42 protein-coding genes (2 of these 42 running past the window's edge) are annotated in these 57,671 nt (G+C 41.0%); 5 read left to right on the forward strand and 37 right to left on the reverse strand.

The genetic code is table 11. The annotated features are described in order from the left end of the window. Positions 1-665, reverse strand: partial view of a hypothetical protein gene (locus DW922_RS00885; protein ID WP_118725503.1) — the beginning only. The gene continues 775 nt to the left of window position 1, outside the view; 665 of the gene's 1,440 nt are visible here — the first part of the coding sequence; its start codon is at positions 663-665; the stop codon falls past the left edge of the window. Positions 666-887: 222 nt separating this feature from the next. Between DW922_RS00885 and DW922_RS00890 the strand changes: the two genes are divergently transcribed. After that, positions 888-5,696: a hypothetical protein gene (locus DW922_RS00890; RefSeq protein ID WP_118725504.1), complete on the forward strand. Its 4,809-nt coding sequence runs from the start codon at positions 888-890 to the stop codon at positions 5,694-5,696. A gap of 521 nt (positions 5,697-6,217) precedes the next feature. Here the strand turns inward: DW922_RS00890 and DW922_RS00895 are convergent. The 29 genes from DW922_RS00895 to DW922_RS01035 all read right to left on the reverse strand — a co-directional run bounded on the left by DW922_RS00895 (position 6,218) and on the right by DW922_RS01035 (position 41,332). Then, positions 6,218-7,633: a hypothetical protein gene (locus tag DW922_RS00895; RefSeq protein ID WP_118725505.1), complete on the reverse strand. Its 1,416-nt coding sequence runs from the start codon at positions 7,631-7,633 to the stop codon at positions 6,218-6,220. Positions 7,634-7,858: 225 nt separating this feature from the next. After that, the gene (locus DW922_RS00900; protein ID WP_118725506.1) at positions 7,859-9,364 is read right to left on the reverse strand and encodes a hypothetical protein; all 1,506 of its coding nucleotides are present in this window, start codon (positions 9,362-9,364) and stop codon (positions 7,859-7,861) included. A gap of 348 nt (positions 9,365-9,712) precedes the next feature. Further along, positions 9,713-10,855, reverse strand: a complete 1,143-nt coding sequence (locus tag DW922_RS00905; RefSeq protein WP_118725507.1) for a glycosyltransferase family 4 protein — start codon at positions 10,853-10,855, stop codon at positions 9,713-9,715. Next, the gene (locus DW922_RS00910) at positions 10,749-11,696 is read right to left on the reverse strand and encodes a glycosyltransferase family 2 protein (protein ID WP_118721278.1); all 948 of its coding nucleotides are present in this window, start codon (positions 11,694-11,696) and stop codon (positions 10,749-10,751) included. Before DW922_RS00910 ends, DW922_RS00905 begins: the two co-directional genes overlap by 107 nt. Before the next feature lie 22 nt (positions 11,697-11,718). Next, the gene (locus DW922_RS00915; RefSeq protein WP_147353349.1) at positions 11,719-13,119 is read right to left on the reverse strand and encodes a glycosyltransferase family A protein; all 1,401 of its coding nucleotides are present in this window, start codon (positions 13,117-13,119) and stop codon (positions 11,719-11,721) included. Positions 13,120-13,136: 17 nt separating this feature from the next. After that, on the reverse strand, positions 13,137-14,180 hold the full coding sequence (locus DW922_RS00920; RefSeq protein WP_347560241.1) for a glycoside hydrolase family 99-like domain-containing protein: 1,044 nt from the start codon (positions 14,178-14,180) through the stop codon (positions 13,137-13,139). A 137-nt stretch (positions 14,181-14,317) separates the two neighbouring features. Continuing rightward, positions 14,318-15,331, reverse strand: a complete 1,014-nt coding sequence (locus DW922_RS00925) for a hypothetical protein (protein WP_118725509.1) — start codon at positions 15,329-15,331, stop codon at positions 14,318-14,320. Between the two features lie 230 nt (positions 15,332-15,561). Continuing rightward, a complete protein-coding gene (glf, locus tag DW922_RS00930; RefSeq protein ID WP_118725510.1) occupies positions 15,562-16,680 on the reverse strand; it encodes a UDP-galactopyranose mutase in 1,119 nt (372 codons plus the stop codon). A gap of 17 nt (positions 16,681-16,697) precedes the next feature. Next, positions 16,698-17,618 carry a sugar phosphate nucleotidyltransferase gene (locus tag DW922_RS00935; RefSeq protein WP_118725511.1) on the reverse strand — a complete coding sequence of 307 codons (921 nt, stop codon included), beginning with the start codon at positions 17,616-17,618 and terminating at the stop codon, positions 16,698-16,700. A 47-nt stretch (positions 17,619-17,665) separates the two neighbouring features. Continuing rightward, a complete protein-coding gene (locus tag DW922_RS00940) occupies positions 17,666-18,262 on the reverse strand; it encodes a DUF6661 family protein (protein ID WP_118725512.1) in 597 nt (198 codons plus the stop codon). Then, positions 18,252-19,316 carry an ATP-binding protein gene (locus DW922_RS00945; protein ID WP_118725513.1) on the reverse strand — a complete coding sequence of 355 codons (1,065 nt, stop codon included), beginning with the start codon at positions 19,314-19,316 and terminating at the stop codon, positions 18,252-18,254. Before DW922_RS00945 ends, DW922_RS00940 begins: the two co-directional genes overlap by 11 nt. A 111-nt stretch (positions 19,317-19,427) precedes the next feature. Beyond that, positions 19,428-21,473, reverse strand: coding sequence for a hypothetical protein (locus DW922_RS00950; RefSeq protein ID WP_118725514.1), 2,046 nt, complete (start codon positions 21,471-21,473; stop codon positions 19,428-19,430). 225 nt (positions 21,474-21,698) lie between these two features. After that, complete coding sequence (locus DW922_RS00955) at positions 21,699-22,100, reverse strand: GtrA family protein (RefSeq protein ID WP_118725515.1); 402 nt, start codon at positions 22,098-22,100, stop codon at positions 21,699-21,701. 114 nt (positions 22,101-22,214) lie between these two features. Continuing rightward, a complete protein-coding gene (locus tag DW922_RS00960) occupies positions 22,215-23,159 on the reverse strand; it encodes a glycosyltransferase family 2 protein (protein ID WP_118725516.1) in 945 nt (314 codons plus the stop codon). Continuing rightward, positions 23,125-23,841 (reverse strand): hypothetical protein, encoded by a 717-nt coding sequence (locus DW922_RS00965; protein ID WP_118725517.1) that lies wholly within the window; start codon positions 23,839-23,841, stop codon positions 23,125-23,127. The genes DW922_RS00960 and DW922_RS00965 overlap by 35 nt, the downstream gene beginning before the upstream one ends. Positions 23,842-24,055: 214 nt before the next feature. Beyond that, entirely contained in the window at positions 24,056-25,165 is a 1,110-nt protein-coding gene (locus DW922_RS00970; protein WP_118725518.1) for an acyltransferase, read from the reverse strand. Between the two features lie 40 nt (positions 25,166-25,205). After that, on the reverse strand, positions 25,206-26,669 hold the full coding sequence (locus DW922_RS00975) for a glycosyltransferase family 39 protein (protein ID WP_118725519.1): 1,464 nt from the start codon (positions 26,667-26,669) through the stop codon (positions 25,206-25,208). A 43-nt stretch (positions 26,670-26,712) separates the two neighbouring features. After that, positions 26,713-29,139, reverse strand: coding sequence for a polysaccharide pyruvyl transferase family protein (locus tag DW922_RS00980; protein WP_118725520.1), 2,427 nt, complete (start codon positions 29,137-29,139; stop codon positions 26,713-26,715). A gap of 17 nt (positions 29,140-29,156) precedes the next feature. Next, positions 29,157-30,968, reverse strand: coding sequence for a glycosyltransferase (locus DW922_RS00985; protein WP_118725521.1), 1,812 nt, complete (start codon positions 30,966-30,968; stop codon positions 29,157-29,159). 12 nt (positions 30,969-30,980) lie between these two features. Next, positions 30,981-31,727, reverse strand: coding sequence for an ABC transporter ATP-binding protein (locus DW922_RS00990; protein WP_118725522.1), 747 nt, complete (start codon positions 31,725-31,727; stop codon positions 30,981-30,983). 23 nt (positions 31,728-31,750) lie between these two features. Continuing rightward, positions 31,751-32,539: an ABC transporter permease gene (locus DW922_RS00995; protein ID WP_118725523.1), complete on the reverse strand. Its 789-nt coding sequence runs from the start codon at positions 32,537-32,539 to the stop codon at positions 31,751-31,753. 24 nt (positions 32,540-32,563) lie between these two features. Continuing rightward, positions 32,564-33,607 carry a glycosyltransferase family 2 protein gene (locus DW922_RS01000; RefSeq protein WP_118725524.1) on the reverse strand — a complete coding sequence of 348 codons (1,044 nt, stop codon included), beginning with the start codon at positions 33,605-33,607 and terminating at the stop codon, positions 32,564-32,566. Positions 33,608-33,629: 22 nt separating this feature from the next. After that, entirely contained in the window at positions 33,630-34,649 is a 1,020-nt protein-coding gene (locus DW922_RS01005; RefSeq protein WP_243031955.1) for a glycosyltransferase family 2 protein, read from the reverse strand. A 13-nt stretch (positions 34,650-34,662) separates the two neighbouring features. Next, positions 34,663-36,048, reverse strand: a complete 1,386-nt coding sequence (locus tag DW922_RS01010) for a sugar transferase (protein ID WP_118725526.1) — start codon at positions 36,046-36,048, stop codon at positions 34,663-34,665. Continuing rightward, positions 36,038-36,889 carry a glycosyltransferase gene (locus tag DW922_RS01015; RefSeq protein WP_118725527.1) on the reverse strand — a complete coding sequence of 284 codons (852 nt, stop codon included), beginning with the start codon at positions 36,887-36,889 and terminating at the stop codon, positions 36,038-36,040. Before DW922_RS01015 ends, DW922_RS01010 begins: the two co-directional genes overlap by 11 nt. Before the next feature lie 137 nt (positions 36,890-37,026). Continuing rightward, on the reverse strand, positions 37,027-37,527 hold the full coding sequence (locus DW922_RS01020; protein WP_118725528.1) for a Pycsar system effector family protein: 501 nt from the start codon (positions 37,525-37,527) through the stop codon (positions 37,027-37,029). Next, positions 37,528-39,033: a hypothetical protein gene (locus DW922_RS01025; RefSeq protein WP_118725529.1), complete on the reverse strand. Its 1,506-nt coding sequence runs from the start codon at positions 39,031-39,033 to the stop codon at positions 37,528-37,530. Continuing rightward, positions 39,027-39,548: an ImmA/IrrE family metallo-endopeptidase gene (locus tag DW922_RS01030; protein ID WP_118725530.1), complete on the reverse strand. Its 522-nt coding sequence runs from the start codon at positions 39,546-39,548 to the stop codon at positions 39,027-39,029. The genes DW922_RS01025 and DW922_RS01030 overlap by 7 nt, the downstream gene beginning before the upstream one ends. Positions 39,549-39,619: 71 nt before the next feature. After that, positions 39,620-41,332, reverse strand: coding sequence for an O-antigen ligase family protein (locus DW922_RS01035; RefSeq protein ID WP_195714973.1), 1,713 nt, complete (start codon positions 41,330-41,332; stop codon positions 39,620-39,622). Between the two features lie 292 nt (positions 41,333-41,624). Here DW922_RS01035 and DW922_RS01040 point away from each other — a divergent pair, with 292 nt between their 5' ends. Continuing rightward, complete coding sequence (locus tag DW922_RS01040; protein WP_118725532.1) at positions 41,625-43,469, forward strand: hypothetical protein; 1,845 nt, start codon at positions 41,625-41,627, stop codon at positions 43,467-43,469. Positions 43,470-43,605: 136 nt separating this feature from the next. Here DW922_RS01040 and DW922_RS01045 read toward each other — a convergent pair whose 3' ends face one another. The 4 genes from DW922_RS01045 to DW922_RS01055 form a co-directional block, all read right to left on the reverse strand. Continuing rightward, the gene (locus DW922_RS01045; RefSeq protein ID WP_118725533.1) at positions 43,606-45,534 is read right to left on the reverse strand and encodes a hypothetical protein; all 1,929 of its coding nucleotides are present in this window, start codon (positions 45,532-45,534) and stop codon (positions 43,606-43,608) included. Positions 45,535-45,684: 150 nt separating this feature from the next. Then, positions 45,685-47,397, reverse strand: coding sequence for an AAA family ATPase (locus DW922_RS01050; RefSeq protein WP_118725534.1), 1,713 nt, complete (start codon positions 47,395-47,397; stop codon positions 45,685-45,687). 38 nt (positions 47,398-47,435) lie between these two features. After that, positions 47,436-47,705, reverse strand: a complete 270-nt coding sequence (locus DW922_RS18360; RefSeq protein ID WP_347560245.1) for a PD-(D/E)XK nuclease domain-containing protein — start codon at positions 47,703-47,705, stop codon at positions 47,436-47,438. A 77-nt stretch (positions 47,706-47,782) separates the two neighbouring features. Further along, entirely contained in the window at positions 47,783-48,553 is a 771-nt protein-coding gene (locus DW922_RS01055; RefSeq protein ID WP_347560242.1) for an AAA family ATPase, read from the reverse strand. Between the two features lie 221 nt (positions 48,554-48,774). Between DW922_RS01055 and DW922_RS01060 the strand changes: the two genes are divergently transcribed. Continuing rightward, positions 48,775-49,578, forward strand: coding sequence for a tyrosine-type recombinase/integrase (locus DW922_RS01060; protein WP_118719885.1), 804 nt, complete (start codon positions 48,775-48,777; stop codon positions 49,576-49,578). Positions 49,579-49,678: 100 nt separating this feature from the next. On the opposite strand, the gene DW922_RS01065 is transcribed toward DW922_RS01060, so the two are convergent. Then, positions 49,679-51,505 (reverse strand): hypothetical protein, encoded by a 1,827-nt coding sequence (locus DW922_RS01065; RefSeq protein WP_118725535.1) that lies wholly within the window; start codon positions 51,503-51,505, stop codon positions 49,679-49,681. A 440-nt stretch (positions 51,506-51,945) separates the two neighbouring features. On the opposite strand from DW922_RS01065, the gene DW922_RS01070 reads away from it, so the two are divergent. Together DW922_RS01070 and DW922_RS01075 are read left to right on the forward strand one after the other, a co-directional pair. Further along, positions 51,946-53,721 carry a sugar phosphate nucleotidyltransferase gene (locus DW922_RS01070; RefSeq protein ID WP_118719891.1) on the forward strand — a complete coding sequence of 592 codons (1,776 nt, stop codon included), beginning with the start codon at positions 51,946-51,948 and terminating at the stop codon, positions 53,719-53,721. A gap of 186 nt (positions 53,722-53,907) precedes the next feature. Then, complete coding sequence (locus DW922_RS01075) at positions 53,908-55,095, forward strand: cell wall-binding protein (protein WP_118719893.1); 1,188 nt, start codon at positions 53,908-53,910, stop codon at positions 55,093-55,095. A 155-nt stretch (positions 55,096-55,250) separates the two neighbouring features. Here DW922_RS01075 and leuA read toward each other — a convergent pair whose 3' ends face one another. Both leuA and glmM read right to left on the reverse strand, forming a co-directional pair. Then, on the reverse strand, positions 55,251-56,924 hold the full coding sequence (gene leuA / locus DW922_RS01080; RefSeq protein ID WP_118719895.1) for a 2-isopropylmalate synthase: 1,674 nt from the start codon (positions 56,922-56,924) through the stop codon (positions 55,251-55,253). Positions 56,925-57,308: 384 nt separating this feature from the next. Further along, positions 57,309-57,671, reverse strand: partial view of a phosphoglucosamine mutase gene (glmM, locus tag DW922_RS01085; RefSeq protein WP_118719897.1) — the end only. It continues 1,008 nt past the right edge of the window; the window shows 363 of its 1,371 coding nt (coding positions 1,009-1,371); its start codon lies off the right edge, out of view; the stop codon is at positions 57,309-57,311.

Below are 57,671 nucleotides of genomic sequence, written 5' to 3' on the forward strand. Positions count from 1 at the left end.
AACGGATATCTGTTTTGTTCCGCTACATATGCCTGGATTTTTTGAAATGCCGGTACAATTTTTCCATCTTCATACAATTTTCCGAGAGCCCCGGCAAAAGCATTTGCATCTGCTTCATATAACATACGATAAATTACCGTTGAAGATACTGCTTCTTCTTCCAGCAAGAATGAAAAATACCGTTCAAAACATGCAGATACTGCAACTCTGTTATCTGCCAAAAATCCATTGTGTTCATAACCGCGCCACGTTCCATGAGCGGAATCCAAACATACTGTTATTTTCGGGAAAAGAATTCCCAGTATATTTTCAGCTGCCTCTGGGTTTTGCAACATACTTCCGTCGCCCAGTAATATCCGCAATCCCTTTTCAATTTTATTCTTTTCCTGTGCCTGGCGCTCTGCACTATACCAACTATTCCCACCACATAGAATATCTTTATAGTAAAAAAGCTTTGAATATAATTGCGGCTCAAATACCTGTAAAGTAGTAATTCCTAACAGATCTATCGGATTCGTTTCCTCTTTCAGCAATCCATATTTAAGAGAAAATGTATTTGTAAAACGATTTACATCCAGAAAAGTATGAATATAAGATTTTAGTCCATAATGATAGAGCCACTGCCATTCAGATGGATTCCACCTATTTTCAGGAATATCTTTCACGATTTCATCCAGTTTTGTCGTAAAAGATTCCTGTTAGCTTATCCTGACTGCTTCGAGTTATTGGAAGATCATTATTTATCACGAACTTTTCTCCTTTGTATCCTTTCTCGCATCCATACCCAAACCATATGGAACCCCATTGTCTGTCATGGTATAATAACTATATCATAGATTAATGGAACGTTTCCATGAAAAAATTATCGAAAAGGAGGTTCCGACGCCATGCTCCCAGAAACATCTATCAACTGGAAATCATTTGAATACAAGCATGCCGCCAATCCACAGCGTGCTTTTGAAAACCTCACTTACTGTCTCTTCTGCCATGAATTTCACCAGCCATACGGCATTTTCCGTTATTTCAACCAGCCCCACATTGAAACGAATCCCATTCTCATAGACGATCGCTATATCGGCTTTCAGTCCAAATATTATGCCGACAGCGTTCTCTTATCTTCGAAAGAAAATGAATTAACCGAGGCTGTAAAAGGCGCTGCAAGGACATATCCCGGCATCACAACGCTCTACTTTTATATCAGCCGCGAATTTTCTCCCAGCTCCAAAAAGGATGATGTCGTACCAGCCTATCAGAAACATGTGGAAGCAACAGCAAAAGAACTTGGTATTGAACTGGTATGGCGCGTCCCCAGCCATATCGAAGCACAGTTGATGCAGGACAAAGAACTTACCATCTGCCGGAATGTATTTTTTCAGGTGGATTCTGCTGTACAGTCCTGCTACGAAAATCTCGAAAAACACAAACAGGATCTTTTTGAACACATTCATACAAGTGTGCGATATCAGGGTACAGACATCACCCTGGCAAATGCCGATCTGAATCTTACTGCTTTCCTTCACTCGGACAATCAGGTTTTACTCATAGATGGAAATGCTGGCTCTGGAAAGTCCGCTCTGGCCAAACAGCTTGCAACAGATTTTACGAACGATTCTGCCTTCCTCGTTTTTAAAAGTACCGATCTGGATGTAGATGACACACTGAAGTTTTTGGCTCCGTATGGCGAATTAAATCTGAATGAACTGATGAATGTCTACCAGAATGCCCAAAACCGTACCCTTTACATTGACGCAGTGGAAAAATACTTTGTTCTCGAAAACCAGCAAACCTTCGAAGATATCCTTGCCCTTTTCATCCACTCCGGCTGGAAACTAATCCTGACAATCCGAAGTGCTTATAAGGAGTCTTTCCAGAACCTTCTGTTACATAAAATCAACGTACAGACCTATCACCTCTCCCCGGTCAGTCACGATACTTTGCGTGAACTGTCCACTACCTATCAGTTCTGTCTTCCACAGGATCAAAAACTACTGGACCTTCTTTGCGCTCCCTTCTATCTGGGATTATATCTGGCACTTGATCATCTGGAGGATGCATCGATATTGTTTCTAACCAGAGAAGCATTTGAAGAAAAAATATGGAATGACATTATCCGTGACAACCGGAAAAGAAAAAACAATCTGCCGGTGCGGAGGGAAACCGCCCTGATCTCCCTGACCATGAATATGCTCCAAAACGAAAGTTATTTTTACACGATACAGGCAAATGATGATCACGATGCACTCGCCGAGCTGGAAAAAGCCGGAATATTGATCCAGAGCGATGATGCCCAGACCTATTGTCACAGTCACGACGTATTTGAAGAGCTGGTAGCTGGTCATATTTTTGCAGAACAATACCGGCATGGTATTCAGGATCAGGAGTTTTTTGCACCTTTTCGTGCCTCACTCCGCATCCGCAAGCTATTCCGCGAATGGCTGGCTGCCTTTGCTGCCAATCCCACCCATCAGGAACTTATTTTCCATCTTCTTGACTGCGAACAAGTTTCACAGATCTGGAAAGACGAAATTCTTCTGACCATTCTCAGCACAGATCATTTAAAAGAAATTTACCAGACACTTACGCTGCATATGACAGATAACAACTATGAACTGCTAAAGAAAGTTTCTTTCCTGATCAATACCTGCTGCCGCGCAGCCGATCATACAGAGCAGTACTGGAAGAAGGGTAATCTCCTTCCATTTCGCTTTTCCAAGCCATCTGGATACGCCTGGCAGGCCTTGTTTACATTCCTGCTGAATAAAAAAGATAACATTGCCTGGGATAAAAGTCTTATATCTGCCACAATCGAACTATTGGACTCCTGGACCAAACACATCGAACATTCGAAATCGGAAATTACCAAGATCGCAGGCACGATCGGAATTTTTCTGTTCCATAAGCTATCCGCCAATCGTAATCTGCGGTACGACATGAGAACAGAACAAATCCAAAAGCTGCAGGATGTCCTCATGAACTCCGCATGGATGATCCAGGATCCACTTAAAGACATCTTTCAGACTGTCATTGATGCAGCAAACAAAGCAAAACAGAAGCAATCGAACCATCGGTTTCCATTTCCGGACGAAGACGCGGAACCAGAAGCACCCAAAATGTATCTTAAACTGGCAGAATGTGCTGTATCTGGTCCCTACCACTATGGATACGTTCCTTTTGCCATGCCCGAAATAACCCTTCATCTGATGGAAGCGCTATGGCTGCAGCCCACTTCCAAACATGCTTCCTATTATCACCAGCCGTATATGGCGGAATATTTTGGGTTGTCTCATCATATGGACTTTATGTACGAGAACGCCAGTGCTTACCAAACACCTGTCTTTTCCCTGCTGCAGACAAATTACATCCTTACGACAGATTTTCTCGTCGACCTTTTTAACCAGGCAGGTACTTTTTATGTAAATTCCTTTTTAAATCAGGAATATAAAGAATGCTTCCAGATCACGCTTTACGTAAACAATACTCCCGTCAGACAAACCGCCTCCGACCGCTTATGGGATCTGTACCGTGGTACCTCCGTCGGCCCGAATCTGCTAATCAGCCTTCTGATGGGATTTGAGAAATGGCTCCTTCATATAGCCCCAAATACAAAACCAGACATCCTGATTGCTTACTTCCAAGACCTGTTGACGAGATCAAACAATGTCATGCTGACCTCCGTGATCGTCAGCATTGCCGAGGCATATCCTGACAAACTGTTTCCGCTTATCTGCGATCTCTTGCGCACCAAAGAACTGTTTCATCTGGATTCCCACCGCGCAACTAAGGAATACGCTGCATTCATTTCCCCGTTTGCCCCGCCTCTCTTTCGAGAAGAACGTCTGGAAAGCAATCGGCTCCCGCACCGGAAAGAACGCCTGGAATCTGTCATCCTGTCATACCAGAGCCATAGCCCAGAGTTTTCAAAGGCTGATTTTCAAGCACGAAAGCAAACCTTATACCATGCGATCGACCTTGCAACTGCCGATATAGATACCTGGCTTCCGAATGACAAATTTGCCTACTACCGAATGGACCTGCGGCATTACCAGACAATCACCGACATTCAAAAACAAGAGGACGGGCTGGCAATCTGTACCGTCCGCCCCGATTTTTCGGACGATATGCTTGCTTTAAGCCAGAAAACCCAGATAACTTCTGAGAACAGTTTAAGATATACAGATCTACAGATATGGAGTGACTACAAATTTCACAATGACCCCAAATTTCAGGAATATAAAAAATATGAAGATGTAACTGCGATCTGGCCGGAGTTCGATGAGATCTGTCAGTATCTGAATGGGATGATCACCTATGACGGGCTGACTCCAGACGATCAATTCCTGCTCCTGCATCGCTTTACTTCGATTGCAGCGTATACCAGTGCCGTTTTACTTCGTGATTTTAAAGAAAAACTATCCAATGAACAGATCAATTTGTGCGAAGATGTCATACTGTCCTTAGGCTCCTTCTTTAAGCAGCTTTCCCCGCTTGAGGCAGCCCAGGCTGGAAATGGCATGGAGGCAATTGCGGCCGGACTGATTCTTCTCGTCCATGAAGAAAACTCACGATCAGCAGATGATACGAATCCACTCTATCTGCTCCTCAGGCTGGCACTGAAGGACTGGGGTTATAACAGCTGCGTTATGGAACAAATCGCACTGGCACTCTGGAAACACAGTATCAAAGATGCAAGGCGATTTCTTTCTCTGTTTTTGCTCCTTGCAGAACCGTATGAAGCAATGCTTTTTCAAAGCAGTGATTCCACCGATGATGCTTTTTTTGCACAAAATAAAGACCTGATCATCCGTGCACTTGCAAATAACACCGTTGATCTCAATCATTTTGATTTCACCACACTTGATAGCATAACACTCTTGACACTGTTCTCTCTGGTTTCTGCACAAACAGAAGATGCCTTTCAACTTGCCTCTGCAACAAAAGACCTTGTGATGCCCCTTGTCTTTGCAGAGGCGCGGGAACTACACACTGAGCGCAGAAATATTTCCGGATACACCTTACGCTACGTTGTCTGGCTTGCCGATGTCCTTCTCTATTGTAATAAGGGCCAGCAAAAAATCCTGCTCGACTCATTCTTCAAATTTGCAGATCTGCGAAGGAACCATAACGTAGAGTACTTCCTCACCTACCTGATCCAGGAGCAGGAAATATACGGAAAAACCAATACGTTTTGGGAAATATGGGAATTCATGAAACCGTACATGATCGAATTGGGCAATCAAACCTTTCATTCTCATGCCGGCGAACCTGTGCCTTATGGATGTGACAAACTCATCATCACCTATTTATTTGCCAACTCCTCATGGAAACCCAACGTTCACAGGTGCGCCCTGCTCCCAGAAGAAAGAGCCGTATTCTTTCAGGATTTCATTGATAAATCCGAAAACACGAAAGCCATCCTCCATGCACTGGCCAAACTGCTCAATACCGTCGGTATGGAACCGTACAAAGAAAGTGGAATCGACTGGATATACAAACTGGTACTCAAAGATCCTGATTGCAGATTAACCTTATATGATAACACCTTATATTATCTGGAAGAATATATCGGGCATTACGTTGCACGCCACCGCCTGGATTTCCGGACAAACGTACCACTCTCCTTAAAAACACAGACCGTGTTGGAATACATGGTGAATCAAGGCTCACCAATTGCCTTTTTCCTTCGGGAACAGATCTAAGTCTGGGTAGTTTTTAACTGACTGGAGGCATTGGCAATGAAGGGGATGTAGGTTCTCAAAAGAGGGCTCAGTGCGGGAGCCCTCTTTGGGAAATCGGAATCGGATCATAGTTGCCAACACATCAATCCCTCTGCGCAGATTTGTATAGCCAGCAGCAAGATATATTTTTTGAATCCTGTCGCATCATTCAACATGATTCAGTTCTCCCATAATGATTCGGATGATTTCTGCAGAAGCATTGTTGTAAATTTCGGCTTTTATGCCATTGGAATTTCGAATTCTCGAATCTATTCGCCCACTGCTGCAGGTGAACCTGTTCGGCAACCAAACTTGTTTGACTGCCCATAGTCTGACCTCCATAGTCGGTCAAAAAAGTTGAGTATTTAATTTTTTTGACTCTGTATAGTGTTAGACTATTATCGCAGAAAACAGAAGCTAAGAACAGGTACTTGCTTTGAAGCGTTTACGAAAGAACGTATGCCATGGTCAAAAATACTTCCTGCCGAAATATCACCAAACTTTCATTCCGTACATATCCGCCGATTGCCCTTTAACGTCTGAAGACACACCTGTATCTTTCTTGTTTCCACACCAATCGCCTTCAAGCGCATAGCATAAACCAGACTCTCCAAAATCGCAAAATCCGATATATGAACCGGGTCAATTCTCAGGTCAATATTTCCATGCGCAGAATCATTCCGCAGCTGATTCATTCTGTCACAAATATCCCCGATCATATCAGGCTGATAATCCCGGTAGTAATATTTCAGAAAAGGCCGGAGAATTTCCTCACAATCACGCATGGCTTTCTCCATCCGGTCCGCATATTTATTCTCTGTTTTGCTTAAAGTCCGCTCTATTTCACCAACGTATTTTTTCTTCTTCCCTGTGTATTGTTCCTTTCGCTTTTTCAGATACTTCAGCACTTCTTCCCGCACTTCAACATATGCCTCTGAACGTGTGACCGTATCATCATACAGATTTCGAAACTCCCGCTCAAATGCCACAAACATCAATATGATCCGGTTAATCCCCCACGAAGACCTGGCCGCAACCGAAGAACATAAATGCTCCAGATAGATCTGATTCTGCGCAAGCGGAGGAAATAACTCCACCATTTTCCCCTCCAGATCATCGTAAGTAATGATTTCCCGGGCCTTTTCCAGATCAGGCTCCTCCGTATGCTCTTTCCCATAAAAAGCCACCACTCCCTCGCATGAAATTTGGCCCTCCCGCATACCATACACATTCAGGGCAACCAGTTTCACATTCACCCGATAACAAACATAATAGAAAAATCTGAGACAATGCTCATACACATCAATCAGAAACTCCAGATTCTGCGGTCTGGAAAAAGAAAAGATCATCCTGCTGCGCGCAGATAAAGGCGTCTCCGAGCGAAAATGAATCGTCGGAATTGCATGAAACGAAACTGTAATTTCTGTGTTCTTATACCAATAACTCCCCGCAGTATCCGACTTTGTTTGTCCCGCATACACTCCCGTCCTTGAATTACCCGACTCATCAGACACCGAGTCCATAGCAAACGCACGCCTTGGGTTATAAAAATAATCAACCTCGCGCCCCGTCACCGAAAACCCATAAATCGTTTCCTCGTCCAGAAAATCTCCATTATATTTAAAGTAATAATCAACCGAAAAGCTCTCAAATCCATTATCATTTGACGAGCTGTTAGAAACACAAAACACAATGCAGAAGCCATCCTGTGTCCGCCCCTTCAGCAGAGAATGACCAATCCACTCCTGCTTCTGATGCAGCGTCTTAAATTTCTCAAAATCTTTAAAAAGACTCCCACGCCGCTCTCTCCACTCCTGCCTGGTAGGCGGAAATAAGCGCAGAATTCCCTCCTCAAACAAGAACGGGTATTCCTTTTCCAGATACATAATATAGCCCATGATAGGGGATGTTTCTTGCATATGAACCTCCTTCCAGGTGAACTCAGAAAACAGAAATATAGTAAAACAAAAAGCACCGCTGAGAAAGCTATATAAAATAAGACTTCCAGCAGTGTTCAAACATAAAACCGTCCAAATCTATAGTTTAAGAAAATGACTTTTTGTTGTTCATCATCTAAGTATGTTGTAAAAAACAACAGGGAGGTTTCCCTCCCCATAAAATTCTCTTAAAACTTGACACCCCTATCAAAATGCCTTCTTTATGGTAGTTCTGACATTATTCTTTCCACCGTGTCCTCTATCACTCGGGGTACTAGCATAAATAATTGTATACCGGTCATCACCGTAGTATTTTACTTTTTGATGATCTGATTTATCAAAAACGAAACCAATATCTTCTAAGCTCTTCTTTAATCTTGGTGTCATCCCATCATATACGCTAAGTAAACGTTTTGCATCTTCTGCTCTTTGCTCACCGATAGCCTTATAGTCATTAGCATCTAAAATATCTTTCAATACATCATACCGTCTTGTTCTTGGTTCAGTAGCTGACAATTCTTTTTTCACCGCAGACAACACGAAATCTTTTGCTTCTCCTGGATAGAAATCATCCTCATCTCCGGCAACTAGAACTGGGATTTCTGTCATAGAATCTAATTTGGCTCTTAACCAGCTTATTTCATATTCTTTCTTTTGAAGTTCAGAAGTCAGCCTTTCAATCTCAGAATCCTTCTTTTGCATATCTTCTTCGAAGTCTTCCAGAATTTTATCAGCTTCTTCTTTGGCCTCACCTACAGCCTTTTTTCGTATGCTCTCTTCTTTTTGATCCAAATCAGACTTAAGTGCAAGCAACTCATACAGAGCCTTTTTTCTTCCGGATTCGGCTTTTGCATTTTCTTCACGTTTACTAGCTAATCGATCCTGCAAGATCGCATTATTTACCCCAAACCATGTGTACAAGGAGCCTACCAGCTGTGAATTGCTGTACTGCATAACGATCCTTGTTACTTTGTCAGATAGGATACGGTCAATACCCTCCGACATTCTGTACAGATATCTCCTATGCCCGATTGCGGGATTTGGATGATATATTCCGATAGCACCATAATATTCATTATTGCCATTACATAATTCTTTTAACCTCAGGTTTGTGCAATTGGTTTCTTGTACGAGTACATGAGCTACACCCTTTAATTCCTTCGCTAATTTATTAGCATCCACGGGGTCTTCATCAAAAAAAGTTTTCGTTATAATTACAACTGGCAATTTGTATTTTGCGGTTCCATTGATAACATTAACAATCAAATCAAGATTTTCTTCATCAATGATCAGTGGCGTACGCCGTACCTCAAGATTACCATCCTTCAGAATATAACCACGATCAATTAACATGGAAATAAAGAATGGGGTGAAGAATTTTGTGTCAACATTTAATGCTTCTTCAATATAACTACGATCCAACCGTATTGCCATTTTCATTTCTGAAAAATTCATAATATAATCGGTGTCCCATACAGCGCCATCCGGCTCTCTCTTTTCAAATCGAGCTGCAATGATATTCTTGTTTCGATATTCTTGAATCTCCAGACATTTATTTTCATCCTCAAAACGGATGTTTCTTTCTCCGTTCCATTCAATCCCAGATATAACACTTTCAGGATGGCCTTTCTGATTCCACTCAATTACTAAATTTATAAAATCATCTTTTGTCAGTCTTTGGTCAATCTCAAGGATAGTTGAAAATAATAACATGCTTGTCCCTCTTTATCTATAGTAAAACGAAAGCTTATTGATATCATCCTAGTAGTTACTATTATAGCCCACCAGGATAGAAAAAGCTACATGATTATGTTCCATAACGGATTTTTGTTTTCCATGATTGTGATTTGACTGTTCATTAGCATACATCAGTTTAACCCCAATATCAGAAAAGACAATGGCAATTTCTATGAAATGATTAATCTTAAACGGCTAAAATTGGTTGATTCTAAACGGCTCTGGGTGGTTGAAATCTCCCGACGCTAACATGGGTCCGACTGAAAAGTCAGCAACAGCAAGAAACTCGCTATGAGGCGTTTACAAAAAGTCTCTGCAAAAAAATTACTGTTCTTTATACTGCCCCTCTATTTCTGCAAAAATCCGTTCCAGCTTTTTTCCCATTCTTACAGATCCATACTCTTTCCCTGTCAGAATTGCCTGTTGACGCATCTGTTCTTTCGCTTCCTCACTCCAACCTTGGATTTCTGCCAATTTTTCTGCCAGATTTTGGGGATTGTTTCCGGAAAATAATGTTGTATTAATACCATCTTTCGCATAAGACAGCGGTCCTTCGGAAGCATCCGATATTAAAGTAAGAGTTCCGCACCGCATAGCTTCCAAACCTACCAAGCCGAGACTCTCACTCTTCCTTCTGGTGGGAAAACAAAAAATGTCCAACGCATTAAAATATATTCCAAGTTTCTTTTGTGTCATAAATGGAAACAACTGTACATTCTTCTCTAAATGCAGTTCTGATTGTTTTTTCTTTACGTTCTGCAGATCTGGTCCTTCGCCGACTATCACGAACTGATACTGATTCCTCTCCACATCAGGGCGCTGCAAAAATAATGCTGCAGCATTCAAAAACGTGTCCCATCCTTTTCCCTCAACCAAACGCGAAACAAAGCCTATGTAAATCTTATCGGAGCAAAAACCAATCTTTTTACGACATATATAGCGATCCTGTGGAAAAAAACATTGTTCATTTACACCACCTGATGGAAATATAAAAATCTGTTTTTCCGGATAACGATAATTCTGACATAAGTAAGCCTTGTAATACGAAGATGGCACAATCATATAGTCCAACAGCTTTAAGGCCTGTACCGCCTTTTCGTAATTCTTTTCGTAGCGTGTTCCATCCTGACAAATATCTTCACCATGCGCATTTCCCACTGCAATTACATTTCTACGGTTTTTTTTTATGACTTGAACCGGAAATATCGTATGGCTGATATAATGCGCATATATCACATCCACATGGAACAATAAACCTGTCAGCAATGCATATGCATAACATTTTACATAGCTAAGTAGCTTTAGAATCCTCCCTTTTCGTTTTTTTACTGCTGCATGAATTACACGACACCCGTTTTTTTTAAGCATCTCCTCTGTGTTTTTTACGAACACTCCGTATTCCGGATGTCTCAGAGAAGGATATAAATTTGTTATGAGCAATACGGTTTTCTTTCTTCTTTCTTTCATTCTCACTCACATTCAAAGCTTTTATATAATTTTGAAGACTTGCCATATCCGTCTGTACGATATATCCGTCTTGTTCTTTCAAATAAAAACCCCAAAATTTAAATTGATGAATCATTAGTTCAAAGTTTTCACCATGATAAATTTGCATACTGGCTTCGCTGTAATTGATCCACTGCTGACTCTCCAATGGCAGAAAGTGCTCGATTGATTTCAGGAAACTAAGAATTTCGATCCGCTTTGTATAATGCAATTCGTTTGATGGATATAAACAAGGAATATTCACTGTACCAATCTTATGATTTTCTGTCATAGCACGAAAAAAAATATCATAAATAAAAGAAAATTGATCGGATTTGCGAATGGTTTCCACCACCCATGGCCTTAATCTGAACGCTTTGTAACCGCAGGAAATATCAAACAAGTTAATTCCATACACTTCTTTCACAATCATAGAAATAATCGCATTAGACGCCAGTTTTTCTGATGGAACAACGCTGGGATTATAAAAACGATTTCCACATATAAACTCGTAATGCTTCAGTTGTTCTTCAAATCCCGGGATAAAATCTGGATCATGCTGTCCATCAGAATCCAACATAATCACAGAATCGTAAGCCCGCTCCTGAGCCCATGTTATTCCAAGTGCCAACGCACTGGAAACTCCTTTATTTTTCTCATATCGTATATAATTAAATCCAGAGTTTCTGATTTTCTCATAAGTATCATCGGTACTGCCATCATCAATCAGCAATACCCGGTCTCCGTAGTTTTCCAAGCTGCAAAAAAGCTTCTTTAGCTGATCTGCTTCATTATACACCGGAGATAAAATTATTGTTTTCATTACATTTAATCCTCTATACCATCTAGCCTACAATTCTATCCTGAATTTCTTTAAGCACACTTTCCTCATATTTTTCCAACATCTTGTTACGGGCCGCCGCCGCATTCTTTTGCTTCTTTGTTTTACCTTTCATTGTTCCCATTGCTTCTTTATATTTCATATAAACTTTAATCTTCTCTGAAATAAACTCCGAAACAGTTGTTCCTGCTTCATATTGTGCCAAATTTCTTTTGCTATATTGATACCAGATTCCTCCATCTATCTTTGCACAGACGATATAACGCTGATACTGCAAATTGAAGCGTGTATCGCCATATAGTCCAAAATCAAACATACAGTGATTAGCTCTTATTATTGCATTCTTATATAGTTTTCCCTCAGCAGATCCCAACTGCAGATCTTTTCTGGAATCCAAATGAAGCATCAGATCTTCACGAGAACATTCTTCGGCCTGCGGCTGCACATCTTTAAATGAATTATCCGTTAGCACAGCCCTGTATCCGCCTAATATCAGCGGATACTCGCCTGACGCGTAATTCTCAAAAAAGTTCTGATAAAAAGATTGAAGCAATTTGTCTGTTGCATCCAGGAACAACACATATTCTCCTGTTGCATGGAGAAGTCCCATGTTACGAGAAAAATTTACATCTCGATGTAAAATTTTTACATACTCTATTTTTATTTTCTCTTGTTCTTTATTCGGATGCTCTTTTAAAAATTTCGTTTTTATTTTTTCTATATGTTCCAGCGATCCATTATCAATCAATATAATCTGAACCTCCGGTATTTTATCCGGAGGGATCAAATTCACAACTGACTGTAAACACTCCATCAATTCACTCTCATGATTATACACAGTGATGATAATACTAAGCTTTATGCATGGATCCAATTTGGCCACATACTCTGTTCTTTTTGTCTCTGAAATAAGTATTCTGGCTTCTTCAAGCGATTTCACTTTTGTAAGGGAAATCTTCTGCTGTACATTCGCGGCAAATTCTGTGCAGATTCCTTCCCAATACAGGTTTGAGCTGTCCAATATGCAATCACGATTCAAAATATGTAAATGTGCTTCGCCGACAATCTCCTTTTGGGTGGCAAATTGAAGATTTATATTTTCCGCCGTCTTCATTCCCTCAAAACGGACCTGTTCCAGATATTGGTTGTTTCCAACGTCAAATTCCTCATCATAATCCTTGCCGTGGTATTTTCTGATTTTCACTTTGCCATCTAAAGCTTCCTGTATTTTGCAAATATAAAATCTTGTTCTATGGTCGCCATTCATCATCAATACCCACGTTCCATTAAATTTTCGGCTTTTTATCCATGTCCAAACTTTTCGGCAGCCTGTTAAGATCATTGGCAAATTCAGAACACTTCCTAAAAGTGTCAGTACAATCCAATTTGTATTTATGTCTCCCACACTACATTCTCCCAAGTTTATATGTCATTCAAAGCATCCCTCAAGTTTTCCAGATATCCATATTGCCAGTGCTCATCCGGCTCCAGATATCCCCCTTCACTCCACTCATTCCACGCAAACAAAAATAACATATCTGTATGATACACGTCCCGTGTACGCCGTATCTGCTGTTTCATATAATTTTGAAATTTTTCCGGTGTTGCACCTGTAAAAACCACACCATTTTTCTCTTTTCTTGGTGTGTTATCCCAGTCCACAAAAGCCCCCGGTACACTTTTTTCATTTAACGGAAACTGCCGCAGCACCTCATTCCATGCTCCATCATACTCCACACAACTCACACCATTTTTCTTACTGAAATAATTTTCCAAACGATTTCTTATAAAAGCAGGCTGATACTCAATCTGACAGGAAAACAGTTCGCCGGCCTCGTCTACAGCAATATTATAATCCCGCTGTTGCGATGCAAATGCAATACCAGAAAGTCCTCGTTCCCGTGCCGAACGATTCCAGAATACAAGCCGCTCCCTCAGTCTTGGAATCCGCTCCGGCCGATATATAACCAGAAGTGGTTTCCCATCTTTCTGAATATAACGCTCATCTGACAAATATGGGTACAAATATTCAAAGTGCGTCCTCCACTCTGATTCATCTCCGTAAGTCTGCCGAATTAAAATGTCATTTTCCGAATGGACATTCCATGATCTTGTCCAATTCTCGTTGGCCCAGCAAATACAAAACGGAAATTTTATCTCCTGCAGCTCTTTGTACAACTCTAACGGTTTCTCCAATAGCAGCTTTCCCTGAAACCAATAGTGATACAGGCAAAAACCATACACTCCATATTTCTGTGCCAAATCAGTTTGCCAACGCAATACCGATGCATTGGTCAGATCATAATAATTATTATGAAGCGGAATTCGTGGCTGATCATGTCCTGCAAATAAAGAAGTTGCATGTCTCATATTAGTCCATTCCGTAAAACCATTGCCCCACCACGCACTGTTTTCGGGTATTTCATGATACTGGGGCAAATAAAATGCAATTACTTTTATTTTCATATGTTCCACAACTTTCATTTCAATAATAACACTATACCACGAAACAGACTAAAGTCCATAACAAAAATCTGGCGAGCATACCTTACTCCTGCTCGCCAGATCTTTCATTCATTCAAAATATAATTTATTTTCTACAGTTACTCTGCTGCTGCCTCAGAAGCCTCTGCATTATCATCTGCCGCATCCGTGCTCTCAGTTGCTGCTACACCTGCTGTAATAGTCTTAGAGGTTACCACTGGTGTTGTCTCTTCTGCTGCTGTCTCAGTTGCTGCTTTCTCTGTCTGCTCCTCTTCCGTTACTTCGCTGCAAGTTACGCTAATCTGAATCTTGTTGTTTTTATAGGTGAGAGAATAGCTGTTTCCGCTGTCCGTCTTGCCTTCGCGTGTAAGATTGGTCTCGCCCTGTTCACGCTGTCCCTGAACATAGTCGGTAACTGCTTTGCCTTCGGTCTCGCCAAGTGCTGCAACTACGCTCTGTTCATATGCAGTGTTATACAGTTCGCGGTCTGCCTCCGGAGCTGCATCGTAGATATATGTTAAATCTACTGCGTTTGCTTTATCTTTTGCGCTGTTCCACATAGCAAATTTGTAGAATTCCACAGAATCGCTGCCACGGAAAATACGGGATACCTCCAGGTTGTCCTCAGTGGTCAGAATCTGCACAGATGTGTCTGTACGGGAATCTGCTAAATTCTTTGTAATCTTATTGATGATAACTTTTAATTCAGAAATGTAGCTTCTGCGAGTTGTGCTGGCTGCTGCATTTTTCTCTTTTGCCTCAGATGCTGCAACCTTAGCAGCTGCAACAGTCTTGCCCGGATTTGGCCTGCTTGCTTTCTTTGCTGCTTCTCTGTTCTCCCGGTCAATCTCTTCCTGGGATTTTTCCTGACGAACGCCGTCTGCATCCAGCCAGTAACCGTCTACTGTAGTTTCGGTCATACGGTATCCATCCGGGTCCAGATGATATACTAACTGGGTGTCCGGATCGGTGAACCAGTTGCCGGATGGCCAGCCACCATTATCGTAGACATATTTCTGTTTATCACCATACGGAGTAGACTCCGTTACCCAGCCTGCCGCAAATGCCGTGATGCCAGTTGATAAAGTCATTGCCGCAGCAACCGCTGCAATCCCAAGTGCTTTCTTTTTCATAGTGAATTTACCTCCAACGTATTGATCATTATTCTTCATGTCAACGGAACATTCTATCATGTCTCTTTTGGAACTGTTCTTATGTTCTCACTTTCACAGTTTCTTCATCTCTTCACATACAAAAGCATACCATAAATCGAATTTCTCTACAACTACCATAAAACTGAAGATTTTATGACTCTGCACTAAGATAAATGTTAAAAATTCGTAATATGTCCGCAGCGGAGGTATCAGCATCCCAGTTCGTTCTCACACATATCCAGTGCAGAAGCAATCACGGCATCCATATCATAATACTTATACTCACCGAGACGACCGCCAAACACAACCTTTTCTTCCTGCTCCGCAAGTTTTTTATACTCTGCATACAGATTACCGTTTTTCTCATCATTTACCGGATAATACGGCTCATCGCCCGGTTTCCACTCAGAACTGTATTCACGGCTGATCACGGTCTTCGGGATTTCGTTGCCCTCATCATCTTTGCCGAACTCAAACCACTTGTGCTCGATGATACGGGTCCACGGAGTCTCTGCATCGGTATAATTCACGGCTGCATTGCCTTGGAAATTTGGCTTGTCCAAAAGCTCTGTTTCAAAACGCACGGAGCGGTACTCCAGTGCACCAAGTTTGAAATTGAAATACGCATCGATCGCGCCGGTATAGATGACCTTAGCTGCCAGGTTATCATACATCTCTTTATCTGCCAGATAGTCTACGCCCAGCTTTACCTCTACTCCATCCAGCATATTCGCAACCATCTTCGTGTAACCGCCCATTGGAATGCCCTGATAGAGTGCATTGAAGTAATTGTTATCAAAGGTAAGGCGAACCGGCAGACGCTTGATGATAAATGCCGGAAGCTCGGAACATGGTCTGCCCCACTGCTTCTCCGTGTAACCTTTTACCAGCTTCTCATAAATATCGGTACCGATCAGGCTGATAGCCTGTTCTTCCAGGTTCTTCGGCTCGGTAATGCCTGCAGCCTTTTTCTGCTCCTCAATCTTCGCTGCAGCCTCTTCCGGAGTTACAACACCCCACATCTTATTGAAGGTATACATATTGAACGGCAGAGAATATAACTCCCCATGATAATTTGCCACCGGTGAATTGGTGAAACGGTTGAATTCTGCAAACTGGTTCACATACTCCCAAACTTTCCGGTTGTTCGTGTGGAAAATATGTGCACCATATTTGTGTACATGAATCTTTTCTACATCCTCTGTGTAAACATTTCCTGCAATATTCGGACGCTTATCAATCACCAGAACCGATTTGCCATGCTTTTTCGCCTCATGCGCAAATACTGCACCATAAAGTCCTGCTCCTACTACCAGATAATCGTACATCTTCCTGTCCTCCTGAATTAAAATAATTTTTCTTTGTAGACACCCTGTTCAATCAATTTCTGAATGGATGCAACAACCACCGGCTTATCCTCTTTATAGGTGACGCCAAACCAGCGGTCTCCCGTTTCCAGAACCTTTACCCGCGCTTTCTGCTCTGCCAGAAGCTTGTCAATAATCTTTGGAAGCAGATACTCGCTCTTCATGGCATCTTTCCCAAGGTGATCCAGGAAGTCAGCAAAACCACCTTCAAGCATCTCTAAAAATCTCGGTGGAAGTCCCCACATGTTCATAGACACATGCTGACCTGCGTCTACAGAAACCGGCTGTTTTTCTTCATTGCACGCTGTTAATACGCCATCTTTCCTCTGAATCTCATACGTTTCCGTGACGCGCTGCAGATAACCATCGGCATCTACTGAGCAGACACCACGGGTCACTCCACCATTGTCACTCAAGGTATTGGAAAGGATAAAACCAGCCATGCAGATATCATAAACCGGCGCCTCCACATCCATCTCTGTCGTCATATACTGATAGAGTCTGACAAATGCCTCCTTACCATAATAATCGTCTGCATTAATTACAATGCATGGTTCCTTGACAAGATCTTTCACGCACAAAACTGCCTGACCGGTTCCCCACGGTTTCGTCCTGCCCCAGACATTCTTACGGCCTCCCGGAAGCTCATCTACAGACTGGTATGCATATTCTACCGGAACCAGCTTCTCAATCCGCTTCCCAATAATCTCCTTGAAATCCGCCTCGATATCCTTGCGGATAATGAATACCACTTTGTTACAGCCTGCCTCTAAGGCATCATGGATAGAATAATCCATAATGATCTCCCCATTCGGGCCAACCGGCTCAAGCTGTTTGATTCCGCCACCAAAGCGGCTGCCAATTCCTGCTGCCATTACAACCAGCGTTACGTTCTTCATTTGTTTTTCTCCTCTCTGACAATCGCCTACATGAAGTATTTGCAGTATCAACTTACTATCTGAAATATCTTCGGATCATATGTACCAGAGTCAACAACGGACACCTGGCAGTTCAGCCATTTCAGTTTTTTATTTATGCTGTCCTGCAAGGACTTCATGATTGTTTTCTTACTTCTCGACCTGCACGCAAAATCACCTTCCAAAAACAAAATCATATATTTCTTTTTCGTACTATCCGAAAATGCATCTGCAGACATCCATTGAAGAATAGTTTCAAATTCCTTCCGGCATCCCTTTGTCGTTTCAAATGATTTCGCCCCACACAAAGCCGCCAGAGTCATTGCCACTTTGTGAGCCATTTCAATATCCAGACTGTCTCTTTCTTTTATATCGACCTCTGTATGCACTGTGTCTTTTTTCTTATTATCCGGTGCAATTCTCCATCTGCAGTTTGCTTCATCTCCGGTGCAGTTTTTCACTTCAATCAATGCCAATGTGTTTTTATCCAGAGAAATAAAATCAACACCTTTTGAATTTGGGAATCGGTTGAAATAATCCCGATAAAACAAGGTACTGTCAAATTTTACTACTGTACTTTTATCCGGAAAGCCAAATTTCAATCTGCTTTCTTCTTTAATCACCATAGATAATCCTCTGTTCTCTGTCGTACATGGCATCAAACTCCTGCATAATCGCATTGTTCTCAAGATTGGATGCCGAATTTGTCATTTCATAGTGAATATCATGTGTTTTTTCGTCCCTGTACAAAGATAAAAAGCGAATATCCAGTTTTTCAGGATTTAATTTCGGATACGATGCAACCATATTAAATTCCTGCTGAATAAAATAGTCATGCGTTGAAACAAAAACCTGGACGCCCATCTTAGCCAGCGCAACCAGGGCCTGTACAATTGGTCTGATCATTCGGGGGTTCATGTTGGTCTCCGGCTCATCCCAAAATAAAATCGTATTCTTATTCAGACTTCCAGAGAGAATCATGTAAATAATCGTAGACAACTTTCTATACCCATCAGAAAGCAATCCCATCTCAAATTCGCCCTCTCCTTTTATCTTAAAATAAAATTTTTTATTTTTTTGTACAATATTGCCGCTCATAATCTCTTCCAGATTGCGCAGCACCTGGTTTTGTTCTGTTGTATTCGGTCCCTTCGACAGAGGACGATCCAGTAATTTTGCAAGATCATAGTACATCTCTTCAAAGTCAATATGATACTCATCATACAGCGTCACAAAATGCTCCACCGTAGAAATCATTTCCTTTGTCGGAATATAAATGGACTCACATTTTTCCATAAACCGATTTCTGTCAATGGAGATATCCGCATGGTTGGTCTGTCCACGGCTAAATCCTACCGAAATTCTCTGATTTCGGTCCAAATCAACTGAAAAGTCGGTTCTTTTGTTTCCTCTGTTACGACTTACCAACCGCCCAAGTTTCATGTCGTCCGGTCTGAAAACCCCCTGCATTTTTTTGACAAAAAACTGTTCTTCCATCTCTTTTGTCAAATTTGCCTTATTAATATCATTAAGCGGTTTGGTCAGCGAGTACATAACTTTCAGCAGGGTCGTCTTTCCCGTGCTGTTCTCTCCACAAATAATATTAATATTATCAGACCAGTCCAATTGTAGATTTTCAAAAGCCATAAAATTGCTTAACGTCAGCCTTTTTATTTTCATGCCTGTCGGTCACCTCCTGACTGCATACTCTCCAAATTATTGCGTCGTGATCATGCTATTTTAAAAGAAAACAGTGAAAAAAGCGAGTTTTTCTTTTCGACATTCTCGATTTCAAATTTCATGCTTTTCCCAGTCTTTCTCCAGTCGTTTTCGAACAGAATCCCTGATTTTATCCTCATCAAGTCCTTTAAATCCCCATGCTATAACAATGCCGGAAACAATCAGATATACAGCCTCTATCATGTACTTAATATAATCATAGCGTATTTGCACTTTCTCTGTAACCTCATTGACTGAAAACACCCATTTTCCTGTTATCAATAGCAGTGCCAGAAAGCCTATGACCAAGCCGCCCGTAACCACAATATATATTTTTAGTCGGCGTTTTGTTCTTCTATCTGTTTCTGAATCGATATATTTCTGCTTTTGTTCCGCCTTCGTTTTTTCAACGCTTTCTTTTAATTGTTGCTCAAGGTATGCATTTTCATTCATTAAGGCATTCACCTGCGCGTCTGCCTTATCCTTTTCCGCCTCTACTGCAGCTGCTGTTTCCCGTTTTGCTTTTTCATTTTCCTCAGATAAAATCTGGTTGATCACATACTGATGTGAAGTTTCCACGATTTGTTCGGAATTTAAATCTTTATAGTCATGCTGCAGTTTCTCCGCTATATCAAAAATAATCGTTTCTTTCATATCAACCGGTTCCTGTAATGCAATAACCGACTTCAATATTTCCATTTTTCTTGCATCGGCAGGCTCATTCTCTGAAAAACTAAAATTCAGAAATCTTGTAAAAGCAGAGTAATCATCTGCTGTTGTTCTGCCCGCATACTGAAGAATGATTGAATACCATACACTCGGCAGAACAACGGTGGGAATTGCTCCCGGTCGTTTTTCCCTTTCCCATCCGGAAAAGGCATGATCCGCTGTGATCAGATAGTGATCTGTCGCAAAGAAGTTTTCTCCCTTTTTTTCTCGATTCCGTTCCTGTATGTACAGATAATTATTAATATCTGCCTTTATGGAAGGATCATAGGTATTTCTTCTATGTTCAATTTTGTACTGCTTTAACGATTCGAACTGTTCCGCGTATTCCTTTTTGTTCCGACCGGAATAATCATCGAATGTGACTTGTTTGAATCGGGATAAAATTTTGGATGTCCGCATTCGTAAATCCCGTTCAAAGGAACTGTAATCGCTGGTTCTGTTAACAGGATCTTTCGTCCATTCTACATACTGTTCGTAAAAAGCACTGTTGCTCATTCTATCATCCAGACACGATATCGCACGAACCGAAAGCGGCGCTGCATCTGCCAGCAATGCTTTGATCTGACCAACATAATAACGAATGGTATCGTTTAATTCACTTCTTGTGTGATTTGAATATAATATCTCAACTCCAGTTTCCTTACATTTTAAAATAAACGCATCAATTACCAGTTTCCGTTTTTCATTATTTAATCCCATCAGCCGGAATACAATATTTGTGTCAAGATAAAATTTCTTCTGATTAAAAATGGTTTGATAAACAGTCTTATCTTTGCGTACTGTCATCATACAATAATCAAAGCAGCACGAAATCAACTGATAAACACAACGGTTCTTGTCCAGATTATCCCAGTAAATAAATGCATTTAAAATCTTCTTCTCATCCGTAGAATAATCACAATTTGCCGCTTTCATCCCCAGATGTTCGCCATTCATCAGGGCCTGTATTGTTTCGGCATTGGAATTGAACACATCATAAAGATATTTTACCAGCAAATCACAAAATGCCTTTTCCGAAATATCAAGTTCTTCATGCTCCTTTAAAAACAGTTCCACGATTTTTCTAATCGAGGAGTCATCTGTTTTCTTTCTGATTTTTTCATATTCTTCGGGGGTTATAGAATATGCCTTAAGCACTTCATCTCTCGTTTCATTGATCTGAATAATCCTATTCTGATTTTTATTATAAATAGTCCCAATTATTTCGGAATCCGAAAAATCCAGTGCATATTTATCCCTGATATCCGCAATAATATCGGTAATTGTCAACCCCATATTGTATTTATCAAACAAAACAAGTGCTATCATTTTTTCCAAGTTTTTATTGAATGTACTTGCTTTATTTTCCCCAAACATCAATGCCAGTCTTAAATAACTGCTACGTTCCAATTAAAAAGTCCTCTTTTCCTGGGTACTGTATTGCTTTACAAAACGCTTTGTCTTCACATTTCTTTATCTTGTCAATAACCACAACTGCATCCCTTATCATGATCTTGTTTCAAAAGCAGACACTCTACTCCTCAACCAAAACCACGATAACCATATGCCGTGCCGAAAAACATACAATAAATTCCCGACACGGCATAATCACTCCAAGTCAGTGCAATTTATGAATCATTCTCCACGAAACACAAATATCTTACTGAATACATAGTTTGCCACTGTTACTACCATCTGCACAACAAGTTTTGCAATTTTATCATTTATTCCCAGCAATGTTACCATAACAAACATAATTGCCATATCCATAAACAAAGTCAATAGGCGAGAGGAATAAAAGGAAACTATCTCCTGTAGCACATTTTTTCGCTTACTCTGGAATACATAAATACGGCTCATCACATATGCAAATGTTACGGCAACAATCCAGGAAAGTACATTTGCCAACTGCAACTGCAATGCACTCTTTGGATTCAAAAAAGTAAAAACACAACCGTAATACGCCCCAAGACTTACTATAGTTGTTAACACACCCACAATTAAATATCTTACTATCTCACCGTACTTTTCTTTCATTTGTATTAGCTATGCCCCTTATAACTTTTATAAGTAATTTCAAATTTTAGAACACATATACTATACTCATTCATTTCCTATCACTGTTATTTTCATTTCTCCGTTAGTTCTTCTCTACTGCAGTTTTTTAACAGATTTTCTATTGCTTTCCGATACAATATAATGTGGTCTCCGTTTCGCTTCATTATAAGTCTTTGCAATATACTGTCCCATAATTCCCATACAAAAAAGCTGGATTGCTCCAATAAAAATAATAACACACATCGTAGAAGCCCAACCAGCAACCGGATCTCCAAAACACAATCTTCTTACAATGATGATAAGCATAATCACAAACGAAACAAATGTCATTCCAATTCCTGTCCATGAAGCAATGCTAAGAGGAGCTTCAGAAAAATTAATGATTCCATCGATTGCATATTTAAATAACTTCCAGAAATTCCACTTTGTCTCACCAGCTACACGCTCCACATTTTTAAATGGCAGCCAGTAAGTCTTAAATCCAATCCAGCCAAATATGCCCTTTGAAAAACGATTGTATTCTCCCATAGCAACTATCGAGTCTACCATCTCCTGTTTCATCAAACGAAAATCTCTGGCTCCATCCACAATGTCTGCATCTGATATTTTATTAATCAACTGGTAGAATTTTCGCGCAAACCAAGATCTAATTGGTGGCTCACCATCGCGACTCACTCTGCGGGTTGCAACACTATCATACTCTCCAGACTGCAATATCTTGATCATCTCTGGCAAAAGAGAAGGCGGATCCTGCATATCAGCATCCATAACAGCAACATAATCGGCATCTGCATTGCAGAATCCGGCATACATGGCTGACTCTTTGCCAAAATTTCGCGAAAATGAGATATAAGTGATATTTTCATTCTTTTCTGCGAGTTCTCTTAAAATAGAAAGTGTACTATCTTTAGAACCATCATTCACAAAGATCAACTCATATTGACAATCCATCTCTTTCATTACCGTTAACACTTCCTCATAAAAGATTGGAACTGCTTCCTGTTCATTGTAGCAAGGAACAATCAATGCTATCTTCATATTTCTTCTCCCTTCGTACCTGATAATAAACACTTCCTACTACTAACATAATCCAAGAGCAAAGTGAAATAATATCTCCAAGCCGCCAATACCACGGAAACTCATATGTTAATATATAATTTCCGTCATAACCTGCAGGAACTGCAAATGCAATTTCTTTATTCGGAGAATCATAAATTTCACATATATCACCTTTATCATCTCTCAGCGCATATCCTTTATAATTGAACACCGGAAAAATTACTTCTCCCCCTCGTCCTTTCATCGCCTTGCAGTAAATTTTCATTTCAGGGGCATTTCTATTTAACAATTCCAACTTATTTATATGCGCTGCCTGTAATTCATGCGTGACATTTTCCATAAAAGCTCCATAGCGCATATATTCATTAGCTTCATAGGAATGATTCAATTGTGCTGTTTCTGTCATATCAAACATATTAAATGAAGCCATATAATTTCCCGAAAACATCATCGCCATAAATAAACTTAGGCTTCCAAGAATGATACCTGTATTTTTTACCACTTGTTTTGAAAAAAAAGTTTCTATATCGTCTAATAAACTTCCTATCAAAAGTACAGCGAAAAGACAAGCAAATGTTATCCATCTCCATGGGAACTGTATCTGTGCGGCCCACTGCCGTAGCCGAACCCGCTCAGCTACTAAACTTGTTTGACTGCTCATAGTCTGACCTCCATAGTCGGTCAAAAAAGTTAAGTGCTCAACTTTTTTAACTCTGTGTTATATGAGACTATTATTACAGAAAATGAATCAGAAAAACAGGTACTTACTATAGTGCGTTTACCTTTATCCAACAAATAATCGCCACTATTATAACGCAAATTAATAACAAGCCTGGTGAAAAATTCATTCTTCCATTTTCATCCTCAAATATCAGTTATTCATTAAATGAATTTTCAAAAAATATTTTTTTATTTTTAATTATAAAGTTTCTTCCTATTTCGGATATAAACAATACTATATTTGCAATAAGAAAACTGCTTACAACCAATACTATAAGTTTCTGATGATAGGTCCCCCCCCAATTTATAATTTTCTTTTCGCACATTGTTTTTATCATAGTCATACATTGCCAATGAACCAAATAAATGCAAGTACTCAGTTTTCCTAACCACTTACATATTGGTTTTATCTTTTTAAATTCATTTAAGCAAGTGATACTTACACAAACAAACAAAATTGGTAATGTTACAAATCCTAGATTTCCATCTGTATACTCATGAATTGTCTTCGTATTATTAAAGGCTAGTATAAAAATCAAACCATATCCCAATACTGAAACAAAATTACATATGTATTTAACTGATTTTTTAAATTTATAATGTTTTACCTTTTCTACGAAATAAAACACCATTGTTCCACTCATTATACCGAGAATCGCTCTTAAATTATCTGTCTTTATAAAACCAGAAAAAGTACCTGTTGCAATCGTCCCATAATTAAATGACATATATCCACTTATAAGAAAAAGAGAAAGCGGTGCCAAATAGTAAAGATACCATTTTTCTTTATACAAAATTATCGGATATAACAACCATTCCGCAAAAAGCATAGCAGAAATATACCACCATGTTCCATTGACACCAGCAGTTGAGATACCAGAGCTGTTCAAAAAAAAGAACTCAAATGGTGCTTTTAATATACGTGTTAGCAATATCCATTTACCTGGATTCTCATTTATAATCAATAAATACAACCAACAAAAAAAGCAAAAAAGATATGCAACAATAAAATATGTATATAATCCACAAATTCTTCGTATTATAAACTCTCTCAATGTTAAATGTCTACTATATAATGTACACATTAGTAAATATCCTGATACAACAAAAAAGAATTCAACACCAATTAAAGCATATCCAAAAAACAATGCATTTCCTTCTTCTGCCAAAAAAATCCCATGCGAAAATATTATCAATATACTAAAAATAAATTTAAGAATATCCAATAATCCATTGTATTCTCTTCTATAATTTTCAATAATCATTTTTCCTCTATCCTATTATATATTTTCGTAAAAATGCATCTTATTTTAGCTTATATAAATAGTATTTTTCTGTATTATCAACCAACATATAACTTTCAGACAATATATCCTCTATGTTATCAACCTTTTCATCGGTTAATATCCATTTTGCTTGTTTTGTTGCAAATGTTTCATGTATTGCAATTTTAGTTTCCGTGCTCAAATTTCCTTGCCACTCTTGTATAACAAAATATTTATAACACGGCATCAAATCATCCAAAAGATATAATTCTTTAAATTGGTTACCACCATATACAACAAATCTATTCGTTTCATTTTCCGGAATTAATGCAAGCAATTGTTCCCATCCACGATCTTTTCGTTCTTTAAACGCTCGCCTTAACTCGATAGTTTTCATCATCTGTGTCATATTAGATGATAAAAACACTAATAATATAAAAACAGAACTAAGCATAATCAATTTTTCTGTTGGCTTATTTATATAAACCAAACTCATAACAGCATTTATCAATATAGGAATTTGTACAATACATACCAACGGATATTGAGTAAATGCATCTCCACTTAAATACATAAATTGTTCTAAAATTCCTGTAGTGGCATATAATAAGCACCACCCATATTCCTTCTTAATAAGGCACGTAAAGGCTGTTACAAAAATACTCAATGAGATAAAATAATTAAAACAATACTGTTTTATCTTATCTGCATTAGCTACTAAAAGCCATGACTTTCTTCCTTCTGCATATTCAAAATTATACAACAATGTTCCATAAATACATTCATACAAAGCATCTTTTGAATAAAAATATGCTAAAAAAGGTACAATCAAAACACTGGCGCCTAACAAACCAACAAAGATATTTTTCATTATATTCCCATACTGCTTTTTGTATAGCAAATATAAAATTATATAAAATATACCTGCACAAAGGGGCAAAAAATTTGTAATCCGCGTTAAAAAACAAATGCCAAATGTTAATCCATATAAAAATGACCATTTAGGATTATGCTCTCTATTTGTATAGTCTTTCCAATATCGAATAATTCCATATAATGACCAACTAATAAACGGAATACACCATTCTTCCACTGTATTTCCATCACAATAATTTATCTTCATAGCAAATAATGTAATTGCAACCACTATATAGCTATAAATCTTGTCTTTGTAGAATAATAGAGCGATTTGATAAAATGCCAGTATTGAAAAAAACATAAAGAACACTTGTAAAAATGCGACTCCATATTTTTGACCCTTTCCAATAACAAACCCCAACATATTAATCCAAAAAATAAATGGACCTTTATGATCAAACACCTCTACATATGGTAACTTACCTAAGTACCATGCTTTTCCTATTGTTAAAAATTGTGCAGAATCTCCGCCGTAATAATATGGAAATATTGGCGATGTACTATATGAAAACATAAGAACATATATTGTAGCTATAACTGCCAAAATAGTAAACAATACAATTTTTTCACTATCTATCTTTTTCATTTTCAATTTTGATGTTCCGAAAACAACGTACTCCTTCCTAAATTTATACTTTACCTATACATTTCGTAAAACCGAGTTTTATTGTGTATCCTAGTCCGTGATCAGAAATACATTGAATTCCTCTTTTCAAAATAGACCTCGGTTTCTTTTCATTTTCCAACTTTCCCCTCATCATTCGTTCCAATTGCTCTATTTGCTTTTCCTGTTCCAATAGCCTAATACTTAATTCGCTTGTTTTTCGTTTTTCTTTCTCATGAATACGTCTTTCCACTGTATTATGATTAGAATTTTGCGGTTGTTCTAATACTTCTTTTAACCACGCCAAAGATTCTATGCGCAATTTTTCTAAGCAAGCATCCACAATATTCCATTCACAAGGCTTCTCCATAACTCTCTTTATTTTTTCTAAATCATCTACTGTATCGAAGAATCGATCTTCCATGCCCACCAATTTCAATAAACTATGGAATCTTTCACCTGCAAATCCGTGATCAGCCGCACCATACACAATAACAAACGGTTTGTGGAAAATTAAGCAGAAGCATAAGGCATGATAGCTATCTCCTATATAAAAAGAACAATGATTCATTTGATAAAGCCAATCTTCAACTGACAACATTGGCAATATAGAATCGCCATATATTCTTCTGGCATCTTCCATTTCATTAGGGTTTCCACAAATTCTTATCTCTGCATTGTATAATTTTGCTGCATAATTTATCAATTCTATCTTTGCTTGTGCCATATCCTTACGTAAAATATACGCAAAAACAGTTTTTCCTCTTTCTATATAGGAAGCCTCATCAATAAGTTCCTTATATATACTTTTTTCACACACAAATACAGGGTCTAATACATGTTTAGTTTTTTCAAAAATCCCCTCTTTTTTCAGAGCTATTGCGCTAGCCTCTTCACGTACAGATATTGCATCAAACTGTTTTAAATAATATTTCGCCTTTTCCGTATAATCATCTGTACCAAATAAATTTTGACCAAATGATGCAGCATAAGCTACTTTTTTATGTTCACATTCCACCCAATCCAAGAAGAAAAATTGATCAGATTGTTTTCCACAAACATCATAATTCCAAACAACATCACTTCCGACAATGAAATCTTTACAACGATCATTCATCAATACATATTCTTCCTGATAACGGCATGTATTAAACACATTGCAGTGCTTCCAAATAAATTTCTGGGCAATAGAATCAGAAGCATTAAATTTTTCCGTCCATAAATTATTAGGTTTAGGTAGCATAACTGCGTCATATCCCAAATCACGTACTAAACAATATAGCGTATAATATGTTAAAATTGATCCATAATTAATCCCATACCATAACCCTACAATGCCCAAATCGTAATTATGATGTAAAGATTTATCAACCAAAGTTTTATATGGTAATAAATTTTGAGACTTAAAAAAGTGTTTTCTTCCCGAATGTGAATGAAATGGGTGTAAAATTGTTTTGTTTATATCTGTTGCCATAGTTAAAGGAAATTTTTCACATCGTTGTAACTGCGGGCATATTTGATTCTTGAAAAACTGTTCTCCTTTTGAGTTATTTACTAATACTACCTCTGTACCTTTTCTATCATTCCAACTAGAGTCAAACTTTTCAATTCCCCAAAAATCGCCTAATGAAATATCCGCCTGTCTTGGAAGTCGCGAAAATGGGCACTGTTCACACGAACGTCTCATAATCATGCAAGGTAAAAAGCCTTGATACCATGAGTCTTCCCTGTCATTTTTTTGATATGCTATTTCATCTCCGCAATCAATTCTAACATTTGTAGACCACCCAAATTTTGTTTTATCTCTAAACTGAATGTCCGTAATATCTTTTTTATCAATTCCCGTAACGTCTCTCAAATACTTCTGGAAGCTAACAGGGGAAGGAACTCCATGGCATATCAATTCTATTGTTAATAGCTTTTCAATATTAATCTTTCCCAAATACGCATAGAGTCCCGCAATCTGACACGGACAACCTGAATAGAGTACTTTTTTTCCGTCTTTTAAATCGTTTTTTACTTCTTGATATGTGTTCTTAGTATCACTTTGTAAATATTTACTTCCTTGAAGTTTTGTCAAATCAGCTTCCGTATTTATTCCGATATGATGCACGGTCCATTCGTCTGTCCAAGCAGCTCCATACACCCCCCCGTCTTCCCGCAGAACAGCCTGTGCCGCAAGTGCAAACACACCTGCCGTTGAACTTTTCAATCGCAAATCATTCTTTGTCCAAACAGCGTAACATTCATCCACAATACAATTTTCGTATTTCGGATGCAAAACTGGACATATGTTTTCACATTTCTTACAATCAACACATAATTTCGCGTTAATATTTGGCTGCAAGAATCCCTCATCATCCAGTTGCATTTGAATAGCATTTTGAGAACAAACATTATTACATGCCCCACACCCTGTACATAAAACACGATCTGCCAATTTTACACTCATCTAAATTCTCCTAAAAATCATATTTCTAAATAAGCTTTCCAAAACTTCTCTGTTCGAAATTCTTCCTTACATGCTCGATACTGTTTTACTAATTGTCCCTGATTTTTCTTGTAAGCTGCCATTGCGGTACGATACCGTTTCATCAATTCCCGATACCGCTCCTGATTCCGTTCCAGCATATATCCTGTAGAAGTCATTGGATTTATTGCAACCAGTTTCTTGCGGAATGCAATTCTGGATGGTGTATAAACATCATTATATGGTACTGACATAACACCATCTTTTAACTTACTTAAAAACCGGAATCGATGACCATTATAGGTAACACGGAACAGCCATTTTTCAACAAATTGTCTCTTTGGGTCATCATACGGATCCCCAAGCCCCACCTCAGGATTACCAAGCTCTTTCATTGGTACCATTTTGTGTCCCAACTGATTATTGGAAACCAAAATCTTTTCACCTAAATCCTGTCTGATGAAATCTGGTCCCTTCAAATAATCTTCCAATGCCCGAAGCGCAATTTCTGCCGAATCATAGTCCAACCTCAAGATATGCTTACGAAAATCAAGCTGTGTTTTTCGAATCACATTGACATCGTCAATCAAACCAGTTACAGCCTGATTTATCAACAAATTACGGTTTACCTGATAATGATCCATACCGACATTAAACTTTCCAGCAAAGCCCATATGCCATACACAGATTCCATTCATGGTAATAAATCCTGGATTGCAGCGAAGACCATACTCTACATCATCACCACGAACAAAAATCGGCATGGGAAGCCCCTGCTCTTTTATAGTTTCAATCGGAATACAGCAATACCACCATGCAGCATAAGTATGTGCTGGCAACGGATATTCTTGCTCATTTTTCAAATTATCCCACAAATATTCCTGATTAAACTCTTTCTTTAAAGGCATAAAGAAGCCTTCTGTTGTCAATACGCCAACATCTTCTTTCTGAATGGATGCATTCTCCAGATGCAGCATTGCACCACTTACGAAACACTTTTGATATTCTTTTTTCAGATGCTTTAAAAGAATATAGGTCCGATAGATGGCCTCTGGCTGAATCAAAATATCGTCATCCATCAAAAGAACATGTGTCACATGTTCTTTCTGGTGCAATGCTTCCAGCATTCCTCGCGCAAATCCGCCAGAGCCTCCCACATTTTTATTGGGGAAGAGACGGATTCTGTCGTCAGCCGGAAAATCTTCCCGTTTTAAAGTGCCTCCATTATCTACAATATTCATGAATAAATGTCTCGCAATGTCGGTATCACTGTCTAGCAAAGCTGCTTTTAAAATTTTCGCATTTCTAGTAATAAATTCTTCTTTTTTACAGGTTGTGGTAGAAATTGCAAGATTCACTTCACGCGCATCTGAAAAATCACCCACATATCTTCCTCCCCAAAAAGTAACCGGTGCTAATGTATGTAACTCAAAACCAACAGTCTGCTCATCTACTTCCGAAATTTCTATTTCAAGTTCTTTCTTTTCTGTCAAATCAAATATTTTTTCCAAAAGAAGTTTTCTTTCTGGTTCTACAGAACGCAAGCTATATGCATATAACTTCAATATAAACTTTCCCTCTAATGTCAGATAAAGTTTAATTGTCTCAAGATTGGTATACTTTTTCCACTTCTCAATAGAACAGCCATTCAGATAAGTGCTAAACTCCGTCTGCTGAAAGGCTGGCAATACCAAATACTTCTTCTCATTCTCATGCAAAAGCACTCCTTCTGCACCTCGATAATATAATTTTGAATGTTCTTCTAACATATCATTTTGTGGAAATGTAATATTTTGAATAATCTCCTGCATGTTTAGTCTCCCTTATTGTTTTAAATTTTCATATGCATCACAGACAGTTTCAACATCTCCTGCCATCTTTAACGTTCCATGATCCAGCCAGGCTGCATGATCACATAAGTTTCTGACATCCTTTATATTGTGAGAAACAAATAATAACGTTGTGCCTCCGCTTAACATGTTTTCCATTCGTTCCATGCATTTCTGACGAAACAGGAAGTCACCCACGGCCAAGATCTCATCAACAATCAAAACATCTGGCTTCACCATGGTTGCAATGGAAAATCCCAGACGCGCTGACATACCGGAAGAAAAATTTTTAATCGGCGTGTCCAAAAAATCCCACAACTCCGCAAAATCAACAATTTCATTGAAATGTTCATCCATAAATTTTTTGGAATGTCCAAGTACTGTCCCGTTTAAATAGATATTTTCACGTGCCGTAAGATTTGGGTCAAATCCTGCCCCTAATTCAATCAATGGTGCAATCTCACCATTCACTGTAATTTTCCCTTTATATGGTTTTAAAATTCCACTGATTGCCTTTAACAACGTAGATTTTCCAGAACCATTGATACCTATCAAAGCCCATGCCTCTCCTCGCTTGATATTGAGAGACACATCTTTTACTGCAAGGAATTCCTGAAAGATCAGTTCTTTTTTTAGAAGCTTGATCATATATTCTTTTAAATTATCTACTTTTTCGCTTGCCATGTTGAACCGAATTGTCACATGATCAACCTGTATTGCATAATCATTTCCATTTGCCATATGCCTGTTTTCTCCTGCTAATACTAAATATATAAAATAAAATCATCCTGTTTTCGTTTGAACATCCAAATACCAAAGCTAAACATCAACAGCGCCATAAAGCAACCGCCCCAAAGCACTCTTGGTCCCGGAATTCTGCCATAATATACTAGATCACGAAACTGCGCAACATAATAATAAACAGGATTAAAACCCTTGATAAAGAACTGAACCGTATCCGGCAATTGCTCAATTGGATAAAAAATAGGGGTGAGATACATCCAAGCAGTAATTACCGCATGGTAAATGTATTGAACATCTCGGAAAAATACATTGAATTCTGCCAGAAAAAAACCAAGCCCACAACAAAACACATATATCTGCAATACGACAAAAGGAAACAACCAAAACGTCCAATATACTTTTGCCCCAGTCACAAGCATAACAATCAATAATGCTCCGAAAGAAAACAAAAGATCAACCATGCAACTGGTTACCTTCGATAATGTAAAAATATACTTTGGAACGTATGTTTTTTTCAAAAGGGATGCATTACCAGTCACAGATGTCATAGCCTGGTTTGTAGAAATAGACAAAAAATCAAACAGCATTTTTCCGGTAAATAAATATACCGGAAAGTTTTCTATTCTATGGCTGAACATCGTTGAAAACACAATTGTCATGATAATCATAACAAACAGTGGGTTCAATACGCTCCACAAATAGCCCAGAAAACTTCTCCGGTATTTTAATTTGATATCCCTGCTCACAAGCTGGAACAGGAGATCCTTATATTTCAAAAATGTATTAATTCGGTCTACCCATAATTTCATAAATCATGCCTCATCTTTTCTTGTTTACTTCTCTGCTTCAATTTTCTGATTATGCCGCAATTTATTGTAAAGCCCGGAATGAAGCATGGTTTCATATACCGGGAAGGAAATTCCTAGTCGGTTCATCCACCGATAAATCCGGAACTTTCTGCTGACCCGATTCCAGAACTCCGGGTTCAGCCTGCGGATCATTTCATTATAGCGCAGGCAGTCTTTTCTGCCTTTCTTTTTGTCTGGATTCATAATACAGCCTGCTACATAATAGCTCAGGATGACTCCCTCTGTTTTTTTGTAAATATATTCTTTGGCTGCGTTCGAAAACTCTGGATGTGCGTTGTAATGCCGGATCAGATCTTCGGTTACCTTTTCCACATGGCTCATGCGTTTGAGCCGGTTTGTCACCGATACGCTCTGTTCTGCATTTCCAACCAGATATTGATACAAGTATAGATCCATCGGATAAATACTTGCTGCATAGGAGCACGGAATTGTGGTGTATTCGTGGTCTTCGTAAAAGATCTTTTCTGGAAGCTCATAGCGGTGTTTCTGATAAAACTCCCGGTTATAACAGATTCCGTGAAACGCAAAACAGCGGTCAAAACTCTTCCAGTTCTGCACAACATCGTCCAGGGTGTAGATAGTTTCATACTGATCAAGGAACATCTTCCAGACGGTCTTTTCTCCTGTCTGCATATCCACCTGATGATACGGGTTCAGAACGACATCTGCCGTACATACTGCCAGTTTGTCTACAAATTCTTTCAGATTTTCGGTTACAACCCAGTCATCGGCATCAATCACCTTCAGATAACATCCTGCTGCCGCTGCGGTTCCCACATTAATAGCCGAACCGTGTCCGCCGTTTTCTTTTGAGATCAGGCGAAACACACTCGGATACTGTTCTATATAGTTTCGGGCAATCTGCGCCGTCTGGTCTTTGGAGCCGTCATCCACAACGATTACCTCGATGAAGTCCAGTACCTCCAGATTCAGGAAGGAAGTAAGGCACTTGTCCAGATATTTTTCTACATTGTAGGACGGGATGATAAACGATACAATCTTGTCCATAAAAACCTCTCTGTTCTTTTCTCTACCGATACGTTCTTCTGACCAGCATGTTTGCCAGATAATAGGTATGGTATTGTGTCTTTCGAAGCAGCGCTACCGCCTTGTTGATATTGCTGTCGTAGATATCGCGGTACTGCGTCTTTAAGTGTTTGTCGTATTGCTTCATCTGCTGTTTTTTCTCTGCAGACGGCGGAAAACTCAGCATGATCTTGAATTTTCCGGCAATCACACGTGCGATTATTCTTGCAATATACTGCTTTCTGGCCTGTGTACAGGGTATTTCCTGTCCAAGCTGCTGATAGAAGTGCAGAAGCGATGCCAAGACTTTGTCATAATTCTGCTCATTCTTCTGCATCTTATCCATCCCTACACTCTGTCCTTCCCGTCCGAGCCGGTAATAATAAACAAACGCGTCTACAAAGCAAATAGTATTGACGTAAGGGATCGGATAGGTAATATATTCCGTATCTACATAGTAGCAATGCTCATCAATCTGGATCTGATGTGCACGGAGAATCTCCGTTTTGATAGTCATACTATGCATTTTCATATACATCTTGTCTGCAATCTCATCAAACAGATAGATTTTCTGATACGCTACTCCCTCAAACGGAATTTCGATCTCTGCTTTTGTCTGAAATGCAGCTTTATCGGCTTCCCCATGGTCGTAAGTCCACAGGAAACCGGAATATACGACATCTGCGTCCGTTACCTTTAATGTTTTAACCAGACTGATAAAAGCATCTTTGCCTACCCAGTCATCGGCATCGACCACCTTAAAATAAGTTCCGCGTGCATGCGCAATCCCGCAGTTGATGCCGGATCCATGACCGCCGTTTTCCTTGGTGATGACCCGGTAAGTATCCGGGTAACGCGCCTCGTATTCCCTGGCGATATCCACCGAGTGATCCGTTGAGCCATCGTTGATGATCAGGACTTCGATATCCTGCAACAGTTCCGGAATCTCAAAGGATTCCAGATTGTCCCGCAGGTATTTTTCCGCATTGTATGTCGGTACGACTATCGTTAATATTTTTCCCATAACTTCATCCATTCTATTCCTTTAAAGCCGGGTCTTCCCACAGTCCTTCCTCAAAACCATCGGTCGATTCCTTCATGAGCAGCACCTTGGGTGTCATAAGGATCAGCTTTAAGTCCATCCAGATGGAATAATTCCGTATATAAGTCAGATCAAGCTTTAATTTATCATAACTGGTTGTGCAGTAACGTCCGTGCACCTGCGCATATCCCGTGAGACCTGCTTTCACTTTCAGCCGGTACTCGAATTCCGGGATGTTTTTTGTGATGATGCGTGCAAGCTCCGGGCGTTCCGGTCTTGGTCCCACCAGGCTCATGTCACCTTTGATAATGTTCAGCAGCTGTGGAAGCTCGTCCATGCGGGTTGCACGCAGGAAACGTCCAACCGGAAGAATACGAGGATCTTTTTCTCCGGCTTTTACCGGACCGCTTTTCTTCTCCGCATCCACAATCATCGTCCGGAATTTATAAATGCGGAACACCTTTCCGTCCAGGGTCAGACGTTCCTGTGTGTAGAACACCGGTCCCTTATCAGTATTCCAGATCAGAAATGCGATGATCAGGAAAAACGGACTGGTAACAAGCAGCATCAGACCGGCAACAACCAAATCCTCAATTCGCTTCACCACAGCCTGATCCCAAGCCAGACCGCCATCGTTTCGCGACAGATAAAGCGGAGAATCGAAGATATTCAGTTCTACCGATGTACGCAGAAGAATGTCGCTGATCTTCGGCACGGTATAACTCCGGATATTCTTCGCATAGCAGAGCTTCATCAGCTGGTTTCTGGCTCTTGCCGGGATATCGCCGATGATGACACCATCATAATCTTCTGCCTGTTTGATGATTCGTTCCAGTCCCATATCGATCGATACCGTTTCCGCAATCTCGTATTTGTCATCACGCGTATCAATGCGGTTCACCAGATGGAACATTGGCGTTCTTCCATAGACCAGAAGAAGCTTCCGTTTTGGGAACAGCACTGCATACAGCTTTTTAAAAGCAAGTGCCCAGATTAAAACCAGTACAAAATCTGCTGCTGTAAGCGCCAGCAAAGCTGCCGGGTTATGCATCTTTTTATCAAATAAAACAACCTGCACATAAGAAAACGCATTGACTCCCACAATAGAGATCATGTGGGAATATACCAGTGTCCAGTACTTATAGATACCTACTTTCAGACCTCCATACAGCCTGTGCAGCACCAGCGATAGTGCCAGGTATTCTCCTGCGATCAGCCAGTTTCCGCGTCTCCAGAAGGCTACTGTCATATTTTTGTTGTAATAATTCATCCACACATAATAGTAGATGGCCAGTTCCAAAAGTACGATGACAGCTGATCCGGTGAATTTCACCATGCGCTTGTACTGCTCAAAACTGTTGTTTGTCTTTTTATCTTTCATTGCAATTGTGATTCCTTAATTTCTTGTCGTAAATCATTTTCCGCATGCCATTTGGCAACAGGCTGACTAACACTCTGGATAGCAGTACAAATATATACTGCGGAAAACTGAGCATTTGCCTGCGGTACATGCCTGTCCAGAAATGAAAAATCGGTTTTAGATAGGAAATGCCCCCGCGCCGCCGGTGCATATCGTTTACACGCATATAAAGAAGCGTATCCGGCAGATTCGCGAACCGGCATCCATTCTGGTACATCCGCACCCAGAGGTCATAATCCTCAAACAATGGACATGGCTGATATCCGCCTGCCGCCAGTACTTTTGACTTGCGAAACATCACACAGGGATGGTTGACCGGATTGCGCATTTTGATATACGAGGATACTTCTTCCTGCGTCCACGGTACTGTTTTTGTGGATAATACAAAGTCCCGCGCCTCGCGTTCCGTCCCGGCATTCCCCTGAAATTCCTCAATGGTGCCGCTTAACACATCCACCTCCGGATGAGCCTGCAAATAAGCCATCTGCTTCTCGCAGCGGTCTGATGCTGCTATGTCATCACTGTCCATGCGGGCTACCCATTCACAGGTACATTCCGGCAGTCCCTTAGACAGGGCTGTACCCAGGCCAACATTATCTACAAGCCGGATTACCTTCAGAACGTCTTGAAACTCTGTTTTTTCCAGAACCGCATCCAGTTCCTTTGTTAAAGGTCCATCGCAGACCAGGACAATTTCCAATGGTTTCAGGGATTGCCCTGCCATGCTCTTAAGCGCCGCATAGAGATATTCCGGATGTTCTTTTTGATATACAGACATTAGGACGGAATAACTTTTGTCCATGACAGATTCTCCTTCCAGAATAGCGCTATGGCGCATTTATGCAGAGTAAACCTTTGTACAGTATAACACCTATAGAGTTTTTCCGCAACTTTTCGCGGGAGAAAAGGGATGGAAATTAATTTCAATTCATTTTTTCTTCATGCAGCAATCAAAAATACAAGCAATGATCCAAAGGCCAACATATCAAAGAAAAACGCCATCTTGAAAAAAGCGTATTTTCTGCTTACAATCCCCGCATTATAAACGATTTCACCCGCTAAATCCATCTGATATTGGTCTATTGTCTGGTTTTTGTTCGGAAAATACACACGCGCTATTTCTTCCGCATATTCTTTTGCTGAAAATCCTTTGATATCTTTAAACAGCAATAAATTTCCATTTGTCTTACGCGTTAGTTTCTTATTCTTATCTGCACTTCCCAGATCAGGGCAGAACGACAACATGGAAAATACGCCGGAACAGGAGAACATGATGCAAATCAGGTATATCGGTATATTCTTTTCTTCAAGTCCCAGGAGTCCTGTTATCGCAGCAACTACCAGAGCGATATTAGCAGCATTCTTCGCTTCTGCAAAATGCAGCCAGGTATTTACATTGGCAAAAATCTGTTCTAAACGTCCATTCATCTCATCCATCATTTAATCTCCAAATATCTTGTCCCACATAGAAAACACTCTCTTCAATGTATCTTTGAAATCAGGAATCGCTTTATCCTGAAAATCATCAATTTCTTCTTCAGCAATCCACCTATACTTTTTATGCTTCTTTCGACTCATAACTGTTGCATCTAATTGATCAATATTTCCTATAACTCTGGCTATAACAATCACACCTTTTTGTATTTTTTCTGCTTTATCGACCTGATACAACGCAATCGGAACAGGCTCTATATCCTTTCTGCTTTCTTCGCATACTACCTTAATATCAAATCCAAAATCGTTTTTATAATCATTGATAATAGATTCCGATAATGAGTTTTCTATATTAGCCTTTGCACAACCAAATTCCCATAATCCCGGGTACAATTTCCGATCATTTCGTTTGGCAATCAGAATTTTTCTATTTTCGACATCGCAGCATACTGCGGCGCAATGAAACTCCAGCAATTTACTGGAAAATTCATTTTCCACCGATTTCTCATCGTTTTCTGTTTCGTTAATCGTCTGGGAAATCAGTTCTATTTTTGCTTTCAGATTTTGATCCTGTATTACTTTATCCAATGCCTTATGTACATCTAGAAACATATCTTTCGGCAAATCCACACCTTCCCCTTTGCGATTATCAAAATATGCTTTTGACAAGGGGCTGCTTGTTACTTCATCATAATAAAAACTTTCTTCAAACGAAACACTGCTCACATCTTTGTCGTGATACCAGATGATTGGATATAGTCTGTTTCTCCATACACCTTTTAATGATTTGTATGTAACAATATTCAATCTCGACAAATACGCGGTCCTGTCGCTTAAGAGTTTTGCCAGTTCTACGCTTACTACCAGCCGTCTGTCCTGTGTTTCCTTTTTGATACGGAATCCCGTATCAATATCCTGTCCCAGAAATTCATTAATCTGTTGATTATCATTAATGTTATAGCGTTTAAATATATTGTCAAATGGCTGGATTTTTTCTTCATCACCGTTTTTAACGATGGCAATCCAGGCTGCTGCCTGTACAGCAATACTGCCATGAACCGCCAAAAAATTGATTTTTTCTTTTTTCACGCAATCTGGTTCATCCGTTTGCTCTGATTTCTCATCTTCGTTTCCAAGAGTTTCAAAAAAATGTCCGCTATGCAGCTGCAAATTAAAGTTGACCAGTATATTATATACCGCATCAATTGTTGAGTAGATTTCATCGATATTCCTGATCGTTACAAAAAATATGATTTCATCTCCGAGCACCCGCCAAAGCTGCGCCGACACGATTTCCTTTGTCACATTTCTCTGAATAGAAGTTAGCAAGGAGGTCAATACAAGCGGCCAGCCAAAATAGTTTTCATCCTTATAGGATGATGAATTCACTATATCAAAAGAGAAGAAGAGTTCCACTGTTCTGGAACAATTCTTCTCCTTCCTTTTCGGTTCATTAATTTTCTCTAATACAGCTCCATAACGCTGCTGAAGATCTTTCTTACTTTCTACCATTGCAAATACCCCAGAAATTTCCCACGGTTTGATGCTGCTGAAACAGATACGCCAAAATATTCCGCTATTTTCTTCGTTTCAACGCTGCTTCCAACAGTGTAGCGATCCATAATTTTTTTATACTCATCTCTCGGCATTAAAAACGCTGCAGCGAATTCATTTGCCTGGTATTCCAGTAAGGAATCACCCGCCCGATAATAGGTTGCATTTCTCTGTCGGTCCCACATTTCCGGACTAATAATATAGCCCATATGCAAAAAAAGGTGTCCCAGTTCATGCGCTATAGTAAACTTACGGCGTTCTTCGGTTTGAAACGGCGAAACGGATATAACAAAACCATCGTTTACTTTGCGCACACTTCCATCTATCATATTGTCTGGCATGGATCTCTCTTCTATTTGTCCTCCAAGCTGATTTACAACCTGGTTAATATCCCGAATAGGTATTTGTATATTAAAGAGGTTGATAATGTCTTGCGTCAAATTGTTGATCAATACTCTCAACTCTTCATTCATATCTTGTTCCTCCCAAAGATATTCGTAGTATTATTGTATCATACCGGAATACAAATGCAACTTAATAAATCTTATCTATTTTTAACTTCATTTTTTATCGCAGCAAGGCCCACGCTCATAAGAACCCACATAACCGGTGTTGCGATCGGAAGATTCAGATTGACCAGTGCCTGGGCGCAATAGCAGATAACGGCAAACAGGCACCCAATTGCACCAATACATTCTGACGGCAAACCTGCTGCTTCTGCTGTTTTTACATTCCGTTCGTTCTGAATGATCCAGTATTTCGCCATATTCCAGCTATTTCCAATTAAAAATGTCAGATATGCCAATAAGCCGATTGGTCCAATCGTCAGCAAAAACTGCAGGTATTCATTATGTGCTGTATCAAACACCTGACCTACCGTACCAATCATATCCTTCATAAATGACTGCGTAGTCATAATTCCAAATGTATCCGGTCCGAAGCCGAACAACTTATGCATAAATGGAAATGCTGCATACAATCCCAGTGATTTGCGCCAGATATACCCACGGTTTGTTCCCCAGCTATCATTAAATACCAGATAATTTCCGAGACTGCCATATCTCGCACCATGTCCAAGAGCATTCGCGTCGATCAGCATAAAAATAACAGCCAGAAGTCCCAGAATGATTACGATCAGCCAAATACGAACCAGCATATTTTTCGCAGTTTTCTCTGTAGTCTCTTTTTTTCCAGACAGTAAAGCTGCCACATTTTCTTTTTCCTTTTTGCGGAAATAATAAAATACGCCTGCTGCCAGACACCATAACAAAACCACAAGAACAAGGAGTCCCGGCAAATTGACCAGAATCTGGAATAAGCTGTCCAAACCTATTACCATATCGGCATAAGCCTGATTGATCCAGTCAATACACTGAATTACCGTTGCAAATGTTGCTATAACCACCAGATACCTGGTTACTCCGTGTTTGTTGCGAAATACAAGCAATGGAAGTAATGCAAACATCGCTCCTAATGCCAGGTAGGCATTGTCACTGCACCCCAGGATAATCGCAAAGAAAGAAACCACCATACACAGATAATACCAGCAAGTTTTCAGCCATCCCTTTACTGTCGTAAACATAGCTGTAGCTGCTCCCATGAGTAACGCAACATAAGCGGTATATGTATTGATGTTTCCTATTGTTGATGTAAAAATTGTGGACTGTTCCGGCTTTACTTTCCCACGGAAATGCAAGATATCCAACTGGAAATAATCCGTAATTCCTATGTAGCAAACAATGAGTCCTGCTGCAAAAAGAGCCTGCATGACCCATTTATTATAATGCCAGCACCTGGTTACAACAAAATACATGATTACATATAACGTCATAAGAAACAAACCGCTATATCGACCTTCATTTCCCCAGAACGCCTCATACAGATACTCTGACTGCAGTGTAGAAATCACTGACACGAGCCAAAATATAATCACCGCGCCATCTGCAAGACAAAAAGTCTGTTTCCAATTACATGGTTTTAAAGCCAAGAAAAGATTCTTTGCATGTTCTCCCTGAAACTCTTTCAGATCTATAACCAGCATAATCAGACCCAAAACCAGAATAACAGCCAACATTGCAAGCACGCTCATATAAAAGCACTTATATTTCGTTTCAAGGATATTGAAATAGGAATTATCGTAAATCAATGGCAATGTAACAACTACAATCACCAAAAACGCGCTGATCACACCGCTAATCACGGAAGAACATGTAGCGGCAAAATGATCTGTCTTATTTTTCATTGCTTTTGTATCCATAAAGTCTCCTTTTGTTTTCATTCATTCGAGATATTTTCTCTTAATAATCCCGTTTCTTTTTTATTATAAGTGCTTTTTCCAGTTTAAACAATGGTTATTTTCAGCCATTCTTTTAAACCGTTTTTACGATTTTCTAACTGCTGATTTCTACCTATTCTGGATAAATCTTCACATCAAGTGCACCACTCCCGTCCTGTCAATAATTTGCCTTATAGGAAGTATAATCGTCTCGTAATGCAATTTAGGAATTTCGTAGCAAATTCAAAAAAGTAAAAAGGAGAGTGCATTCATTATGAGAAAGCAGACTAAAGTAGTTGCAGTTGCATCTGCAGCAGCTCTGTTAGCTATCGGTGGTGCTATGACTTCTTTCGCAGCTCAGGGCTGGGTTGAGGAAGACGGTACCTGGTACTACTATGACAAAGATGGCAGCAGAGTAGAGAACGAGTGGAAAAAATCTGGAGATAACTGGTTCTGGCTTGATGGCGACGAGGGCGGCGCTATGGCAACCGATAAACTGGTTGAGGATGATGATGACACCTACTATGTAGATGGCAATGGTGTTATGGTTACCAATACCTGGGTTAAGGTTGTCAACGAGGATCAGGACGATGATGATCCGGCTGAGTACCGTTACTACTACATGCAGTCCAGCGGTAAAGCTTACAAGGCTGGAGATAGCAGCAATGTAAAATTCAAAACCATCGATGGCAAGAAATATGCATTCGACGATGATGGTAAGATGCTGTATGGCTGGATTAAGAAAGATGATGCTAATCTGGCTATGGACGATTCCGATTGGGAAGATGCAGAGTACTATCTGGGTTCCTGGGAAGATGGTTCCTTAAAGACTGGCTGGCAGAAAATCACCGTTTATAATCAGGATGAGGATGATGACTACGATTACTGGTTCAACTTCAAATCCAACGGTGAGAAACGTACCAGAACCGACAGCAACTCTAAGGGATTAGATATCCTCGAGAAGAAAATCAATGGTAAGTACTATGGCTTTGATAAGCGTGGCGTTATGACTTACGAGTGGACCGCTACTACCGAGAGCAATACTGCTACCATCTCTAACTGGCGTTACTTCAGCGATCCGGAGAATGGTGCTCGTTCTACCAAGGGTTGGTTCAAAGTTGTTGCTCCGGATGAGGACGGCGATGATAACACATTCAAAGATTACAGCAAGGACAATGCAGATTCTACCTTTGCTAAGGGTGATGCAGCGGACGAGAACGAGAGATGGTATTATGCAGATGGCGATGGTAAGCTGTATGTAGGCCAGATCAAAAAGATCAAAGGTAAATACTATGGCTTTGCTCCGGAAGGCAGTAAGGCAGGTTCCATGCTGACTGGTCTTTGCGCATTAACTGTAAAAGATAATGGCGAGATTGAGAAACTGTGGGCAAGAGATATGGATTCCGATGATCTGGATGATGCTCTGAAAGCAGAGGGCGATTTCGCTGCCACTACTGGTCATGCAGCATTTGGTAGTGATCCGCACGATACTCTGTACTACTTCGGTAATAACGAGGATACCGACGGTGCTCTGAAGACCGGTAACGTATCTGTAAACCTTGATGGCGATTCCTATCAGTTCCAGTTCAGCAAGACTGGTGGTGCTGAAGGCAAGGGCCGTGGTGTAAATGGTATTGACGATGGTAAATACATTTACAAGTTCGGTATGAAAGTAAAAGCTGACAGCGATGATAAGTACATTGTTGTTTACGCTAAGGGTGATACCGGAAGCACCTCCACAGGTGAAGTTCATAAGATTGATACTTCTGTTCTGAGAAGCCAGTACTCTACCGAAGCTGGTCAGAACAAAGATGATGATACTGTAAGCTACGTTGGTTCTCTTCCGAGCGATTACTATCTGGTAAATACCAGTGGTACTATCGTTAAGAATAAGACCAGTGCTAAAGATGGCAACGACTGGTACTTCTATGTAGAGAAGAATGTTATTAAGATGTACACCAACAATAACACTCTGACCGTAGACTCCGGTAAGGATGAACTTCAGGCTGAGAATGATGTAAACCTGAAGGATTGGAAGTCTAAGACCATTGAAGCTAAGAAGAATGTAGCAAATGGTGCTCCGGCTGCTGGTGATGACCTGATTGATGATGGTATCTAATATTTCATCAGAGATTAGTCTTTTCGGTTAACAAAACAAAGGAAGGGCCAAGGATTCAAAATGAATCCTTGGCCCTTCCTTTGTTGATAGACTATGTTTTTTCACAGCCTTTGCAATACCACAATTCTATGAAATTTTAGATTCCATCATCATATAAGTTGGAATTTTCGGTAACGTCAGCAGGTACATTGCGCTCAGCCTCAATGTAAACCTTGGTGTTATCCCAAGCATCTTTCAGACTATTGCCAGCCTCATCAACCAGAGCATCCTGATCAGAATCAACAGACAGAGTCTTGTTATTGGTGTACATCTTGATGACTTTCTCATCAACATAGTAGTACCAATCATTACCATCTTTAGCTGCAGTCTTATTCTTAACGATAGAACCGCTGGTATTTAACAGATAGTAGTTGCTGCTGATATTCTTAACAATCAGGTTTCCGTCATCATCAGTTGCGATAGAACCGTCAGCATTTGTCTTATAATTTACTTCACCAAGAGTACCAACGTAAGAAACAGTATCCTCATCCTTATTCTGACCATCTGCTTCGCTAGCAAATGTACTTCTCAGAACAGAAGTATCAACTTTGTGAACATTTACAGTACCAGTAGCGCCGGTATCGCCATCAGCATAAACAACAATGTACTTATCATCGCTGCTTGCTTTCAGCTTCATACCAAACTGATAAATGTATTTACCATCGTCAATACCATTTACACCACGACCTTTGCCCTCAGCGCCACCAGTCTTGCTGAACTGGAAGGAATAGCTATCGCCATCAAGGTTAACAGTGGTATTACCGGTCTTCAGAGCACCATCGGAATCCTCGTCATTACCAAAGTAATACAGGGTATCCTGCGGGTCACTACCGAAATCTCTGATATTGCTGTCTGCATTTTCAGAGAAATCTCCCTCTGCCTTTAATGCATCATCCAGATCATCGGAATCCATATCTCTTGCCCACAGCTTGGTAATCTCACCTTTTTCGTTTACAGTTAATGCGCACAGACCGGTCAGCATAGAACCGGCCTTGTTTCCTGCCGGAGCGAAGCCATAGTATTTACCTTTAATCTTTTTGATCTTACCTACATAGAGCTCGCCATCGCCATCGGCATAATACCATCTCTCGTTTTCATCTTTAGCATCGCCATAAGCAAAGGTCTTACCTTTGTCATACTCTTTGAAGGTGTTGTCATCGCCATCCTCATCCGGAGCAACAACTTTGAACCAACCCTTGGTAGAACGAGCACCATCCTCTGGGCTGTTGAAATAACGCCAGTTAGATGCGGTAGAACCATCGCCATTACCAGTAGCAATTGTCCACTCATAGGTCATAACACCACGATTATCGAAACCATAGTATTTACCATTGATCTTCTTCTCTAAGATATCGCCCTTATCATTTTCACCGTGTTTACGTTTCTCACCGTTAGACTTGAAGTTGAACCAATAATCGTAGTCATCGTCCTTCTCCTCATCGTAAACGGTAATCTTCTGCCAACCGGTCTTTAAAGAACCATCTTCCCAGGAACCCATGTAATAAGTAGCAGTTTCCCAGTCAGAATCATCCATAGCTAAGGTAGCATCATCTTTGTTTACCCAGCCATACAGCATCTTACCATCTTCATCGAATGCATATTTTTTGCCATCGATAACTTTGAATTTGGTACTTCCAGTGTTCTCGCTTGCCTTGTAAGCTTTACCGCTGGACTGCATGTAGTAGTAACGATACTCAGCCGGATCATCATCGTCCTGATCCTCGTTGACAACCTTAACCCAGGTATTGGTAACCATAACACCGTTGCCATCTACATAGTAGGTATTGGAATCATCATCAATCAGCTTATCGGTAGCCATTGCGCCACCCTCTTCGGAATCAAGCCAGAACCAGTTGTCTCCAGATTTCTTCCACTCGTCTTCTACTTTGTTGCCATCTTTGTCATAGTAGTACCAGGTACCATCTTCCTCAACCCAGCCCTGAGCTGCGAAAGAAGTCATAGCACCACCGATAGCTAACAGAGCTGCTGCAGATGTAACTGCAACTACTTTAGTCTGCTTTCTCATAATGAATGCACTCTCCTTTTTACTTTTTTGAATTTGCTACGAAATTCCTAAATTGCATTACGAGACGATTATACTTCCTATAAGGCAAATTATTGAGCAACAAAAAACCGGCTGCCCAAGTTCATTGGCACAGCCAGTTTCTACCTCACTTTATATTTCCAAAAGTTTTTCAGCAATAACCTTGCATCGCTTTTTACAAAATGCAATTCCGTACAGAAAAATGTTGTGTCTGCCATCATTAAGCAAATACTCGGAATATCGCCGATCCTTGATCTGCTGTAAAGCTTTTTGACATGCCTGTTCCATATTTCTGAATTCTTTTGCATATTTTAGTTCAACAATGATTCCGGTATTTGGATCATCTGTTTCCACAATAATATCTGCAAATCCTTCACCGGCTTCTATGTTTGATTTCACAAGCCAACCGGCATTTCCGGTCAAAATACCGACCAGTAAATTATGATAGGAGCTTTCTTTTTCTTCATTTCGGGCTTTCGTGTCGAAAACACTGATGGAATTACTCAGTGTTTTCATCAGATAGTTTTCCATACCTGCTGTATTGCCTGATTCAAAAGCATTCCAAAACGCCTGCAATGGTTCTGTATTAGAAAAAATGCTCTTTTTAAACCAGTCCTGTATCTGCAGTTTGAATATTTCCCGAACTTCCTCGTTTGGAATCATAAGCTTGTAAGATCCGTCCGCATTCATTCCTGCCTGTGTCAGATATCCGGTTGTGAACAGGACGCTCCAGAGATTTTCAATACTGTTGTCTATCTCATCATAGGTCAGATCCAGACGAAGATGTTTTTCAATGAATTCTCCGGCAATCAGCCGTTCAATTTCATCACGTGTTGTTTTGCCCGCCTTGTCAATGAAACGTTTTACCAATTCGTTTCCGCTTGTGTTGATCCAATAGCTTTCCGGTCTGGCAGCCGGATCATCTTTTATTCTGTCTACATGGTTTATGACATCCCAGGGACAGTATACATCTGCGTTTCCAAAATGATATCCGTCATACCACTGCTTGGTTTCTTCAAATCTCTGTTCCAGATGATAGTCCTTAAGAAGCTGTTTTACTTCCATATCTGTAAAGCCGAACTGTTCATCAAATCTGGAATCCGTAATGGATAAGATTTTAAAATTATTCAGACCTGTAAATATACTTTCTTTGGAGACGCGAAGGCATCCTGTCAATACAGCAAATTGGAGTGCGTCATTTGTTTTTAAGACATTGCCAAACAAAATACGCATCAAAGAAACCATTTCCCGATAATATCCGTGCAAAAATGATTTATCAAGTGGAACATCATATTCATCAATGAGAAGCAGCGCTTTTTTTCGGTAATGTTTATTCAGAAGCTCTGACAAGGTTTTCAGTGAGCGTGACAGCACAGGTTCGCTCATCCAATAAGCACCTGATTTCATAGTTATGATAGCCTGGTACTGCTCTTTATCTTCCGGAGCAAGATTTTGACTGTCTAAAAGAAATCGAAACCGGCTTGCTTCGCTTCCGATCACATCCATAAATTGACACTTTGCTTCCTCGAAGGAAAGGCCATCCACATTTTTCAGTGTAATGAAAATAACGGGATAACCGGCCATGTGTTCCCTGCACAATGTCTGATTCCGGGAAATATATAATCCATCAAACAATGCGCAATTTGTTCCGATTTCAAAAAAGTACTTTAACATACTCATATTAAGCGTTTTGCCAAAACGGCGGGGTCTGGTAAACAGATTTACCTTTCCCTGGTTATCCAGCAGCTGTTCTATGAGTTTTGTTTTATCAATATAGTAATATCCATCCGTGCGGATTTCTTCGAAATTTTCAATTCCGACGGGTAATTTCATTGATTTTCCCATATTATTCTGCTCCTTTTTGCTTTGTATGCCGCCATCTGCTACGATTTTTTTCCAATCACACACCTTTTCTTAAAAAATGAAATCCCATAACACAGTACCTGGTCATAATCATCCTCCAGTTCTTTGGCGCACATGCGTGTATCAATCTGCCGGAGCGCCGCATTACAGTCTTTGGAAAGACTCTCGACATCTTTACTATACTTTATCTCAAAAACGACTGCCTGCCCCTCCGAAGGAGCGTAGACAATCACATCGCTGCGGCCATCACCGCGTTCTTTATTTCCGATTCCACAACCGCACATTGTCATCAAACCAGGTTTTGATGGTGGTTTCGAATATCTCACGAATTTCTGCATTTGGAATAATCAGTGCGTTTTTTCCTGCATCAGATGATTCCGCAGCCGAACCCGAAACCGTTTTTGTCAGATAACCGGTCAGATACAAAATTGTTGGTGCCGGTAAAAATGCTTTCCTTCGTGATTTTTAAACAGCCGGTAATGACTGCAAATTTTAGCGAAGGATTATCTTTCAGAGCTGTACTCAGTATTGCTTTCACCACATTAAGCATTTCCTGATAATATCCGTTACTGCTGGCTTTCGAGACCGGAACATCATACTCGTCCATCAGCAGGATAACCGGTTTTCCATAATGGATGTGAAGCATTCTGGTCAAAAGAAGAAGGCTGGTTTTGATTTCCGCCAAAGAAGCTTCCTGATATACAATTCGGCAGAATGCTGTCTTGTCATATTCCGTTACCCGTTCGCTTGCCAATAAAAAATCATATTGCTGAAATAAAAACGCAGTCAGCGCAGCCAGCATATCATATGCATCCTGAAAGCTTAAACCGTCAACATCCTTAAAGGTGAAAAACACGGTCGACCACTGGTTCATCCAGTTCTGGCACAATTCAGTCTGTCGGCTGATAGACAGCCCTTCAAATAAAGGACCGTTATTTTTTCGAATATCAAAAAAACTGGCCAGCATACTCATAGCCATAGTCTTTCCAAAGCGCCGCGGGCGGGTGATCAGAGTTACTTCTGTACTTTCGGAGTTCAACAGTGCGGAAATAAGAGGAGTTTTATCTACATAGTAATAACCATTCTGCCGAATCTTTTCAAAGTCAGAAACACCAACAGGTATCTTTAATCTGGTCATTTAAAAACACTCCCTTCTGCGTGCTCATATACGATTATGATAGCATGAAACGTTTTTGCAAACAAGCAGAAAGCCTTCTTTCCCAAAATCTTAGACGAACGTGGATACCTTAATTTCCGCTGTGATTTCGATATAATAATAAGACGGTATATTGTCTGTATAGATTGATTTTTTCAACCGTAGACAAAAAACGTCAATATTTTTTACAAAGGAGGCTCTCTATGGAAAAGGAGTTCAAAACGTATCTTTTAGACCAGAATTTGTCGAAAAACACCATCACATCATATCTGTACGCACTTCGGCAGTTTGAAAAAAAATACGACAAGCTCACAAAGCAAAACCTGCGGGATTACAAGGTCTATTTGATTGAAAACTACAAACCGCAAACGGTCAACCTGCGCATCCGGGCCATAAACTGTTATCTGGAAAGCATCCGAAAAGAACAGTGGAAACTCCCATCCGTGAAAGTTCAGCAGAAACCGTTTCTTGAAAATGTGATCAGCGAAGCAGATTATCTGTATTTTAAGAATTGTTTAAAACGTGATAATGAAATGTACTGGTATTTTGTGGTACGTTTTCTGGCAGCTACAGGCGCCCGTGTCAGTGAACTGGTTCAGATCAAATGCGAACATGTACGGATTGGATATCTGGATCTGTATTCCAAAGGCGGAAAGCTGCGGCGGATCTATATTCCGTCCGCCCTGCAGAAGGAAACCTTAAAATGGATGGAGGAAACAAAAAAAGAAAGTGGATTCCTGTTTTTAAATAAATATGGGGAGCTGATTTCCGCAAGAGGAATTGCCGTGCAGTTAAAGCATTTCGGTTCCAGGTATGGCCTGGATCCGTCAGTAGTGTACCCGCATTCCTTTCGCCATCGCTTTGCGAAAAGCTTCCTGGAACGCTGCAATGATATTGCCATGCTGGCTGATCTGATGGGACATGCCAGTATCGAAACTACCCGGATTTATCTGAGAAAAACCAGCACAGAACAGCAGGCTATCATCAATAAGATTATTGACTGGTGACAAAAACTATGGCATTTATAACGTGACGGAACGTAAAAAAGCTGCACGCATAATCGCGTGCAGCTTTTTTAGTTAACTATTTAGAAAAAACTTCTAAATATTAGATTCCATCATCGATAAGATCATCGTTCGGAGTGGTCGGAACGGTCTTACCATTGTTAACAACATACTTGGTGTTATCCCAGTTCTTCTTCAGAGCAGTAAGGTTAGCGTTCGGATAATCCTTAGAGTCATTAAGAGTATTGTTGTTGGTGTACATCTTAATAACCTTCTCATCTACATAGAAGTACCAGTCGTTGCCATCCTTAGCAGCAGTCTTATTCTTAACAATTGCACCACTGGTGTTTACCAGGTAGTAATTGCTGGTCAGTTTACCAGAAGCTAACTCACCAAGAGTACCAACGTAGTTAACGCTGTCGCCATCTTTGTTCTGACCGATAGAAGCGCTGTAATCACTTCTCAGAGTAGCAGTGTCAATCTTGTGTACGTTTACACCAGTGCTTCCGGTATCACCATCAGCATAAACAACAATGTACTTGTCATCGCTGCCAGCTTTGATCTTCTGACCAAATTTGTAGATGTACTTACCATCATCGATACCATTTACTCCACGGCCCTTGCCCTCAGCACCGCCAGTCTTGCTGAACTGGAACTGATAGGAATCACCATCCAGGTTAATGGTTACGTTACCGGTCTTCAGAGCACCATCGCTGTCCTCGTTGTTACCGAAGTAATACAGAGTATCGAAGGAAGACTTACCAAAGTCTTTGAAGTCGCCCTCACCCTTCAGAGCATCATCCAGAGAATCGGAATCCATGTCTCTATCCCACAGTTTAACGATGTTGCCATCTTTATCTACAGTCAGAGCACACAGACCAGTCAGCATAGAACCAGCCTTGTTTCCTTCCGGAGCGAAGCCATAGTATTTACCTTTGATCTTCTTGATCTGGCCTACATACAGCTCACCATCGCTGTCAGCATAGTACCATCTCTCGTTCTCATCTTCAGCATCGCCCTTAGCGAAGGTGGATCCAGTACCGTAATCTTTGAAGGTATTGTCATCACCATCAGCATCCGGAGCAACTACCTTGAACCAACCCTTGGTGGAACGAGCGCCGTCCTCTGGGCTGTTGAAGTAACGCCAGTTAGAGATTGTAGTAAGATCGTTAGTGCTTGCAGCTGTCCACTCGTAGGTCATAACACCACGCTCATCGAAGCCGTAGTACTTACCATTGAGCTTCTTCTCAAAGATATCTTTGTCAGATTTGGTATTTACACGTTTCTCACCGTTGGACTTGAAGTTGAACCAGTAGTCCATATCATCATCTTCGTCCTCATCGTAAACGGAGATTTTCTGCCAGCCAGTCTTCAGGGCACCATCTTCCCAGGAACCCATGTAGTAGGTTGCTTCTTCCCAGTCGCTGTCGCCCATAGCCAGGGTAGCATCCTCTTTGTTTACCCAGCCATACAGCATCTTACCATCCTCGTCGAAAGCATATTTCTTGCCGTCGATGGTTTTGAATTTGGTAGTATTAGAAGAAGTGCCAGCCTTGTAAGCTTTACCGTTAGACTGCATGTAGTAGTAACGGTACTCAGCCGGATCATCATCCTCATCCTGATCCTCGTTAACAACCTTAACCCAGGTGTTGGTAACCATAACACCGTTGCCATCTACGTAGTAGGTGTTGTTGTCATCATCAATCAGTTTGTCGGTAGCCATTGCGCCACCCTCTTCGGAATCAAGCCAGAACCAGTTATCTCCGGATTTTTTCCACTCGTCTTCTACTCTATTGCCATCTTTGTCATAGTAGTACCAGGTACCATCTTCCTCAACCCAACCCTGAGCTGCGAAAGAAGTCATAGCACCACCGATAGCTAACAGAGCTGCTGCAGATGCAACTGCAACTACTTTAGTCTGCTTTCTCATAATGAATGCACTCTCCTTTTTACTTTTTTGAATTTGCTACGAAATTCCTAAATTGCATTACGAGACGATTATACTTCCTATAAGGCAAATTATCAATAGTTTTTTACATTTTTTCCATGTTTAAGAATAAATGCAATTCTATGTAACTGCTTCTGGAAGTTCCCATCTCTCCATCACATTGACAGTATAATATAGTTTTTTTTGAAATGCTATAACGAAACCCTAAGCGTTTTCTTACGAAAATCTTACGGAAGTTATAGTTTTTGCGAAATATGTATTAATATTCGTACAATCTTGTTTGTGGGGTGTACGGATGTTTGGCTTTGTGCTATATTGTTCATATATTTTTATTTTGAATTATTTTTGAACAGTTGCAGAGTGCCGAGAGTCTCCGAAGAAGATGTATGGCAGCTCCCGCCAACTGGCAAGGAGGTTATTATATGGATCGGATTGGATTAATCTGCCGTTATATAAAGGAGGATCCGCGTTCTACCCAGCGGGATCTCGCACAGAAAACCGGCTTCTCGGTTGGCACTGTGAATACCTTAATTAAGGAGGCCATGCAGCAGCGCCTTATCGCGCAGGGCAAGAGTGTTGCCGGCACGTATGAGCTGACCGGCGCCGGTGATGCATTTCTGGAGCAGTTCCGCGTGGACGGTGCGCTGATCATTGCTGCCGGGTTTGGTTCTCGCTTTGTTCCACTAACGTTTGAGACACCAAAGGGACTTTTAGAGGTGTTTGGGGAACGGATGATTGAGCGGCAGATTAAGCAGCTGCATGAAGTGGGCATTACCAACATTACAATCGCGGTCGGGTATTTAAAGGAAAAGTTTGAGTATCTGATTGATAAATACCAGGTGAAGCTGCTTTACAACCCGGAGTATGCCACTAAAAACACGTTAACTACCATCTACCGGGCACGGCAGGTCCTGGCCGGGAAAAATATGTACATTCTTTCTTCGGATAACTGGCTGCGCAACAATATGTTCCACACCTATGAATGTGGTGCCTGGTATGCTTCTTCTTATATGGAAGGAAATACTTCGGAGTGGTGTCTTTCCTATAATAAGAAAGGATGCATTACGCATGTCGAGGTCGGCGGGCACGATTCCTGGGTTATGTACGGGCCAGTGTTCTTTTCGAAAATATTTTCCGAACAGTTTCTGCCGCTGCTGGAACAGTATTACCAGACTCCGGGCACAGAGCAGTTTTACTGGGAGAATGTGCTGATCGAGCATTTAGATACACTGGAGATGGATATTAACCGCCAGCCAGAGAATCAGATTTACGAGTTTGAGAATCTGGAAGAACTGCGTCAGTTCGACCCGCGTTACCAGAACCATTCCGACAATACGGCCATGGAGCTTGTCTCCGATGTATTTGAGGTGCCGGAATCGGAAATTCACGATATCCGCTGCTTAAAGTCCGGCATGACGAACAAATCGTTCCTGTTCCAGCTGCAGGGGCTGCATTACATCTGCCGTATCCCGGGGCCGGGCACAGAGCTCTTGATCAACCGCAAGGAAGAAGCCGATGTGTACCGCGCAATCCAGCCGCTGAAGATTTCGGAGCATATCATCTACATGAACGGTGACACCGGATATAAGATTGCGGAATACTACGAAGGTGCACGAAATTCCCATGCAGGCAGCTGGGAAGATGTAGCGGCATGCATGAAAGTGCTGCACAAGCTGCATGAGTCACAGCTGACTGTGGATCATGAATTCAATATCCGGGAGCGGATCGCATTTTACGAAGGACTCTGTGCGGCGCATGGCGGCACTTTATTTGAAGATTATGCTGTGGTCCGCAGCCATATGAATGAGCTGATGGACCAGCTGGATGCATTAAACCGTCCGAAGGTACTTTCCCATATCGACAGCGTGGCCGATAACTTCCTGTTTCTGCCGGATGGTTCGGTCCGGTTGATTGACTGGGAGTATGCCGGTATGTGTGACCCGCTCATCGACATCAGCATGTGTGCGATTTATTCCTATTACGATGAAGGTGCTGTAGAAAAGCTGATGCAAATCTACTTTGGAAGAGAACCGGAGGCTGTGGAACGTAAGATTATCTACTCCTATATTGCGCTGGGCGGCTTTTTATGGGCTCTTTGGGCGGTATATAAGGCATCGCTGGGCGAGGAATTTGGCGAGTATACGCTGATCATGTACCGGTATGCAAAGCAATATTACAAAAAGGTATGCTTATTGTAGGCAAGCTGTAATGAAAATGTTAACTATTTTCCTTTGTTCCATGTTATAATCAGAGTAAACATTTTGTATCTGTCCGCAGACAAGGGTTTCTGATTTATCAATCCTGTTACTGGGTATATTCTGTTACGGAATATGTCTGCACGACAGGAACCATAGTTTCGGATCACACAACTCAGGAGGAAGGGTATGAGACATACAAAAAAACTGACCGCTGCTGCCCTGGCCGGAATGCTCGGTGCCATGAGCCTGTTTTCCGGCGTGACTGCTTACGCTGCGACCGGCTGGCAGCAAAGCGGCAGCACCTATTACTATTATGATGCAAACGGGACTTTACACAAGGGCTGGCTGAATACCGATAATGGCTATTACTACCTGAATTTATCTACTGGAAAAATGACAGTCGGCTGGGAAAAGATCAATAACAAATGGTACTACTTCCAGGGAAACGGCGTTATGGCAACCGGCTGGGTCAAGGATAACGGCAAATATTACTACCTGCTGACCGACGGCACCATGCACACAGGCTGGGTCAGCATCGACAATGTTTACTATTATCTGTCCGACAGCGGTGCCATGGCAACCGGCTGGGTGAACATGGATAATGGCTGGTATTACTTTGACCCGGATAATGGACAGTGTACCGTAAACAGTGCACGGGCCATTAAGGATAGCTGGTATATGTTCGGCAATGACGGAAAAATGCTCACCGGCTGGCAACAGGTTGACGGTGCTTATTACTACTTCCACACAGACGGGAGGATGCTCACCGGCTGGCTCAATGACGGCACAAATGACTATTACATGGATCCGGCAAATGGCCGCATGTCTACCGGCTGGAAGCAGATTGAGAATTCTTATTACTACTTCAACAATTCCGGTCACAAACTCACCGGGTGGATCCAGATCAACGGAACTTACTATTACTTAAATCCGTCAGATAAGGGACGCATGGCAGCAAATACTACCTTAAAGATTGACGGAGTTTCTTATACCTTTGCTGCTAACGGCGCCTGCACAACCAGTAATGGAAATGCGCTGAATGTGAATAATACGGCGTCGAACACAACGGCTGGGACGAACACACCGGGAAGCAATTCCGGTACTTTTTCTAATAGTTTTACACCAGGCAGTTCCAACAATACCGCTTCTTCTACTCCGGGGAGCACCACTGGAAACACGACTCCAGGAAATTCTTCTAGCAGCAATAACAGCAATAATGAGTATGTTGCCACCGGTCCGGCTACCGGCAAGATCGATCCGAGTTTTAATGGAAGCACTCCATCCAGCAATACCACGCCTGGTGGAACAAACAGCAGTTCCAGCTCTGGAAATTATGTTCTGCAGGCAGGTCTGACGACCGGACCAAAACCGTAAATTCATCGTTTATCTTAAGAAGTTGCCTCTGGCAGCTTCTTTTGTGTTTTCGAACATCAAAAAAACATCCCGTACCGACTCATGTTCGAGTCGGTACGGGATGTTTTTGTTTTCATCTCAACTTGCAGAAAAATCTATGGTCATCTGTTCAGTTTTTAGGAAAAGAACAATCTGTTCACCGCACTAAAGATACCGCGGATAGAGGATCTGGTGATGTTGGAGCTTACGCCGACACCGTAGGTCACCTTGCCGCTGTCCTTGTCCATTAAGTGGATGTAGGATGCTGCCTGTGCGTTGGAGCCGGAGTTCAGCGCGTGCTCGTTGTAGTCCAGTACCTTGATCTGGACGCCGAGTGCTTCTTCCAGGCCGCGCTGTACCGCATCGATCGGGCCGTTGCCGACGCCCTCGAAACTCTTCTCCATTCCATGGTCGGTATAGATAACCTTGGCAAGGGTTGCGAACTCACCGTCGGAAGACTCGGTATCGGTAATCTGGCACTTGCGGAAGTGGATCGGCTCTTTCTTGTCTAAGTAATTCTTGCGGAACTCTTCCATGATCTGCTCCGGAGCAACCTCACCCTGCTGCTCGGAAATCTTCTGGATGATGTCTGCAAATTCTTTGTGCATGCCCTTCGGCAGTTTAAAGCCGTAGAACGTATCCATAACGAAAGCTACGCCGCCCTTTCCGGACTGGCTGTTGATACGAACGATTGGCTCGTACTGTCTGCCAATGTCGGACGGATCGATCGGAAGGTACGGAACCTCCCAGTACTGGCCATTTCTCTCGTGAAGGGCCTGTAAGCCTTTGTTGATCGCATCCTGATGGGAGCCGGAGAATGCGGTAAATACCAGCTTTCCTGCATACGGATGACGCGGGTCGATGGTCATCTTGGTGCAGCGCTCGTATACTTCTGCGATCTCGCGGACATTCTCAATCTCCAGATTCGGGTCGATGCCCTGGGAGAACATGTTGTAAGCGATGTTTAAGATATCGACATTACCGGTACGCTCGCCGTTTCCGAATAAGGTTCCCTCGACACGGTCTGCGCCTGCAAGCAGTGCTAACTCAGTTGCTGCCACGCCGGTACCGCGGTCGTTGTGCGGGTGAACGCTTAAGATTACGCTGTCACGGTTCTTGAAGTGCTTATGCATCCATTCAATCTGGTCTGCGTATACGTTCGGAGTGTTCATCTCCACGGTAGACGGCAGGTTGAAGATGATCGGCTTCTCCGGTGTTGCCTCGCCCCAGGTATCCTGAACAGCGGTGCAGACCTCCAGTGCGTAATCCAGCTCGGTGCCGGTGAAGCTCTCCGGAGAGTACTCTAACATTAAATCGCCATCGTAGTCTTTTGCGTATTTCTTGACTAACTCGGTTCCTTCGATTGCGATCTGCTTGATCTCTTCCTTATTTTTGTGGAAGACTACGTCACGCTGTAAGGTAGAGGTGGAGTTGTAGATATGAACTACTACCTTCTTGATGCCCTGGATTGCCTCAAAGGTTCTCTTGATCAGGTGCTCACGGCACTGTACCAGAACCTGTACACGGACATCGTCCGGGATAAGCTTGCGCTCTACTAACTGTCTTAAGAAGTCGTATTCGATCTGGGATGCTGCCGGGAAACCGATCTCGATTTCCTTAAAGCCCAGCTTTACTAACATGTTGAAGAACTCAATCTTCTCTTCTACTACCATCGGCTCTACCAGTGCCTGGTTGCCGTCACGTAAGTCTACGCTGCACCAGATCGGCGCTTTCTCAATTTCCTTGTTTGGCCACTCGCGCTCCGGGTAATGGATGACTGGGTTTCTTTTGTATTTCTTGATATTTAACATAATGCTTTTCCTCCAATTTGTTCGTTGTCCGAGGACAGCTGCTTTCGTTTCATGCTATCCTTGCTTTTATAGGTTGCTTCTTTACAGTTTGTACTTATTTCCGTCTACTGCCCTTTTTGTTGTCACATGACAGTTCCGGTAATGATCCTCGCTCAGCCCATAACGGGCAGTCGCTCGATCACGCCGTAGAAGCGGACAATGAACAATACTGATCCTACTGATTCAGCCCCATCTTTCATCATTCCTTTTCCTGAAAAATTTGATACGTTAAAGTGTATTTTAGCATATTTTGGTAGGTGTGGCAAGGTCTCACAACAAAAGAACTCCCGCAGCCAGCCAGTTGTAAAACCAGCTTCGGCATGCAGGAGTCCCTGTATGGATCATTTACAGCACATGTCCCTGTGCCTTCATCACTTCGATTACCTGGTCTACCAGCTTCTCGCACTGCTCCGTGGTCGGTGCCTCTACCATGACGCGTACCACCGGCTCGGTTCCGGACTGGCGCAGAAGAATGCGTCCATCACTTCCCAGGGTTTCAGTAACTTTCGCTACCTCATCCTGGACTGCCGGGTCATCCTGTGCCTGCTGCTTGTCGTGGACACGGACATTTTTCAGCACCTGCGGGAAGATCTCGACCTCGGAAGCCAGCTTACCGAGGGTCTCTTTCTTCTCCAGCATGACTTCCATAACCTTTAAGGAAGTCAGGATGCCGTCACCGGTGGTGGCATGCTTACTGAAGATGATGTG

Source organism: Clostridium sp. AM42-4 (assembly GCF_003480105.1).
Lineage (GTDB): Bacteria > Bacillota > Clostridia > Lachnospirales > Lachnospiraceae > Brotaphodocola.

Excerpts from the sequence above, each read along its gene's own strand:
- DW922_RS00890 (WP_118725504.1), top strand. The coding sequence starts at position 888 with ATGCTCCCAGAAACATCTATCAACTGGAAATCATTTGAATACAAGCAT.
- DW922_RS00895 (WP_118725505.1), bottom strand. The coding sequence starts at position 7,633 with ATGCAAGAAACATCCCCTATCATGGGCTATATTATGTATCTGGAAAAG.
- DW922_RS00900 (WP_118725506.1), bottom strand. The coding sequence starts at position 9,364 with ATGTTATTATTTTCAACTATCCTTGAGATTGACCAAAGACTGACAAAA.
- DW922_RS00905 (WP_118725507.1), bottom strand. The coding sequence starts at position 10,855 with ATGAAAGAAAGAAGAAAGAAAACCGTATTGCTCATAACAAATTTATAT.
- DW922_RS00910 (WP_118721278.1), bottom strand. The coding sequence starts at position 11,696 with ATGAAAACAATAATTTTATCTCCGGTGTATAATGAAGCAGATCAGCTA.
- DW922_RS00920 (WP_347560241.1), bottom strand. The coding sequence starts at position 14,180 with ATGAAAATAAAAGTAATTGCATTTTATTTGCCCCAGTATCATGAAATA.
- DW922_RS00925 (WP_118725509.1), bottom strand. The coding sequence starts at position 15,331 with ATGAAAAAGAAAGCACTTGGGATTGCAGCGGTTGCTGCGGCAATGACT.
- glf (WP_118725510.1), bottom strand. The coding sequence starts at position 16,680 with ATGTACGATTATCTGGTAGTAGGAGCAGGACTTTATGGTGCAGTATTT.
- DW922_RS00935 (WP_118725511.1), bottom strand. The coding sequence starts at position 17,618 with ATGAAGAACGTAACGCTGGTTGTAATGGCAGCAGGAATTGGCAGCCGC.
- DW922_RS00940 (WP_118725512.1), bottom strand. The coding sequence starts at position 18,262 with ATGGTGATTAAAGAAGAAAGCAGATTGAAATTTGGCTTTCCGGATAAA.
- DW922_RS00945 (WP_118725513.1), bottom strand. The coding sequence starts at position 19,316 with ATGAAAATAAAAAGGCTGACGTTAAGCAATTTTATGGCTTTTGAAAAT.
- DW922_RS00955 (WP_118725515.1), bottom strand. The coding sequence starts at position 22,100 with ATGAAAGAAAAGTACGGTGAGATAGTAAGATATTTAATTGTGGGTGTG.
- DW922_RS00960 (WP_118725516.1), bottom strand. The coding sequence starts at position 23,159 with ATGAAGATAGCATTGATTGTTCCTTGCTACAATGAACAGGAAGCAGTT.
- DW922_RS00965 (WP_118725517.1), bottom strand. The coding sequence starts at position 23,841 with ATGAGCAGTCAAACAAGTTTAGTAGCTGAGCGGGTTCGGCTACGGCAG.
- DW922_RS00970 (WP_118725518.1), bottom strand. The coding sequence starts at position 25,165 with ATGATTATTGAAAATTATAGAAGAGAATACAATGGATTATTGGATATT.
- DW922_RS00975 (WP_118725519.1), bottom strand. The coding sequence starts at position 26,669 with ATGAAAAAGATAGATAGTGAAAAAATTGTATTGTTTACTATTTTGGCA.
- DW922_RS00980 (WP_118725520.1), bottom strand. The coding sequence starts at position 29,139 with ATGAGTGTAAAATTGGCAGATCGTGTTTTATGTACAGGGTGTGGGGCA.
- DW922_RS00985 (WP_118725521.1), bottom strand. The coding sequence starts at position 30,968 with ATGCAGGAGATTATTCAAAATATTACATTTCCACAAAATGATATGTTA.
- DW922_RS00990 (WP_118725522.1), bottom strand. The coding sequence starts at position 31,727 with ATGGCAAATGGAAATGATTATGCAATACAGGTTGATCATGTGACAATT.
- DW922_RS00995 (WP_118725523.1), bottom strand. The coding sequence starts at position 32,539 with ATGAAATTATGGGTAGACCGAATTAATACATTTTTGAAATATAAGGAT.
- DW922_RS01000 (WP_118725524.1), bottom strand. The coding sequence starts at position 33,607 with ATGGACAAGATTGTATCGTTTATCATCCCGTCCTACAATGTAGAAAAA.
- DW922_RS01005 (WP_243031955.1), bottom strand. The coding sequence starts at position 34,649 with ATGGGAAAAATATTAACGATAGTCGTACCGACATACAATGCGGAAAAA.
- DW922_RS01010 (WP_118725526.1), bottom strand. The coding sequence starts at position 36,048 with ATGAAAGATAAAAAGACAAACAACAGTTTTGAGCAGTACAAGCGCATG.
- DW922_RS01015 (WP_118725527.1), bottom strand. The coding sequence starts at position 36,889 with ATGGACAAAAGTTATTCCGTCCTAATGTCTGTATATCAAAAAGAACAT.
- DW922_RS01020 (WP_118725528.1), bottom strand. The coding sequence starts at position 37,527 with ATGATGGATGAGATGAATGGACGTTTAGAACAGATTTTTGCCAATGTA.
- DW922_RS01025 (WP_118725529.1), bottom strand. The coding sequence starts at position 39,033 with ATGGTAGAAAGTAAGAAAGATCTTCAGCAGCGTTATGGAGCTGTATTA.
- DW922_RS01030 (WP_118725530.1), bottom strand. The coding sequence starts at position 39,548 with ATGAATGAAGAGTTGAGAGTATTGATCAACAATTTGACGCAAGACATT.
- DW922_RS01035 (WP_195714973.1), bottom strand. The coding sequence starts at position 41,332 with ATGGATACAAAAGCAATGAAAAATAAGACAGATCATTTTGCCGCTACA.
- DW922_RS01040 (WP_118725532.1), top strand. The coding sequence starts at position 41,625 with ATGAGAAAGCAGACTAAAGTAGTTGCAGTTGCATCTGCAGCAGCTCTG.
- DW922_RS01045 (WP_118725533.1), bottom strand. The coding sequence starts at position 45,534 with ATGAGAAAGCAGACTAAAGTAGTTGCAGTTACATCTGCAGCAGCTCTG.
- DW922_RS01050 (WP_118725534.1), bottom strand. The coding sequence starts at position 47,397 with ATGGGAAAATCAATGAAATTACCCGTCGGAATTGAAAATTTCGAAGAA.
- DW922_RS18360 (WP_347560245.1), bottom strand. The coding sequence starts at position 47,705 with ATGACAATGTGCGGTTGTGGAATCGGAAATAAAGAACGCGGTGATGGC.
- DW922_RS01055 (WP_347560242.1), bottom strand. The coding sequence starts at position 48,553 with ATGACCAGATTAAAGATACCTGTTGGTGTTTCTGACTTTGAAAAGATT.
- DW922_RS01060 (WP_118719885.1), top strand. The coding sequence starts at position 48,775 with ATGGAAAAGGAGTTCAAAACGTATCTTTTAGACCAGAATTTGTCGAAA.
- DW922_RS01065 (WP_118725535.1), bottom strand. The coding sequence starts at position 51,505 with ATGAGAAAGCAGACTAAAGTAGTTGCAGTTGCATCTGCAGCAGCTCTG.
- DW922_RS01070 (WP_118719891.1), top strand. The coding sequence starts at position 51,946 with ATGGATCGGATTGGATTAATCTGCCGTTATATAAAGGAGGATCCGCGT.
- DW922_RS01075 (WP_118719893.1), top strand. The coding sequence starts at position 53,908 with ATGAGACATACAAAAAAACTGACCGCTGCTGCCCTGGCCGGAATGCTC.
- leuA (WP_118719895.1), bottom strand. The coding sequence starts at position 56,924 with ATGTTAAATATCAAGAAATACAAAAGAAACCCAGTCATCCATTACCCG.